This window comes from Microbacterium sp. CJ77, assembly GCF_002911615.1.
Lineage (GTDB): Bacteria > Actinomycetota > Actinomycetes > Actinomycetales > Microbacteriaceae > Microbacterium.
In genome coordinates this window covers 1-54760 of the sequence record NZ_PQBR01000011.1, presented here as the reverse complement: position 1 = coordinate 54760, position 54760 = coordinate 1, and the positions used below count along the sequence as shown (strand labels likewise).

Sequence of the window (54760 nt, the reverse complement as noted above, 5' to 3'; positions counted from 1 at the left end):
GGGGCGGGGGCGCGGGGGGGGGGGGGGGGGGCGGGGGGGGGGGGCGCGCGCGGCGGGGGGGGGGGGGGGCCCCCCGCCCCGCCACTCGCGCCGGACCCGGGCCCCCGCCGCGAGTAGGCTGGGGTCGCCATGTCTGACGCCCCCGCATCTGCCCCATATCCCACCACGACCGCGACCGGAGCGGACGTGCGCGTGCGCTTCTGCCCCTCGCCGACGGGCCTTCCGCACGTCGGTCTGGTCCGCACCGCCCTGTTCAACTGGGGGTACGCGCGTCACCACGGCGGCACGATGGTGTTCCGCATCGAAGACACGGATGCCGCGCGCGACAGCGAGGAGAGCTACGCACAGCTGCTCGACGCGCTGCGGTGGCTGAAGATCGACTGGGACGAGGGTGTCGAGGTCGGGGGACCGCATGCTCCGTACCGGCAGTCGCAGCGGCACGAGATCTACCGCGAGGTGCTCGACAAGCTCATCGCGGCCGGCGCCGTGTACGAGAGCTACTCGAACGCCGAAGAGATCGATGCCCGCAACGAGGCCAACGGTCGCGCCAAGCAGCTCGGCTACGACAACTACGACCGGAACCTGACCGACGAGCAGAAGGCCGCGTTCCGTGCCGAGGGCCGCGAGCCCGCTTGGCGCCTGCGCGTGCCGGACGAGGACGTCACATACGAGGACCTGATCCGCGGCGAGGTGACCTTCCCGGCCGGATCGTTCCCGGACTTCGTGATCGTCCGGGCCGGAGGCATCCCGCTCTACACGTTCGTCAACCCGGTCGACGATGCGCTCATGGGCATCACCCACGTGCTGCGCGGCGAAGACCTCATGCCCTCGACCGCGCGCCAGCTCTCGCTCTACCGCGCCCTGATCGACGCGGGCGTGACGACGTTCATCCCGCGCTTCGGACACATGCCGCTCGTGCTCGGCGACGGCAACAAGAAGCTCTCGAAGCGCGACCCGCGCGCCGACCTGTTCCTGCAGCGCGAGAAGGGGTTCATCCCCGAGGGGCTCCTGAACTACCTGGCCCTGCTCGGCTGGTCGCTGTCGCACGACCGCGATGTCTTCTCTCTCGACGAGTTCGTCGCGGCTTTCGACATCGTCAACGTCAACCCCAACCCGGCCCGGTTCGATCAGAAGAAGGCCGAGTCGATCAACGGTGACCACATCCGGATGCTCGAACCCGCCGATTTCGCGGAGCGCATCCTGCCGTACCTGGCGTCGGCGGGTCTGATCTCGATGCCCCCCACAGCGCGGGAGGCCGAACTGATCGAGGCATCCGCTCCTCTCGTGCAGGAGCGCATTCCGCTGCTCGGCGACGTGCCCGGGATGCTCGGGTTCCTGTTCGTCGACGAGGTGACGTACGACGACGACGCCCTTGCGGGGTTGCCCGAGAACGCGAACGAGGTGCTGGTCGCCTCGGTCGGTGCGCTCGAGCTCGTGCCCGAGTCGGAGTTCCGCGCCGCGGCCATCCAGGAGGCCATGAATTCGGCCCTCGTCGAGGGGCTGGGGCTCAAGCCCCGCGTCGCCTTCGGACCGCCGCGCGTGGCTCTGACGGGCCGCCGCGTGTCGCCGCCGCTGTTCGAATCGATGGAGATGCTCGGCAAGGCGGAGTCGATTCGTCGCCTGGGCGCGCTGGTCGAGCACCGCGCATAGGCGGGGCGGTTTGGAAGGGCCCTCGCGGTCGTCTAGACTGGATCGTCGGCACGGTTTCGATCGTGACCGGTGGGGTATGGTGTAATTGGCAACACGGCGGTTTCTGGTTCCGTTGTTCTTGGTTCGAGTCCAGGTACCCCAGCAAGCAAGGCTCTCGATTTTCGGGGGTCTTTTTTGTTGCCGCCCCTGACTGCCCTGCGAACGGACGCGACACGCCGTGTGGCTCCACTGCCGACGGCGTGTCGCGTCCGTTCGCGGGCGTGGGCGTGGGACACGGGTGCGGGAAACGGACCGCCCAGGGCTCAGCTGCGGGTCGGCGCCGCGCCGAGCACGGCGTCGAGCAGGCGCTCGGCGTCGCCCGGCTCGATCGGGGCGCGGCTCAGCGCCCGCAGCAGTACGGCTCCGATCAGAGCCTCCGCGAGCTGTTCGACGGGCGCGCCCTCGGGCAGGTTCGGCGCGGTTCCGATGGCGCGCGACAGCCGGCCCGACACGGACTCGGACCCCGAGAGGCTGTCGCGCAGCCGGCGCCCGATCTCGGCATGCTCAGCGGCTGCCGCGATCAGAGAGCGCAGGATCGTCTCGCCCTGGGCCGACTCGAGGAGCGCGAAGACCTCGCCGAGCCAGGCGGTGAGATCGCGACGGATGTCGCCGGTGTCGGGGAGCAGCAGCCGCCCGTCGAGCAGCTTGCCCTCGAGGAGGCACTCCGCGACGACCGCGCCCTTCGAGGGCCACCAGCGGTAGATCGTCTGTTTGCCGACTCCGGCCCGGGCGGCGATGCCCTCCATGGTCAGGTGGTCGTAGCCGCGCTCGGCCAGGAGGCCCGCGGCGGCGTTGAGGATCGCGAGGCGCGCGGCTTCGCTGCGGACGGGGCCGCTCCGGGGAAGCGTCATGATCGATCCTCAGGTTAGACGAGACGGTCCGTGTTATCTTATCGGTGCCGATCGATGCGGAGCGGGCCTCATCGATGGGGCACGCCTCCGCGAATCTGAGGGAGAGTCGTGGCCGAACTGTTGCACCGTCTGGGATCGTTTGCCGCTCGACGGGCCTGGACCGTCATCGTCAGCTGGTTCGTCATCCTCGGCATCGCCGTCGGCGGCTTCCTCGTCGGGTTCGCGGGACTGAGCTCCAGCTTCGACATCCCGGGAACGGCGTCGGGCGACGTCATCGCCGAGCTCGAGGAGCAGCTGCCCGACTTCAGCGGCGCCTCGGGCATCGTGGTGTTCCACACCGAGGACGACGGCGCATTCACCGACGAGCAGCGCGCCGAGATCGCGGAGCTTGTGGAGTCGGGCCGCGACCTGCCCGATGTCTCCGACGTGATCGATCCCTTCGCGACCGATCAGCAGCTCACCGACCAGCGCCAGCAGGTCGAGGACGGGCGGACGCAGCTCGCGGATGCGCGGCCTCAGGCGGAAGCGGGCGAGGTACAGCTCGACGCCGGTCAGGCGCAGCTGGACGCCGGTCAAGCACAGCTCGACGCGGCGCGCTCCCAGCTCGAGGCGCGGGGATTGCCGACGACGGCGCTCGATGCCCAGCAGGCGCAACTGGATGCCCAGCAGGCGGTCATCGACGACCAGCGCCAGCAGCTGACGGACGGCCTCGCCACGATCGATGAGAACGAGGCCGAGCTCGAGCGGGGCGCCGAACTGCTCTCGTTCGCGGACGGCATCCGCGTCGTCTCGGAAGACGGCGCCACCGCGATCGTCAATGTGCAGTTCTCCGAACCGCGCCTCGAGCTCGCACAGGAGTCGAAGGACGCCGTGATCGAGCACTTCGAGTCCGAGCCGATCGAGGGCGTCGAGGTGGCGTTCTCGACCGACATCTCGCAGGGCGTCCCCGAGATCCTGGGTGTCGGCGAGGTGGTCGGTGTGGCCATCGCGGCCATCGTCCTCGTCGTGGTGCTGGGCTCGATCCTCGCCGCGTCCTTCCCGATCGTCACCGCCCTGGTCGGAGTGGCGATCGGGGCCATGGCGACGCTGTCGTTCTCGGGTCTTGTGCAGATGGCATCCGTGACCCCGATTCTCGGCGTGATGCTCGGGCTCGCGGTCGGCATCGACTACTCGCTCTTCATCATCTACCGGCACCGGCGGCAGCTGCTCGAGGGCGCCGACGTCCACGAGTCGATCGGACTGGCAAACGGCACCGCGGGCAACGCGGTCGTGTTCGCGGGTGCGACGGTCATCGTCGCGCTGCTGGCGCTCAACATCACGGGTGTGCCGTTCCTCGGTGTCATGGGAACGGCCGGCGCGGTGAGCGTCGCGGTCGCGGTGCTGATCGCCGTGTCGCTCACCCCCGCCCTGCTCGGGCTCGCGAAGTACCGCATCCTGAGCAAGCGCGCTGTGGCACGGGCGCGTGCGGCGGATCCGGATGCCGTGGCTCGGGCATCCCGGTCCGTACGTCCCATGTCGACCCTGCGTGCCGTCCTCACGGTCGTCGTCGCCACCGTTGCGCTGCTCGTCGTGGCGATCCCCGCGCTGTCGATGCGGCTCGGCCTGCCCGACGGCGGGTCTGAGGCCGCGGATTCGTCCGCCTATCGGGCGTTCACTCTGACGGAGGAGTCGTTCGGCGCGGGCGCGAACGGGCCGCTGCTCGTGACGGCGTCGCTGCCGGCCGGACTCGACGACGACGCAGCTCTCGACGCGCAGCTGAGCGTCGCGCGCGAACTCATGGCTCAGGAGGATGTCGTCGCGGTCGCGCCCGTCGCGCTCTCGGACGACAATCGGCTCACCGCGTTCCAGGTGATCCCCGCCGAGGGGCCGAGCAGCACCTCGACCGAGACGCTCGTGCGCGACCTGCGCGATGTGCCCCCGATCGACGGCGACATCACGCTCGGCGTCGCCGGGCAGGCCGCGATCAACATCGATATCTCGGAGGGGCTGGCGGATGTCCTTCCGCTCTACCTGCTCGTCGTCGTCGGCCTGTCGTTCCTGATCATGGTGATGGTGTTCCGATCGCTCCTCGTGCCGCTGATCGCGACCGCCGGATTCGTGCTCTCGCTCTTCGCCACCTATGGCGCGGTGACGGCGGTCTTCCAGTGGGGATGGTTCGGCGAACTCTTCGGCGTGCACAACCCGGGGCCCATCCTGAGCTTCCTGCCGGTGATCCTCGTCGGCATCCTCTTCGGTCTCGCGATGGACTACCAGCTCTTCCTCGCATCCGGAATGCGTGAGGCGTGGGCGCACGGGGCGCCGGCTCGGCTCGCGGTCGCGCAGGGCTTCCGCGCCGGTCGCTCGGTCGTGATCGCCGCGGCGCTCATCATGGTCGCGGTGTTCTCGGGCTTCATCACGTCCGAGTCGGTCATCATCAAGTCGATGGGACTGGGGCTCGCCCTCGGCGTGCTCTTCGACGCGTTCGTCGTGCGGATGCTGCTGATGCCCGCGCTCATGCACCTGCTCGGTCAGGCGGCCTGGTGGCTGCCGCGCTGGCTCGATCGCATCGTGCCGAACGTCGATGTGGAGGGCGCGGCCCTCGAGCGCCGGCATCCGGTCCATCACGGGCACGTCAGCTGATTCCTTCCGAGTTGCGACGCCGTCGATCCATCCGCGAAGTCCTCTGATGCGAAACCTGGCGGTGGGACGCGGTCGCTCAATAGAGTGTGCATTCTCGGGGTCATGCGCCCTGAGGCATTCGTAGCCCCGTACCGATCGTGCGAACACGGGAACCTCACGGATGCTTCGCTCCATTGCTCCGAGGGAATCGATGTATTACGCAACTGAGATGGATCCGGGATTCGGCCTGCTGAGCTTCTTCGTCGCCGTGCTCGTGTACGTCTACCACGCGCTCACGCTGATGTTCATCTTCCGGAAGGCCGGGCTGAAGGCGTGGCCCGCCTGGGTGCCGCTCTTCAATGTCTGGCGGCTGCTCCAGCTGGGCGGTCAGAAGGGGTGGTGGGTGCTCGTCGGACTCATCCCCGTCGTCGGGACGATCGTGTACCTCGTGTTCTTGATCATCGCGGGGATCAACATTCAGACCGCCCTCGGCAAGCCGGGGGTGTTCTACCTGCTCGCCATCTTCCTCACGCCCGTCTGGTACGGCATCCTGGCCTGGGACAGCTCGACCTGGCAACCGAAGCACAACCCGGTCGTACCCCCGTCGGGGTACGAGGGCGCTCCCGCGTGACGGGTCTGGCTGCGGTACTGCTGCTCGCAGGCGTGGCGATCGCCCTTCTCAGCCTGATCGTCGTGCACCTGCTGCCGACCGGCCTGAACCCGGTGCGCGACCCCGTGAGCCAGTACGGCATCACCTCCTACCGCGGGTGGTACTGGTCGGCGGCGGGCGGCGCCGCAGTGGCGGGGATCGGTGGGGTGCTGTTCTTCGCTCCGACCGGCGGCGTCATCTCGACGGTGACGATCGTGCTGCTGGCGGTGTTCGCCGTCGCGCGCGCGGCGATCGGCTTCTTTCCGATGGATGCCCCCGGCTCGGGCCGCACGGGCACCGGCCGGACCCACAACCTTCTGGCCACGGCTGCTTTCGCCTCGGTGACGGCCGCCGCGTTCACGGGTGCCGGAGCACTGCACGATGCAGGATTTCCGGATGCGTCGGCCTGGTCGACCGCGTGCGGTGTCGTCATGGCGGTCGGCGCGATCGGCGTGCTGATCACCGCCCGCCGGGAACGACTGGGGCTCTTCGGCCTGACGGAACGGATCATCTACCTCGGCTTTCTCGCGTGGTTCGTCCTGCTGGGGGTGCTCGCGCTGTCGTAGTCGGCGACCCGCGACCTGTCGGTCTCGCTAACGCATGTGGGTGAGGACTCCGTCGCCGTCTAGCCGCAGCTCGGCCGTCAGGTCGAGCCCGTCGAGGAACGCGCGGTCGTGGCTGACGACGATCAGCGCGCCGCGGTAGGCGGCCAGCGCCTCGGTGAGCTGAGCGACGCTCGGGATGTCGAGGTTGTTGGTCGGCTCGTCGAGCACCAGCAGTTGGGCGGGAGGGGCGGCCAGCAGCAGCGTCGCGAGCGCCGCGCGGAACCTCTCACCACCCGAGAGCGAACCGACCGGACGGTCGGCCGCGGTGCCCCGCAGCAGCAGCCGGGCGAGCTGGTTGCGCAGCTCGGCGGCCGGTACTCCGGGGGCGGCGGCCTGCACGTTCTCGAGCGCGCTCCGGGCATCGTCCAACCCGTCGAGTCGTTGCGAGAGGTACCCGACACGCTCGACCAGCGCCTCGGCGCGCGCCCGGGCGACGTCGGCGGGGGCGTCTCCGGACGGATGGTCCGAAGCATCCGTTCCGCGCAGCAGGCCCTGCAGGAGCGTGGTCTTGCCGACGCCGTTCGGGCCCGTCAGGGCGATGCGCTCCGGGCCCTGCACGAGCACCTCGCGTCCGTCGCCGCCGACCAGGCGGGCGATGCGCCGCGTCCGCGGTACACCGGGATCGGGGAGCTGGATCGAGATGCGATCGTCCTCGCGCACGCGTGACTCCGCCGCATCGACGGCCGCGCGCGCATTCTGGACCTTGTCGTCGAGGATGCCGCGGCGGTTGCCCTGGGACTTCTCCGCGGAGTTGCGGCGGTCGTTGACGACGGCCTTGACGTACTTGCGGTTCGCGGTGTCTTTGCGACCCTGACGCTCGCTGTGCGCGATCTTCTCTTCTGCCTGCACGCGCTGGCGCTTCTCGGTCTTGAGCGTCTGCTCGGCCGATCGCAGGGCGCGCTGGGCCGCCTCCTGCTCGGCCGCGACGTGCTGCCGATAGGCGCTGTACGGCCCGCCGTAGACCGACAGCGAACCCGCGCGCAGTTCGGCCGTGCTGTCCATCAGCTCGAGCAGGGCGACGTCGTGGCTCACGACGATGAGGGTGCCGCGCCATCCGGCGACCAGCTCGTACGCCCGTTCGCGGGCGTCGGTGTCGAGGTTGTTGGTCGGCTCGTCGAGCAGGGCGATATCGGCGCGGCGCAGCGAGACGCCGACGAGCGCGGTCAGCATCGTCTCGCCGCCCGAGAGGGTGTCGGCGGGTCGGTCGAGGTCTTCGACATCGATCCCGGCGGCGGCGAGGGCGGCGACCGACCGAGCCTCGACATCCCAATCGTCATCGACCCGATCGAACAGGTGCTGCTCGATCGTGCCGCCCTCGATCGCGCGGATGGCGTCGAGGGTGCCGCGCACGCCCAGCAGGTCGGCGATCGTGCCGTGCGGGATCAGCGCCAGGTTCTGGGGCAGGTAGGCGACGACTCCGTTGGCGGTGACACCGCCGCCTGTGGGCACGATGTCGCCCGCGATGATGCGGAGGAGTGTCGACTTGCCGACGCCGTTCAGGCCGACGAGGCCCGTGCGGCGGCGGTCGAAGGCGCCCGAGACGTGGTCGATGGCGGGGGAGCCATCCGGCCAGGCGAAGGTGAGGTCGTGAAGCACGACGGAAGGACGAAAAGCGGGCATGCGGGTCTCCGGTATGTGTCAGGGGGCGCTGACACGGAGCCGCAGGGGAGTGCGCGGGTCGGTCAGCGATGTACGCCGGAACCGTTACCCGTCATGACCCATCCTTCGATTCGCTCCCTCTCACACGCGGCCGGAGTGCCGCAGGAGCGCGGCAGCCAGTCTGCCACATGACGGCACGGTCGGTCACCGAGCCCGCTCACGCACGCTCACCCCGCGCGAACGGACGCGACACGCCGCTCGGCCCCCGTGGCCACGGCGTGTCGCGACCGTTCGCGGGGTCGTGCGGGTCACCCGAAGGGGCCGCCCGGCGCGAACACCCGCTCCGTGAAGCGCTCGCCGATCACGCGGTGCGCCTGAGGGGAGGGATGCAGGCCATCGAGCAACGGCATCGCCGCCGCATCCTCTTCGCCATACAGGTCGGTGCCCTCGACGAAATGCAGGTTCGGGTCATCCGCTCGCCTCTGAATGACATCGCGGAGCGCCTCGCGGATGACCCGCAGCGTCAGACGCCCCTGCGCCGTGTCGCCCGGGGTGCCGGTCGCGACGAAGCGCACCTGACCCGTGCCGAGGGATGCCGGGTCGATCGCGCCGGGCCCCGGGGTGTCTTCGTGGATGCCGGCGAAGAGCGGCGAGATCAGCAGCAGGGGCGCGTCCGGGTGGCCGTCGCGGATCGTGTCGAGAAACCCGTGGACCGCCGGCACGAAGACCCGCAGGTGCATCGCGTCGAGGTTCACGACGTTGATGCCGAGCTTGACGCTGACGATGTCGGCGGGGGTGTCGCGCATGACCCGGGCCAGGAAAGGATCGACGAGTGCGCTCCCGCCGAAGCCGAGGTTGTGGAGATTGACGCCCGCGCGACGGGCAGCGATGGCGGGCCAGATCTCGCTCGGCGCCGTGGCGTTCGAGCCCTGACTGATCGAGCTGCCGTGATGCAGCCACACACGGCCTCGCTCTGGGTCGGGCCGGATCGGCGCGTCGGATCGGAGGGATACGAGTTCGATCGACTCGTTGTGCGGCAGCCAGATCTCCACGCGACAGTCGATGCCAGGCAGGGTCACCGTCGTCGTGTGCGGCGGACCGGCGTGCGGGGTCATCGATCCCGTCCGCAGGTCGACGTCGATCGCGTCGCCGCCCGTGAGCTCGTCGCTGACGACGCGCGATCCCTCGATGAACACGTCGATCCTCCCACGCGGACGGTCGGCGCCGAGATACACGACGCGGGTCGGGTGCGTGACGAGCTCGAGAGTCGCGGCGGCTGTGCGGAAGACGATCCGCGTTCCGGAGGGTTGCGCCTCCATCGACATCAGCTGACCGTCCGCGAACCGCTCGCGCACCTCCGCGGGCAGACGGTGAGGGGTGACCCCGTGCGCGGTCTGCTCGAGGTCGGCGGTGCCACGGAAGAGGTCGGGGGAGAGGGTCGTCTGAATCACGGAACGTTAACCTACACCCTGTAGGCTGGAAGTAACGGGTTATAGGAGCGTCAGAGACCGGGAGGAGAGCGAATGCCTCGAGCACATCTCACCGCCGCTGACGTGGTGTCGGCCGCGGCCGGGATCGCGGATCGCGAGGGCTTCGACGCCGTGTCGGTCTCCGCCGTCGCGCGAGCCCTCGACGTTCAGCCGGCGAGCCTGTATTCGCACGTCCGCGATCGGGCAGCGCTGCTGGACGGCATCCATCGCCTCGCTCTCGCCGAACTCGCGGACCGCGTCGGTGCGGCGATCGCCGGCCGCGCGGGACGTGACGCGCTCGTCGCGCTGGCCGATGCCCACCGAGACCTTGCGGCCGAGCGACCCGGCGTCTGGGCGGCGCTGCAGCGGCCAGCCGGTCCCGAGACCGTCCGCTCGACCGAAGCGGCCCGCGTGGCGTCGCTCATGCTCGCGGTTCTGCGCGGCTACGACCTGCCCGAGTCCGCGCTCGTGCACGCCACGCGTTTCGTCGGCGCGACGATCAACGGATACCTCGCGCTGGATCGCTCCGGCGCCTACAGCGGACGTGACGAGTCGACGGATGCCTCGTGGTCGTGGACAATCGACGCCCTGGATCGAGCACTCCGCGACGCTGCGGGATGAGCGATGTCAACCCCATACGCTTCGCCCGACGTGAGGACGATGCTCGATGCATGAGCACCGAAAACAACAAGATCGACGGACCCACCGGCAAGCCGAGCCAGGCCGAGGGCGCCGACCCCGACCAGCCGGAGGGCTCGCAGGCATCGGAACCGCTGCCCGCGGAGGGCCACCCCTCACCCGCAGATGGCGGCGAGCTCGACGAATGAGGTCGGGTTCCGGGCGCTGACGCGCGAAAGGACGCAACATGCCGTGTCGCCCGGCGGCGCGACGGCGTGTTGCGTCGGTTCGGCGCGAAGCGGAAACCGGATCTGCGGCGTTGCAGTCGGGGTTGACCCCGATTACATCGCGGCGCCGGTATAGGAGTACTTCACGAACACCTCGGACGCGATGCCGGCCTCGTCGAGCACACCCTGCACGGCGGTGAGCATGTACCTCGAGTCCCACCCCATGTAGAGGAAGTTCGACTCGTCGAGCGCGTCCCAGTGGCCGTTCCACGCCTGCTCGGGATAGATCGGCCCGCCGCGCCGCGTGCTGAAGGCGACGACGTGCTCGCGCCCGTCGGCCCACAGGCGTTTGAAGATGCGGTTGAAGAGGTACTTGATGTCGTAGACCTCCCAGTGCTCGCCACGGTACTCGACGTACTCGAACTCGCGCTCCCACCCGCGCGGCCAGCCTCGGCGGCGCACCGCGTCGAGGATCGGCGTGAGCCCGTCGTCGTCGATCGCGATCACCTGGGGGCGCGCCCAGATCTCCACGAACGCCTCGGTGAGCGCGGCCGTGCGTGCGGTGATCGCGGCCGTGCCCCATGCCGGCGCGTCCGCGAGGGCGGTCGTGAGGGCGAGGCGGCTCTGCGGGTAGATCGTGTCGCGCTTTTCGGGGAAGGATGCGTCGAACCCGCGCTCGGCGAGCGGCGTCTCGATCAGTGTCAGGTTGCCGAGTGTCGGCGCGAGCGCACGGTGGCTGTTCTGCTCGTCCTCGCTGTAGTCGGCCCACGCCCGCTCGCCGTCGCCCGTCCAGGTGTCGGCGGGTGCGAGCGGGAAGACGTGCTCGACGTCGAAGCCCTCGAGGCCCGCGCCCCCCACTGGCGCGACGCCCGCGAGGCGACCCAGAACGTATGCCGCGTGGGGGAGTGCGCCGTACTTGAGCTCGACGCGGACGCGCTCGTTCGAGGGCATGATCCGCGCGATCGCCCGGACCAGGGCATCCGCTCCGTCCTCACGGGCACGGCAGAGTCGGGCGACCAGGCGATCGTTCGACAGGCCCGAGATCGTGCGGCGCAGCAGCAGCGACTGGATGTTCTCGAGCGTCGCGATCAGCTCGACACGGTCGGTCGCGCCCTGCGCGTAGTCGCGGTACGCGCGCATGACGAGCGGGTACATGCCGCGTCCGAACGTGTTGATATATCCCAGTTGACGGGCGATTTCGGGATCCGGTTCCTGCGTCGGGTCGAGCAGGATGCGGTAGATGTCGGAGTAGTCGCGCCACTCCGAGGCATCCGCGCGGAGCGTCGCGAGGTCGAGGCGCGGGAAGCGCTGCCGGAAGGCGTCGTACACGCTGCGCTCGCCCGCGACGGCGACCTCGCGGCCCGTGGTCATGACCAGGAAATGGCGCCAGAAGCTCGCGATCGCCTCGCCCGTGTTGCGCTCGATCGGCACCCAGTAGGCGTCCTCGATCTCGCTCTGCTCGGCGTGCGACAGGCCCATGAGGACGTAGTTGTGGATCAGCTCGTGGTCGCGCAGGGGCTCGCCCGTGGAGTTCAGGCTCTCGAAGATCTGCTGCGCATTCGCGCCCGCGCCCAGCGTGATCGACACGTGCTCGAGCTTCTGCAGGCCGCGCCAGATGCGGGGCACCTCGTCGAGACGGACCTGGCTGCGGAAGAAGGCGTAGTTGTCGTCGAAGCGCGACTCGCGGTAGGCGTGCTCGGGTCCGCGGCGGTCGAGCACGACGCTCTCGAACACGCGGGCCCAGGCCCGGTGCGGCCGCAGTTTGGTGCGCTCGGGGTCGTCGGCCCGCACGAGCACGCGCTCGAGTTCGGCCGCGAGCTCGGGGTCGACGTCGCGGACGGTGTGGTGCAGGGCCGCGACCAGCAGCATGAGCGTCGTGATGCGCTGCTGCCCGTCGATCAGCACAAGCTCACCCGCGGGGGCGGATGCATCCGGTTCCGCGTTCTCGTCGGCGCCCGGGTCGGCGCTCACGGTCGAGAGGATCGAGCCGATGAAGTGCATGCTGCGATCGTCGAGGTCTGCGACCGCACGGATGTCGCCGAGGAGCTGCTCGCAGCCGCCGATGTCCCAGCGGTACTGGCGCTGGTAGACGGGGACGACGATCGTGGTGTCGGGCGCCGACAGCCAGGCGACCGTGTTGACCGCGATCGCGTCGACGTTGGTGGCACTGCCCATGTGTTCTGCTTCGCCCCCTGATGCCTCGGAACCGCGGGGGCGAACCACCCGCGCGGTCCAGTCTAGGCATCCGTTCCACCCGCTCCGTTATTCACGGCCGGGGCTCCGGGGGCGTTCAGGGGCCGGAGGTAGGCTTGCCTAAGTTGGGCCTGTTAAAACGTGCTGGCCCTCTGACGAAAGGCATGTCACCTTATGGGTTACATCAAATCCGCAGCGCTCGAAGAGACCGGCTATGTGGTGCTCGACTCCTACAACCAGGAGCTCGACCCCAAGGAATGGCTCGACATCGAGTACAACGACTGGAAGTCCTCGGGCGACACGCGCTTCGCGCCGCTCGCGAGTGCATTCGGCGACATCGAGTGCAACGGCTTCTGGAACCACAAGCCGCCGCGCACCGACAAGGACGGCGTCTGGATCGACTCACAGACCGAGAAGGCCCCGATCCTCACGCGTCGCGCGCAGGAGCCGGGTGCGAACGTCGGTCGTTGCCGCGTGATCGAGCTGCAGCCGAACACCTACGCCGACTGCCTCTACAACCTGCACCAGGACGACAACAACCGCCTGAATCCGGACGGCACGGGCTGGGTCGTCCGCGGATTCTTCAACCTCACCGACGACAAGACGAGCTACTTCGTGCTGCGCGACAACCGCACCGACCCCGAGGGTGAGGTGCGCATCGCCCTGCCAGCCGGCGCCCAGCTGATCGTCGACACGCAGCGCCTGTGGCACGCCGCGACCCACCCGGGCACCGAGCCGCGCTACTGCCTGATCACGTCGTGGACGTCGGGCCCCGAGCTCGACGCGTACATCGAGAAGTACAACGGCAAGCCGCACGTGCCGAACTTCGAGGTTCCGCAGGACGAGCTCGACGCGGGCCAGGCCGAGCAGACCCGCCGTCTCGCCGCGCGCGCCGCTTTCTATGCCGCGAAGGGTCAGGCCGAGAAGGTCGTGATGAGCGAGGCCTGAGCCCCCCGCATCCGTTCTTCGGCGCCGAACACCCCTCGCGCGACGAAACACCCCTCGACATCGGTTTCGATGCACGAGGGGTGTTTCGCTGTCCGGGACGGGCGGTACCGGACGGGACCCGATGCCCGGGACCGGATGCCCCGCGCCGGGCTTACTCGTACCGGAGCGACTCGACCGGGTCGGCGCCCGCGGCCCGGGCCGCGGGCAGGGTTCCGGCGAGGAAAGCGATGCCCATCACGATCAGGATGACCGTCGCGATCGACACGGGGTCGAACGCCAGCAGCGTGAGACCCGGCAGGTCGGCGAGCAGCGTGTCCGCCAGTGCTGAACTGAGCGCCGTGCCCGCGAGGATCCCGATGCCGGCGCCGATCGCGCTGCCGAGGAACCCGATGAACACCGCCTCGAGGCTGAAGAGCGCGAAAACCCGCCCCGACCCCATGCCCATGGCCTTCATCAGGCCGATCTCGCGGGTGCGCTCCTGCACCGACATGTACAGCGTATTGACGATGCCGAAGCTCGCCGCGAGCAGCGCGATGATGGCGAACGCGTTCAGCACCAGCACGATGCCATCGATGATCGCGGTGAAGGTGCCGAGCTGATCAGCGACCGTGGTGCCCGTGTACCCCTCGGCCTCGAGCCGATCCTTGAGGGCGTCGATCTCGGCCGTCGAGGCATCCGGATCGAACCAGATGCTGGCCTGGGCGTAACGTTCCTGGTCCGCGGCCGGAACCCCGATGTTCTGGAAGGCGACCAGCGCATCCGTGAGCGCCTGGTTCGGGGTGACGGTGGTCGTCGGACCCGAGAAGGTCTGCTCGGACACGCCCGTGACGGTGGCCTCGACGGTGTGCGACTGGCGTTCCGCATCCGTGATCCCGAACGTGACGGTCTGGCCGATCGCCGACGCGGCGTCGTCGAAACCGAGTGGTTCGACGAGCGACACGGGGATCGTGACCTCGGGGGCGCTCGAGGCATCGTCGGGTTCGGCTCCCGCCGCGAGCTGGATGGTCTGACCCGCGACGAGCCGGCCGACGCCGGTGACGTACGGGGTGCCGTCGCCGTACTGGATGTAGTCGGCGTTCACCGAGATGGTCGGCGCGACGCGCAGCACGCCGTCGATCGCGGCGAGCGCGTCGAGATCGGTCTGGTCGAGGGCGACGACGGTGCTGCCGGGCGCGGATGTCGGGCCCGCCGAGATCGCGTCGGGGTTGTACTCGATCGGACCGCCGCCGGCCGCCACGCCGGCCCCGGAGGGCTGCGTGACGGTCATCACATCGGTTGCCCCGATCGAGCTGACGGTGTCGTCGATGTAGCGGTTGATGCCCGTGCCGAGCCCGTTGGTGAGCACGAGGGTGAACGCCCCGACGAAGATCGCCAGGATCGTGAGGGTCGTCCGAACCTTGGAGCGGAAGGTCTGCGAGACGGCGGTGCCGATCAGGTCCGAGGTCTTCATGCTGCCACCTCCTCGTTCTCGACGATCAGGCCGTCACGGATCAGGATGCGCCGGTCGCAGCGCGCCGCCAGGTCTTCGTCGTGCGTCACGACGATCAGGGTGATCCCGTGTTCGCGATTGAGCCCGAACAGGATGTCTTCGACCACCGCACCCGTGTTCGAGTCGAGATTGCCGGTCGGTTCGTCGGCGAAGATGATGCGCGGATCGTTGACCAGGGCACGGGCGATGACGGTGCGCTGTTTCTGTCCGCCCGACAGATCGAGAGCCTTGTTGCGGGCCTTGTCGTCGAGTTCGAGCTGGGCGAGGGTCGCCATGGCGCGGCGCTTGCGTTCGCGGCGGCCGACCCCGGCGATCTTCATCGGCAGCATGACGTTGTCGAGCACGGTCGTGCCCGAGGTCAGGAAGAACTGCTGGAACACGAACCCGAAGGTGCGGTTGCGGGTGCGGTTGAGGGCCCGGCCCCGCAGAGTGCGGGTGTCGGTGCCCTCGAGGTCGATGCGTCCGCTCGTCGGCTGGTCGAGAAGCGCGAGCAGGTGCATGAGGGTCGATTTGCCCGACCCGCTCTTGCCGAGGATCGCGACGCTCTCGCCCTCGCGGATGTCGAGGCTGACGCCGCGCAGGGCGTCGAAGCGATTGGCGCCGCGTCCGTAGGACTTGTGGACGTCGGTGACCGAGATCAGCGGGGCGCTCATCGGGTGTTCTTCCGGGTGTGTGAAGTCATATCCCCAGCGTCGTGGTCGCCGGGCGGCGGCGCGTCCCCCGGGCGGATGCATCCGTCTACCGCGTTCGCGGTATGCGTCCTGCGCCCTCGCGGTACGTGCGGTGCCGCGTGGGTACGACGCGCGCGGCGACCCGGCACGCCACACTGGTCTGATGAGTCGCATCGGGGATGACGGGGCGTGGGCGATCCCGCGTCGCCGCCCGCCCGTGTGGGTCGGCGACGTCATTGCGGCCCTGTTCGTCGTGGCGGGAGCCTTCATGCCCTTCCCGGCGCACGAGTTCCGCGCCGACAGCCCGCTCGTGCTGGTCGTGGCGCTGCTGCCCGCCGTGCTGCTGCCGCTCCGGCGTCGCTGGCCGCTGTCCATCCTCGCGGCCTGCCTGGCGTGCTACGGCGTCGCCGCGTTGCTCGGCACGATCGCGCCCGGTGTTGTGTTGGCGGCGGCGATCGCGATGTTCGGCGTCGCGACCCGCTCGACCCGGCGCCGCACGCTCATCGTGACGGCGGTGGCCGTTCCGGCCATCCTCTCGCTCAGCATGCTCGCCGCGATCGGCAACGTATTCGACCCGCGCACGTTCCAGTTCGCCTTCGTGCTGGGGTTCGCCGCGGCGGCGGGGGACGCGACCCGGTCGCGGCGCGAGTACATCCGCGAGATGACGGAGCGCGCGCTGCGCGCGGAGCAGACGCGCGAGTCCGAGGCGCTGCGCCAGGTCACGGAAGAGCGGCTGCGCATCGCCCGTGACCTGCACGACGCGGTCGCGCATCAGATCTCGGTCATCAGCCTGAACGCGGGCGTGGCCTCGACGTCGCTCGAGACGCGTCCCGAGAAGACGCGCGAGGCGCTGGCGAGCATCCGCCGGGCCTCACGGGCGGTCCTGGCCGAGATCGGTGATCTGCTCGAGATGCTGCGGAGCGTCGAGGGCGATGGGAACGAGGCATCCGTCCGTCCCCCGCAGCCGGGGCTCGAGCAGCTGGACGACCTGATCGCGCGTTTCCAGGAGACGGGTCTCGAGGTCGGCGTGCGCCGCGAGGGCGATCTGGCCGCCGTGCCCATGCCGATCCAGAGGATCGCGTATCGCGTGGTGCAAGAGGGACTCACCAACGCGCACAAGCACGGGGCCCTGCATCGCGCGCACGTCCTGTTCGAGGTGGGGCCCGACGCGCTGCGGGTGGTCGTGACGAACCCGGTTCGGGGCGACGAGCCCACCGCCGACGCCGACCGACGAGCGGGGCACGGGCTCACCGGCCTGCGCGAGCGCGTCACGGCGGTGCGGGGCACGGTGCAGGCGGGTTCGACACCCGGCGGGTACCGGCTCGCGGCGACGCTGCCCCTGGGGAGCGACCTGCCCCTGGGGAGCGACCTGCCCCCGGGGAGCGACCTGCGTTCCACGGAAGAACCGCGCGCGACGACCGAGGGGCACACATGACGATCGAGACACCGGATGGCACGGGGCGGGCGATGACGTCCGTGCTGATCGTCGACGACCAGTCCCTCATCCGCTCCGCCGTGCGCGACCTGCTCGAGAACGAGCCCGACATCACGGTCGTGGGCGAGGCATCCGATGGCTCCGTCGCGACGCGGATCGCCGGTGAGCTGCGCCCGGACGTCGTGCTGATGGACATTCGGATGCCGGTGGTCGACGGTATCGCGGCGACGGCCGAGATCTGCGCCGACCCGGCGCTCGCCGAGACACGCGTGCTGATTCTGACCACGTTCGAGGAGGACGAGTACCTCGTCGCGGCGCTGCGGGCCGGGGCGAGCGGCTTCATCGGCAAGGGCGCAGAGCCCGAAGAGATCGTGCGGGCCGTTCGTGCCGTGCACGCCGGGGATGCCCTGCTGTCGCCGACCGCGACGCGCGCGTTGATCACCCGGTACGTCCTGCCCGCGTCTGCGTCCGGCGAGCCCGGTGCCGTGCCGCCCGAGTTCGAGCATCTGACCGAGCGCGAACGCGAGGTGCTGCTGCTCGTGGCTCGGGGACGCTCGAACCAGGACATCGCCGAGGACCTGTTCATCTCACCGCACACCGCGAAGACCCACGTCAACCGCATCATGACGAAGCTGTACGCCCACGACCGGGCACAGCTCGTGATCGCGGCGTACGAGAGCGGGCTGTTGACGCCCGGTTCGTGATCCGGGCCCGCTTCGCGAACGCCCCACACCCCCCCCCGGCGCGACGAAATACCCCTCGACACGGGGTTTCTCGTTGCGTGAGGGGGTCTTTCGCCGTCGCTGGGCTCGCGCCCTCTTGTTTTGTGTTGTTTTGAGTTGTATTGTGTGGGAAACGTTGCGGGCAGACGACCGCAGCTCACACGAACGCAGCTTCTCGAAATGCCGTGACCGAACCAACGGGGGTCGACTCGCATGTACGCAACGGAGCGCCAGATCGCGATCGAGCGCCAACTCACCTCCCGGGGACGCGTGTCCGTCGTCGAACTCGCCCGTACCTTCGACGTCACCACCGAGACGGTGCGGCGTGACCTCGATGCCCTCGAACGCGCCGGAGCCCTGCGCCGTGTACACGGGGGAGCGGTGGCCTTGGATCGCACGAGCACGGTCGAGACCGCCGTCGCCGAACGCGGCCTGCAGCGCGGCGTCGAGAAGACCGACATCGCCACCCGCGCGCTCGCCGTGATCCCGACCGGCTTTCGCGGTTCCGTGTTTGTCGACGCAGGCACGACCACCGCGGCTTTCGCCCGCGCACTCGGTGACCACCTGCGGACGGTCGGGGCGACGGCCGAGATCGTCACCCACTCCGTTCCCATCGCGGCCGAGCTCGGGGCCCGCGGCGACCTGGCGCTGTCGGTGATCGGCGGGCGGGTCCGGGGCCTCACGGCTGCGGCGGTCGGATCGTCGACGGTGCGGTCGATCGAGGCCCTGCGTCCGGACGTGGCCATCATCGGCACGAACGGCATCGCCGCTCCCTTCGGGCTCAGCACCCCCGACCCCGAAGAGGCCGCCGTCAAGCAGGCGATCGTGGCCTCGGCCCGCAGGGTCATCGTGCTCGCCGACTCGAGCAAGGCGGGCGAGGAGTACCTCGTTCGTTTCGCCCGGCTCGAAGACATCGACGTCGTGGTGACGGATGCTCCGCTCCCCGAAGATCTCGCCGATGCCCTCGCGGTTGCGGGCGCGGAGGTGTGGCTGCCGTGATCGTCACGCTGACCGCGCATCCCGCGCTCGACCGCTCGATAGCGCTCGACGCCCCGCTGCGACCGGGTGACGTCCAGTCCGGTGCGCCGGGACGCGAGGATGCCGGCGGCAAGGGCATCAATGTCGCCCGGGCGATCTCGGCGGCGGGTCAGGATGTGCTCGCGGTCCTGCCGCTCGCGTCCGACGATCCGTACGCGGCGATCCTGGCGGCATCCGGGGCCTCGGCTTCTGTCGTGCCCATCGGCGGTCATGTGCGGGTCAACCTGACCCTGACCGACCCGGCCGGCGTCACGACCAAGATCAACCTGCCGGGTGCAGTGCTCTCGCCTGCCGAGTCGGCGCAGATGATCCGGTCCGTCGTCGAGGCGTGCGAGGGGGCCGACTGGCTCGTGCTCGCGGGTTCGCTGCCCCCGGGTGTGGACGATGACTTCTACGTCGACGTGATCGACGCCGTTCGCGAGCGCTGGGGTGCGGGCGCGCCCCGCGTCGCGGTCGACACGTCCGGTGCGGCCCTGAGTGCTGTCGTCGAGCGGGGACGGCCGGACCTGATCAAGCCGAACGAGGACGAACTCGCCGAGCTCGCCGCCGTGGAGCTCGACACGACGGCCGGGGCATCCGATCTGATCCACAGGGTCGTCGCGCTGGCGAGTTCTTTCGTCCCGGAACGGGTCGGCTCGGCCCTCGTCACTCTCGGCGGCGATGGCGCCGTGCTGGTCGACGCCGACGGCGCCTGGGCCGGCACGCCGCCGCCCATCACGGTGGTCAGCACGGTCGGTGCGGGCGACAGCTCGCTTGCCGGGTACGTGCTCGGCGACCTGGCGGGCCTCGATGGGGCCGGAAGGTTGCGTCGGGCGATTCAGTACGGAGCGGCCGCGGCATCCCTGCCGGGATCGCAAGCGCCGACGCCCGCGGATCTTCCCACGGGACTCGTCGACGTCGTTCGCGTCGAGTCCTGATCGCGCAGGCCGATTCGGACCCGCTCGTCTCGCACCAGTTTCACCGCAGTACTTCAGCACTTTTCGCAACACCGGCCATAGGAGGTCACGCAATGTCAGAAGCAGGAATGTCCGCAGCGGGTACGCCGCAAGCGGGCCCGCCCACCATCACGCCCGAGCTCGTCAGCCTCGACGTCGATCTCGGGCTCGACAAGGCCGCGGTCATCCGCGCCCTGGCCGAGCGTGTCAACGCGCAGGGCCGCGCGACCGACGCGAGCGCGCTGTTCGACGCCGCCTGGGCGCGCGAGCAGACCGACGAGACGGGGCTTCCGGGCGGCATCGCCATCCCGCACGCCAAGACGGCGGCCGTGACGATCCCGTCGCTCGCGTTCGCGCGCCTCACGCCGGGCGTCGACTTCGGCGCCGATGACGGACCCGCCGACCTCGTGTTCCTGATCGCCGCACCCGCGGATGCCGCCGAGGCTCACCTCGCCGTGCTGTCGAAGCTCGCGCGCAATCTCATGCAGGACGACTTCACATCGGCGCTCCGCGCGGCGAAGACGGACGAAGAGGTCGTCTCGATCGTGCGCGTCGCGATCGGCGAGGAGGATGCTCCGGCCCCGGCCGTCGCTCCCAGCACCGAAGACGCCGCCCCGATCGCCGAGCCCGCCACTGTCGCGCCGGTGACCGCCGAACACGGCCCCCGCCCGCGCATCGTCGCCGTCACGGCCTGTGCCACGGGCATCGCCCACACCTACATGGCCGCCGATGCCCTCGCCGCAGCGGGCAAGAAGGCCGACGTCGACGTGATCGTCGAGCCGCAGGGATCGAGCGGCTACAAGGCCCTCGACCCCGCGATCATCGCCGGAGCCGACGCCGTGATCTTCGCGGTCGACGTCGACGTTCGTGAGCCGCAACGGTTCGCGGGCAAGCCGGTCATCCGCACGACGGTCAAGCGCGGCATCGACCACGCCGACGCGCTCGTCGCCGAGGCGGTGGCCGCGGCATCCGATCCGACCGCCGACCGCGTGCCCGCTTCGAACACCGACGGCTCGGCCGCCACGGCGAGCACCAGCACCGCGAACGAGTCGGTCGGTGCGCGCATCAAGCGCTGGCTGCTCACGGGTGTCAGCTACATGATCCCGTTCGTCGCGGGTGGCGGTCTGCTGATCGCCCTCGGCTTCTTGCTCGCGGGGTACGAGGTGACGACCTTCGCGTCGACCGTCATCATCGAGAACTCGATCGTCGACCTGCCCGAGGGAGGCCTGGGTCAGTACCTCGGCTCGGTCGCCTTCGTGATCGGTGCGACCTCGATGGGCTTCCTCGTGCCCGTGCTCGCGGGCTTCATCGCCTTCGCGATCGCCGACCGGCCGGGCATCGCGCCCGGTTTCGTCGCCGGTGCCGTGGCCGTTCTGATGGGTGCCGGCTTCATCGGCGGCATGGTCGGTGGCGCCCTCGCCGGATTCATCGCCTGGTGGATCGGTCGTCTGCCCGCGCCGCGCTGGCTGCGGGGTCTGATGCCCGTCGTGATCATCCCGTTGCTCGGGTCGATCTTCGCCTCGGGCCTCATGGTGCTGCTTCTCGGTCGTCCGATCGCCCAGCTCGTCATCTGGCTCTCGGACTGGCTGAACAGCCTCACGGGTGCTTCGGCGATCGGCCTCGGCATCATCCTCGGACTCATGATGTGCTTCGACCTGGGTGGCCCGGTCAACAAGGTCGCGTACACGTTCGCCACGGCGGGTCTCGCGGCCGCGTCGACGAGCGACATCTACTCGGCGCCGTACCTCATCATGGGCGCCGTCATGTGTGCCGGCATGGTGCCGCCGCTCGCGATGGCTCTGGCCTCCACGATCCTCGCCCGCCGCTCGTTCACGCAGGTCGAGCGCGAGAACGGCAAGGCCGCGTGGCTGCTCGGTGCCGCCTTCATCAGCGAGGGCGCGATCCCGTTCGCGGCGGTCGATCCGCTGCGCGTGATCCCCGCCTCGATGCTCGGTGGAGCGGTCACGGGTGCGCTCAGTATGGCGTTCGGCGTCTCGTCGCTCGCCCCGCACGGTGGCATCTTCGTGTTCTTCGCGATCAACCCGATCTGGGGCTTCCTGATCGCGCTGGTCGCCGGTGTGCTCGTCGCCGGGTTCGCGGTCGTCGGTCTGAAGAAGTGGGTCCGCAAACGCGAGCCGGTCGGTTCGGTCTCGTCGGTCGGCGCGGTTCCCGTCGCGGCCTGATCGGACACGGCAGAACGGATGGCTCCGCCCGAGATCGTTCGGGCGGAGCCATCCGTTCGCGTATGGGGAGTGTCGCGCTAGGACGTCTGCGCGTCGTCGCCGTGGGCTCGGTCGCGGCGGTGCACGAGTGCGCTGAGGGGTTGGGCGAGCGCGAGCAGGAGAAGGGGCCACAGGCTCGTGGAGGGGAAGACGATCGCGATGAGCAGCGCGAGCGCCCCGAGCGGCACCGACAACCAGTCGGTCCAGGAGGTGCGTACGGGTGGAGCGTCCGGTCCCCGAAGGCCGCGGCGCACGATGATCGTCTTCTGCAGGCGGATGGCGACGATGGTCGCGAGGATCGTGGCGATGTAGATCCCGGAGCCGAGCGCGGTGGTGTCGGAGGTCTCGACGACCATCACGGTCGGCAGCGGCAGGAAGGCGATCGCGGCGACCCAGAGCAGGTTCGCGTTGATGAGGGCGGGCGTGGTGGCGATGACGTCGATGTAGACGCGGTGGTGCATCTTCCAGAACGACGCGATGAGCACGAAGCTCAGGGCGGCGGCGAGCAGGCTGAGGGCGTTGTCGTGGAAGAAAGCGGCCGCGGTCTTGGTGCGGTATTGCTGTGCCGTGTCGATCAATGGCAGGACGATCAGGGTGATGGCGATTGCGACGACGGCGTCGGTGAAGGTGATGAGGCGTTCGACGCCGCGCTCGCGTGATCGAGCCGTGTGTGCTGCGGTAGGCGTCTCCATGCCCATATTCTGGCGGCTCGGGACCGCCGGACCCGTGCGCCACGGGCGCGAGAGGTCACTTACGTCTCGTATCCGGTTCCGGTAGGGGCCATATGCGAGGTCGCGCGGATGATGGGGTCAGTTCTCGAACGTGACGTCGACCGTGTAGCCGGCCAGGTCTTGGTCGACCGGCAGCTCGAAGGTGGTGGGGCCGAGGTCTGCCGTGCAGGGTCCTTCGGTGTCGCTCGAGATCGAGAGCGACACTGTGTCGTCGGTGATCTCGTCGATTTCGGGGATGTTCGGGCAGCTGCTGGAGCCGAGCGTGGTCACGACCAGGTAGCCGTCGGTGGCCCAGGCCCGCACTTCGGGGCCGAGGGGGTCGGGGGTCTCGTCGATGCCGGTGACGACCAGGGCCTGGCCGGTGAGGGTCGGCTCGCCGCGTACGCCCCCGTGGTCCGGCTCTGATTCGGCGCATGCGCTCAGCGCGAGTGCCGCGACCGCGAGGCCGGCCGCTGCGAGACCGACTCGTCGTATGCGTGCGTGGCGAGGCATCCGGTTCTCCTAGATGTCGATGGATTCGCCCGGGTCGAGTAGCAGGAATTCGCCGCCGCCCTGGGCGGTGGCCCACTGCAGACGGGCGCGGTGCATATCGCGTCCGACGACCGAGAGTGTCATGTCGTGGGTGCCGAAGGCGCGGTGGGGCGCCACGGCGAGGACGAAGTCCATGGCGTCGCCGATCTTGAGCCAGGGTGCGCCGAGGGGTGCGGCGAGCACCTTGACGGCGACGCCCTCGGGGACGGCGTAGGAGTCGCCCGGGTAGTAGAGGGCGTCGTTGACGAGCACACCGACGTTCTGGATCTGGGGGATGGAGCTGTGGATGATCTCGTGTGCGCCGCCGAAGAAGCGGAGGGTGAAGGGTTCGATCACGACGGTGTCTCCGGGGCCGATGACGGTGATGTCGTAGTCGGGTGCGGCGGCCGCGACGCCTTCGGGTCCGTAGATGGGGACGCCGGGGGAGGCTTTGCGGATGCGGTCGAGTTGTTCGGGTGTCCAGTGGTCGGCGTGCTCGTGGGTGAGGACGACGGCGACGACGCCGGTGAGGTCGGGGAAGGGGGTGCTGAGCGACCCCGGGTCGATGACGAGCGAGCGCCCGGCTTCTTCGAGGAGGAGGGCGGCGTGTTCGTTCTTGGTCAGTCTCATTCCTGAAGTCAACCGTTCCGGATGTCCCCGGGCAAGCGTCGTGCTCCGGCGCGCGCGTGATTTGTCGCCCTCGTTCTGCCGTGGCATACTTGTACGGTTGTCTTGTGAGGCCCCATCGTATAGCGGCCTAGTACGCCGCCCTCTCACGGCGGTAACGCGGGTTCGAATCCCGCTGGGGTCACAAACAATAAAATCCCTCGGCTTGCCGGGGGATTTTTGTTGTTTGCGGTACCTGCAGGACGAGGTCCCGTCACCCGCGGGTGGGCCCACGCCGCGGAGGCTCCGCGCGCCGCGACGCGGCGTGTGGAGGAGCGGTGGGGGCGAATCCCGCCCGGCCCTCCGAGTCCTAGCGGGGCGCTCGATGAGCGCTCCGCGTCACTCCGTAACGCATCAAGTCCGATGCGTCACGACGAAGCGGTGCGAACTATCGGCGATCGGGACTCGTAGACTCCTCCGGCCCTAACGACCGCCCGTCGACATTCTGGTCGCCCACAGCGAGAAGCATTCGCTCATTGCGTGCGGCGACGAAGTCGAGCTGACGACTCCGGAACAGCTGGTACGCCACGAGCGAGTCGGGGAGGGCAGGCCCCGCGTATCCACTGAATGGCAAGTAGAACTTCACCGCTCCCTTCTCGTCTACGAGATCCTGAAGCAAGAAGAACTCGACGTAGCCAGAGAATTCACCGAACAGAGCGAAGAAGCTGCTGTATCGGTGGTGGCGTCCGGCAAGGTGGTGTACGGATCGGGTGACCGTGTCGCTGCGGACGTAGCGACGGTCACCGCGTGATCCTTCGAGAGAACTCTTCACATCCATCTCGAAAGGACCCCGACGATGACCGTCTCACCCCACGATATCGACCCTGCCCGCTTCCTCGAAGACCACCTCGCGCAGGCGTCTCCCGATCTGCTGCGGGAGATGCTCGGCACGTTCATCAACCAGCTGCTATCCGCGGACGCGGACCAGATCTGCGGCGCCGCTTACGGCACGATCAGCGACGACAGGGTGAACCGTCGCAACGGTTACCGCCACCGCGACTTCGACACCCGCGCCGGGACCATCGACGTGAAGATCCCCAAGCTCCGGCAGGGCACCTACTTCCCGGAGTGGCTGCTGGAACGCCGCCGCCGCGCGGAGGCCGCACTGACCACCGTGGTCGCGACCAGCTACCTCCTCGGCGTGTCCACCCGTCGGATGGATGACCTGGTGAAGACCCTCGGGATCACCGGGCTGTCGAAGTCGCAGGTGTCGGAGATGGCGCGCGACCTTGACGAGCAGGTGACCGCGTTCCGCACCCGGCCGTTGGACGCCGGCCCGTACTCGTTCGTCGCCGCCGACGCGCTCACCATGAAGGTCCGCGAGGGCGGCCGGGTCGTGAAGGTCGCGGTGCTGGTCGCGACCGGCGTGAACGCCGACGGCTACCGCGAGATCCTCGGTCTGCAAGTCAACTCGACCGAAGACGGCGCCGGCTGGCTGACGTTCTGGCGCGACCTCGTCGCGAGAGGCCTGACCGGCGTGAAGCTCGTCACGTCCGACGCACACGCAGGTCTGGTCGCAGCGATCGGCGCGACCGTCGGCGGGTCCTGGCAGAGGTGCAGAACCCACTACGCGGCGAACCTGATGAGCGTGACCCCAAAGTCCTCGTGGCCATGGGTGAAGACCCTGCTGGGCACGGTTTTCGACCAGCCCGACGCGGAGTCCGTGCACGCCCAGTTCGACCGCGTCCTGGACGCGCTCGAGCACAAGCTCCCCAGGTCGTTCGAGCACCTCGAGGCCGCACGTGAGGAGATCCTCGCGTTCACCGCGTTCCCGAAGAGCATCTGGCGGCAGATCTGGTCCAACAATCCGAACGAACGCCTCAACCGGGAGATCCGCCGCCGCACCGACGTCGTGGGCATCTTCCCGAACCGCGACGCGATCATCCGGCTCGTCGGCGCCGTCCTCGCCGAGCAACACGACGAGTGGGCCGAGCAACGCCGCTACCTCGGCCTCGACGCCCTCGCCGCCGCACGCCGCGTCGGCGAACCCACCACAGAGGAGGTGATCGAACCCGACCTTCGGGCCCTCACAGCCTGACCTCGACACGAGGGATCACACGATCACCGATACACCACGTCCCAGGACTTGACCGTATCGGTCCAGTGTCTCGCTCAGGGGGCTTGTCTCTTTCGCGTAGTGGCGACGAATCGCTTCGAGTGTCAGATCGAACCGATCGCGGATGAGCGGATGTGTGCCGCGAGCCTGGTTGATGGTCTGTCGCCGATCGATTCGATTGCGCGGGAACACGAGTCGGCCGCCGATCGTGCCCCCTTGGCGATGCCAGTTGGAGTTCGATTCGGCGCCCATTGCGCTGTAAAAGGCAGGCAGGGAGCCTCGGTTCGAGTTCGCGAGAGTGTCGCTCGAGAGTACGAAGTCTTGGAGCGTTGTTTGGTAGCGAAGCACGTGGACGGCGCCGACCTTCTCCGGCACCAGATCCAGAAGTTGACCGTCGGGAAGCGGTTTGCTCCACAGTCGACGGTGGTAGCTCTGCAACAGGGGACTGTAGAGGTCCGGGTCTCGACCACCCGAGTCGGATTGGAAGTCGGTCGAGACATCAAGCCGGGCTTCGATCATCCCTGCAGGGTAGCGCGGGACGCGCCCAGGAATCCGAGGATGTGACGCTGTGATGCGGATCAGAGGAACGGCTCGAGTCGCCGCGCGATCGCCGCCCCGAGGGGGATCGGCACAGCATTCCCGATTTGACGCGCGATCGCTGTCTTCGTGCCGACAAAGCGATGCGTGGAGGGGAAACCCTGAAGAACAGCGGCCTCGTAGTGCGTGATTGCGCGATCTTCGATCGGGTGCAGATAGCGCCCCTTTTCCGGCTTGAAGAACTCGGTCCTGATCGTCACCGAGGGCTTGTGCCAATGGAGCCGACCCATCACATCGCCGGAACCGCTTGTGTGCCCCCGCCAGCATGGGGCGAGTAGCTCGTCGGGAAGGTCAAATCGGTTTCCGCCGACGGGGATCGCGCGGAATCTCCTCATCGAGACGTCCGAATAGTCCCTGCCGATGTGAAGCTCGAACGGCCGGAAGGCGCCAGGTAGCTCGAGACCGAAGTACGACTTCGTTCGGGAGTCCAAACGCGTCCCAGAGACTTCCCGGGGGATGTTCTTAAAGGCCTCCGCGACCGTACGATGCCTGCCGATATGCGTCGGATCCGGCATACCGACTGCAGGGAGGTCGCGGTGGCGTCCGATGAGTATGGCTCTCTTACGCGCCTGGAAAGCACCGTAGTCCGCCGCGTTGAGGATGTCCCACTCGAAGGTGTAGTCGCGCAGTAGCCCGTCGGGCTGGGTTGACTCACTGAAATCGCGGAACTGCTGCGATTTCGCGAAAGCCGCCACGTTTTCGACGACGAAGTACTTGGGCTGCGCGCGAAGGATCGTGGCTGCGTATTCCTGCCACAGATAGTTTCGGCGATCCCCAGCGTCGCGCTTGCCGAGCATCGAGAAGCCTTGGCACGGTGGCCCACCCACGACCACGTCCACCGCAGGTGTGTCTTCTTCTTTCAGCCATGTCTCGATCCCGCCTCGGTATACGAGGTCGGATCCGAACGTCGCAGCGAATGTCGCAGCGGCGGAGACATCGAGTTCCACCGCGCGGTTGACCCGATAACGCGCCGATGCCGAGTGGAATCCCGCCGTCAGGCCGCCGGCGCCAGCGAAGAGATCGAGTACCGAGATGGAGCGGGTCGCAGGTGAGGTCGACGTCGGATTATCGACGTGCGCCAGCGCCTGCGTAGTCATCGGATCAAACCTACTCTGGAGAGGAGGAGGATCAGCGGATGCCGGACAGCGATTCGAAGGCGGGCCGTTCCCGGACTGAATCCTGGGCGAGCACGCCTGGTTCGCGGGCGTCGATGCAGGCCAATCGTGGCCGCGACACGACGCCGGAACTTGCGGTTCGGCGTCGTCTTCATGCGATGGGCCTCCGCTATCGGGTTTCGGTGGGTCCGGTGCCGAATCTACGTCGAACTGCAGACATCGTGTTCACCCGAGCGCGCATCGCGGCCTTCATCGACGGATGTTTCTGGCACGGTTGTCCGGAGCACTATCAAGCCCCCGTACGCAACGGCGACTTCTGGCTGGCCAAGCGAGAGCGCAACCGGGAGCGGGACGCCGAGACGGATGCGGCTCTCATGGCCGCCGGGTGGACGCCGCTCCGCTTCTGGGAGCACCAGGTGCGTGCTGATCCTGCACTCGTGGCTGCCACGATCGCCGCAGCTGTGCGCCGGTCGATAGCCTGACTCCATGGCTGACAGATCTTCTCTCAAAGGCTGGGTGCTCGACGCACTCCGCGAGCTCGGTGGCGAAGGCAAGATCGTCGAGGTCTGCAAGGTCGTCTGGCGCGATCATGGAGACGAGCTCACGCCTTCCGGCGATCTGTTCTACACCTGGCAGTACGACATCCGCTGGGCGGCCCAGCACCTGCGCGACAACGGCTACCTCGTATCGGTGCAGAAGCGTCGTGACGCGCCGTGGGTGTTGAGTGAGCTGGGTCGAAAGACCGATACAGATGCCGCGGCAGAAGCCGTTGCGCGTCGCTGACGCTCAGCTCAACAGCAGAGCGCTCGGCGCACCCTTCCAAGTCACGACGAGCTCGTCTCGCGCACGGCTGGCGGCGACATACAGCAGCGAGCGGAACTGTCTGTCCTTATCGGGTTTGTCACCTTCCGGCACCCCCTTGTACGCCCACGGAGGCGGGAACGAACCGTCTGAGACATCGAAGAGCACCACCCGCGAGAATTCCAGTCCCTTTGCGGTGTGCATCGTCATCGCCACGGACTGGCCACCGGTGACCCGCGGTTGGGTGATCAGCGCGACCGAGACACCTCGCTGTGAAAGACCCTGCTGCACCTTCTTGGCGGCGGTGTTGGATGCGGCGAGCACGGCGATCGTCTCGGCTCCGATGCCTTCCTCCTGCCACCGCGCGAGGTCGGCGGCGATGAGGTCGAGCTGCTCCGCATCCGACTTCGCGGCGTGCTTCGACGGCTTCGGGCCGCTCCGCGCCGACCGGTATCCCGCGGTGGAGACCTCGAGGCCCTCGGCGTCCTCGTACTCCTCGCCTGCGAGCACCCCGAGGGCGAAACGCAGGTTCTCGAGCGTCGTCCGGTAGTTGAGCGTGAGGCGGCGCGACCGCCCCTGGATCTTGATGCCGTAGTGCTTGAGCACCGTCGGTCGGCCGTAGATCCGCTGGTGGCTGTCATCCGCGATGAAGAGGTCGTTCGGACCCTCGTGCGCGATCGCGCGCATGAGCTTCCACTTCGCCGGTTCCAGGTCCTGGCCCTCGTCGACGAGCACATGATCAGCGAGGACGGTCCCGCTCGTCGTCAACCAGTGGGCGCCGATGGCGGCGATCTCGCCGTAAGCGAGCTGGTTCGCGATCCGCTGGTCTTTGCGCATCTGCTCGACGACGGCCCAGACCGACGCCCGCTTGCCGCGGTCGAGGGCAACCCCGCGGCCTGGACGCCGCACCGTGAAGTAGGCGTCGGCATCCACGATCTCGTGCGGCAGCACGACCTGTGCGTACTCGTCATCGAAGAACGGCGCCGACTGGAGCGCGATGGGCAACGCGGCACCGGACTGAGTGATCGCCGATGACCAGTCGGGCTCAGCCGGCGAGGCGGTCCTCTCACACGTGGAGCCGATCGTCGCGAGAGCGGATGCCCCGAAGTCCTCTCCCGCACGGAGGCGCACCTCGGCCGCGAGTTGATCCACGCCTCGCACCAGAATCCCGGCGTCTCCAAGTCTCTCGGCAATCGGAACCGTCGGATCGAGGCGCTCGAGGTCCCGCCGCAGATTCTCGGCAAGGGCGCGGGTGAACGTCGTGAGGATCACCCGCGCGCCCGCGTTCGCCAGCGCCAATCGGCGAGCCCGGTGCAGCAGCACGACGGTCTTGCCGGTACCCGCGCCGCCACTCAGTCGGAATGTGCCGGAGTAGTCCTTCTCGACGTACTCCCTCTGCTCGGGGTGGAGGAACACCCGCCACGCGCCGAAGTCACCGTCTTCGATGATCCGGCGCAGTTCGTCGCTGTCGGCGGCGTACGTGAACTGCATCCGGGAGGCCGGATGCTCCAGCGCCGCCAGCACCTTGGTCGCCTCGTCGGCGTCGGGAGCGATCTCCACGGGTTTGTCCAGACCGAGTTCAGCCCTGATGACGTGCAAAGCTTCCCGCGCGGCCATCGACAGCAGGACTTCCTGCTGCCAGGGGGTGTCGAGTTGCTCCGCAAAGGCGAGCACGGCGTCTTCGTCGGTCAGCTCGAACGCCGCGTCGGCGAGTTCCTGGGGAAATCCGAACTGCTCGGTGAGGTCGGTGACGAAGTATCCGAGTTCGATGAACAGCGGCTTCGACGCCGAGGCGACCGGCGGAGTGGATTCGGCGGCGGGAGCAGACACGTCCGGTTCATGCGCCGCGATGGCTTCGCGCAACTCGAGCACACCGTTGACCGGGTTGACGTGGAGGGCGAGGTTCTTGGCCTTCTCGGTGCCCTCGTCGTGGTTCCACGTGCCGGCGTAGATGTAATGGGTGTCACCCTGCGGGGGATCGATCCGGAACAACACCGCCCGAAGGTGGATGTCGACGCGTCCCGTGCGCGCGCGCGAATCGACGGATCCGTTGATCGGCTCGATGTGGAGACCGGGTGTGGCGTCGCTCTCGCCGAGCTTCTCCAGGAAGGTCTGGATCTTCGCCTTCACGTCGTTCCCGTGCTTCGGCTGCTTCTTCGCAGCGATCGTGATCAACGGCATGTCAGGTTCCTCCGATCAGAGCGGTCACATCGGCGGCGAGGTTCACGGACTTCGGGTCGATGAGGGTCCAGCCGTCCGATTCAAGCATCTCGTGCTCGCCGTCCTGCAAGCCAAGCGCGATCGCGACCCGCGGCTTCGGCCATGCAAAGGAGAGTGGGATGCCGCCTGCCACCTCCACGCCCATCTCAGGCCGCGGAACGGCGGCTGCGGCGAGTTGCTCGATCACCGCGAGTTCGCCGTCCCTGGCATGCTCCGCCAGGGCCGTCCACTCCGCAGGGAGCTCGACGGAGCTGGTTGCAGAGGGGACGGCGGACACGGTGGCGAGTCGCGACCTCGTGGTGATCTCGACCCCCGACATGTCGCCGCGCCACCCCACGATGTTCGAGAGGTGCAACCAGAGCCGCCATGCGCGATCGAAACCGGTCGCACCAAGGGCGTCGTCGCGATCGTCGAGTACCAGGGCGAACTCGGTGGTGCCCTGTTGCTTGAGTCGCGTGGTCGACACGAGAGGACCGTAGGCCGTGACCCAATCGGGGGCGGGGACCGCCGACTTGGGCAGTCCCTCGGTGAACACCCGCGCGGCGCGCTCGAGCGCGGACTCGGCGCCGAACGGCGTGGACACCGCGCCTTGCTTGAGGATCATCGGCAGCACCCTCGCGACCGTGTCGCGACGTTTGGCCTCGTCGACTGGCCTCTGCATCCACTCCATGAGCAGCGTGACGGGGTCGACGGTCAACTTGCCGAGCTGCGAGAGGGGAAGCTGTGCCTGCGCGGCCACCTTCTCCGCCCACGCCGGGACGAACCAGGATGCGTCCAGGTGGTGGCCGGTGAGATCGGCCCATGTGACGGCCACCACTCGATACCCCAGACCGCGCGCGGCGCTCCGCTTGTCGGCGTCGTCGCCGAGCCGGTTGTGTCCGACCGTGGCGTGGAACGCCTTGCCGTCGGTGTAGATCGCAATGGGTTCGGCGCCGCCGCCGAACTGCTCCAGGACGAAGTCGGGCTGAGTGGGTCCGAGGGGTACCTGGGGCCGCAGCATCCAGATCCGGGCGTCACCCGGGAACGACACCTGCACCTTGTTGCCCCAGTCGCCGGGGATCTCCTTCACAGTCCCGCCGAGCGCCTTGGCACGCTCGATGATCGTCTTGCGGAAGAGCTGTTCGATGACGGACTCGCCGAGCGGAACCCCGGGGTCCTCGTCGGTGACGTCGAAGTGCGATGCGGCCACGCCCTCTGAGACGTCGAGAAGCTTCGCGAGAGCCTGTTCAGCCGACGCACGAGACAGTGTCGACGTTCCGGGAGCGAAGGGCAGAAGGCAGCGGTGGCAGGCGGTGCGCTGCTCGTTCTGGCACTCGCAGTCCTTGAGCACATTCCATGCCGCGGTGAGAATGCCGCGCAACCGCGTCGGGTCGGCGAGTTCAGCGAGATACCCGGTCCCGCCGGGCACGGTGTCGTGCACCAGCAGGGCTTGGGCGGTGCCACCCTCGTCGCCGCTGAGTGGTTCGGTCACCGGGCTGATGCGTAGATGATCGGGGTCTCCGCCCATCGACTCGCGGAGTCCGAGCAGCACGGCGGCGCTGAGACTCCGGACCACGACGCCGTCGCCGAGCGTCAGTGCGGGCGGCAGGCGGAGGAAGATGCCCTGCGTGACCAGCGTGCGCGTGAGCGCGAGGGTGACCGTCTTCTCCGACGCCTGGTCGCGGCGGGGGCACCACGGACGATGGTCGCGCCGGTTGTTGCCGCCGGCCTGCGAGTCGAGCTGGCCGCACGTGTCGCACACGCGGAACAGGGGACCGGTGACCTCAGCGCCGGCCAGCAACCTGCTCGGGCCGCTGCCCGAGCGCTTTCCGACGTTGATCCAGCGGATCGTGAGGTCCCTGGCGTAGGTGACGCCGAAGCCCGTCCCCTGGTCATACCAGCGCCGGACGATTCCCGCGGGGTCGAGGTCGGCCGCCACCTTCACGGTGAACGCCGTGCGTCGACGGTCGTCACTGCGGTCTCCGATGACCGCTTCGTCCCGTCGCGCGACGGCCGACACGGTCTTCAGTTCGGCGACCGGCATCCGCTGCGCGGCATCGCCGATGCCCTTGGAACGACACCGCGGGCACTCGGTGACGACGCCGTCGGCGACACGCTGGGCGAATCCGCACTCGGGGCAGAAGGTCCAGTCCTCGACGGCCTCGCCACCGGGGCCGAGGTCGACGGCGTCGACGGGGATCTCAAGCCCCTGCGCGTAGAAGTACGAGCCGGGGGCGAGTTCGTGGATCGCGACAGCTGCGCCGCGCTCGTAGGCGTAGGTGTCGTCGTGCCACTCGGACGTGTCGGGGTCGATCCACGACACGGCGGCATCGAGGCGTACCGAGTCGTCGAGCAGTGTGTAGTTCGGCAGCAGTCCGAAGCGCTCGAGCGCGCTGATCCAGTAGCCCTCGGTGAGCGCCGTCTGCTGGGCACGCAGCATCCGATCCGCCGCCTGTGCCGCGTGGAAGGCGCCCTTCGCGTCGCTCTCGACGCCGAGCGCCGCCGCCTTCTCGAGGTCGGGGAGCGCCTTGCCGATCTCTGTACGCCGCCGGGTGACGGTCTGCAGCTCGACGTTCCAGCGGTGCACGGCGTCGCGGACGGATGCCGCGAGCTCCGATGTGCCGGGCTCTCCGGACGGAGTGACCCACTTGCGGAGGCGGTCGGCGGCCGCCGAGCCGAGATCGGGGAACGTTCCCAGGAACGCCTCGACGAGGTCGGAGGCGTTCGCGTCCGCGAATGCGACGGCATCGCCGAGGAACGAGCCCGACTCGCTCGTCTTCAGCACATCGCGTGCCTTCTGCACGGTGTCGGCTTCGGCGGAGCGACGGTCGAGGATCGACGCGAAGTACTGGCGCCGCAGGATCTCCTGGGCGTCGACGAACGTCGCCGGGGCGCGCACGGCGCCGTTGATCACCGACAACGGGTCGCCCATGCGGGGGAGCTGGTCGCCGCGCCCGGTCACCGTCGCAACCGACAGCGCGTTCCCCGTGAGGCGTCCGGCACGCCCGACGCGCTGCAGGTAGGACGCGACGGTGCGGGGGAGACCCGCGAGCATGACTGTCGACAGGTCCCCGATGTCGATACCCATCTCGAGTGTCGGCGTCGCGACGAGTACGTTCGGCGCCGAGGGGTCGCCTGACGACGCCTTGAAGCCTCCCTCGTATTCGAGGCGCAACTTCGTGTCGAGCATGCTTGTGTGTTCCCGCGCGACGACGCGCCGCACCGAACCCTTGTCGTAGAGCGTGCGATAGTAGTTCTCATCGTCGATGTGCAGAAGTGTGAGGTAGCCCGGGCACCGTGCCGATACGCAGGGGCCACGGTTGAGCTGGAGCACAGCGTCCGTCGTGCCGGTCACCGGGTTGCGGCACACATCGCACTCGAGGCGAACCGGTTCCGCTCCGCGCCCGTTGAAGCTGACGGGCTGCACCACGATTGCCGACGGCGGCAGCAGATACGCCGTCGCCGCACCCCCCGACACAGGATGCGAGCGCAGAACACCCGTCCGCTCGAGCTCGGCGAGCAGCGCCGAGGTGAACCGCACCCCTTCGGTCGGCGTCGAGCCGAGCACCTTCCTCGCCCAGATCGCGTACCAGCTCTGGGCGGAGGACACGACGTCGAGGTGTGTGCGCCTCGCGTCGTCGCCTGTCGGAGCGTGCGGACCGACACGCGGGTAACCGGGAGCGTCACGGCCCGGTGGGAACGCCGGCATCCCGACCCCGCGCGGTCGGCCGCCCCAGATCGGCCAGCGCTTGCCGTCTTCCTCGATGTAGCGGGTGAACCACTCGTGGCCTATCGCGCCGCGATCGCGCATCCGCTCGAGCACACCGCGCACCCACCGCACGACGACCTCATCCGGGCTTGATGCGGGCACGAGGCCGTCGATCCGCCCGTCGGCCGGTGTCTCGTCGAGCACCTTGCGGCCGGCCGCGCGCATCGACGCCTCGGTCGTGGAGACGGATGCCGCGAGGCTTCCGGTCAGTTCGAGCGTGCGTCCGACGCGCGACTGCAGGCCGAACTCCATTGCGAGGTCGAACTGCAGGCGACGCTTGACGCGCGTGAGCACAGGCGCCGGCACGCTGCGGAGCATCGGCGCCTTCCAGAACTCGATGAACTCGTCGCGGTCGACCAGATCAGGCGGGAGCAGGCGGTAGCGGGCGTCGGGGTCGTCACCCGCATCCTGCACGAGGAGGTTCGCGATCTCGTCGAGCGGCGCCGAATCGTCGGCGACGGCGTGACGGATGGCGTTGCGAAGCGCGAACGCATGTGCGCGGCTCTGCACGAAACCGGCGCGGTGCGCGGCGTCCTGCACGCTGTCGGTGAAGACGAGCGCCTTCTTCTCGGCGCGGTCGAGGTCGGGGTCGCCGAAGAGCGTCGTGACGACCACCGAGAGCATGGTCGCCATCGCACTGCCGAGGAATCGGATGCCGTCACGCCTACCGCACGCCGGACACAGGTCGTCACGCGAGTCGTCGTCGACGTCGCCCGTGGTCAGCGCGAGCACGGGGAGCGCGGTGCTCTCGTCGGCGTCGGAGGGCGGAGCTGTGAGGAGTGCGCGATGCTCGTGGTCGAACCAGGAGAGACCCTGCACCGGGTCACCGCTGAGCGAGGCGTCGGCCTCGAACGGAGCATGGAGGAGCGCGCGGAAGCGACTCTTGGTGTCGCGTGCCGCGTGGTCGCGGCGGATGTCGTCATCGGTCGCCGAGAGTTCGTTGCCGACTGGTGCGAGCTGGACGCCCCACCCGCTGCGCCCGCAGTGCCGGCAGTAGACCGCGGGGAACCAGTTCGTTTCGACGGAGTCGTCGTCACCCGGTGCGACGAGGCCGTCATCGGCCCAGTGGAACCGCGCCGTCGAGGCGGCGGCGCGGTCGATGCGCGTGAGCTCGCGGATCCACAGGTGTAGGTCGATGGACAGCGCTCGTCGCCCGAGTCGTGCGCGCACATGGCTCAGCATGGCGAGAACGCGCGTGAGGAAGACGTGTCGCTGGGCGCGACGGCCCTCGTAGGTCTCTGTGACGCCGAGGCCGGCAGGGAGGAGTTCGTCGGCCAGTTTGTCGAGACCGATCGCCCTGTCGGCACGCTGGGCGATCGCCTGCACGAGGTCATGAGAGGCGACGGATGCCAGGAGGTCGTCGTCGGAGACGCTCGACCAGTCGACGTCTGACCCGTCGGTGAACAGCAGCCCCAGAACGGTGTGGGCGAGGTGCGCGGCCGAGGTGGCGTCGGTGTCGGGGGAGAGTTCGGCGATCGCGGAGACCAGCGCGTTGTCGGCTTTGCGGGGCTCACCGCCCTGCTGCGTTCCCGACGCAAGCGCGGACTGCACCCAGGTGCGGACGGACTGGCGGGTCTCGCGCACGACGCTGTCGGCAGCGAACGGGACGCCGAACACCGTCTCGGCGAATGCGAGCATGCGCGCGGGATCGCCGTCGTCGCCGAGGGTCGCGCTCGTCGCCACTGGAGTCACGTCGCCGAGCGGACCGCCGGCGGTCGGCTCCGGTGATCCTGCCGGGCGCAGACGTCGCAGCGTCAGGCCGAGGCGTCGGAGCAGCATCGCGACGTCGGTGCCCTGAGCGCCGTCGTAGGTGTGGAACTCGTCGAGCACGAGGTATTGCAGGCTCGTCGCGGCCGCCGCGAGCAGCGGCTGGTCGGTGCTGCGAAGCAGCAACTGGTCGAGCATCTTGTAGTTGGTGAGGAGGATGTCGGGGGGCTCCGACCGGATCGTGTCCCGGTCGTTGATCAGGCCCTCGGCGGTGACCCGTGTGCGGCTCCGCCCTGCCGTTTCGCCGGTGTAGATCGCGGCGCGGACGCCCTTGAGCGCGTCGTGCCCGCGGATCAGCTCGGCCAGGCGACGCGACTGGTCATTCGCGAGGGCGTTCATCGGGTAGAGGATGAGCGCCTTGAGCCCGGTGTCGCCCGCAGCCTTCGCGCGGATGACGTGATCGAGGATCGGGTAGAGGAACGCCTCGGTCTTGCCCGACCCGGTACCGGTCACGACGAGGGTCGGCAACGGGGCAGCCTTGATCGATCCGTCGGGCTGCTCGCCGAGGTTCGCCGAACTCAGGCGCCGGAACGCCTCGGCCTGGTGGCCGTACGGAGTGTGTCCCTCGTACCAGCCGAGCGCGTCACGCCACCCGTCGTCGGCCGCGCGGAACGGTACTCGCGCACGGACGTACGGCCCGCGGAAGATCCCGCCGTCGGCATCGCCCAGAAAATCGCGCAGTGCGCGTTGCGCCTCGTCGTCGGACAGCGCGAACGTCGTCGTGAGGTAGTCGACCAGGCTCGATCGGATCTGCGCGGCCTGGTGTGAGGGAAGTAGCTCGCTCACGTAGGCTCCTGCAGCAGCCGCTCGAAGTGTGCGTACGCCCGCCGCATGTTGGCTTCACGGTCAAGCGTGACGAACGGAAGCTCGTAGTGGTATGTGTTGCCCCACGCGTTCGTCGCGGCGCGTTCGTCCTCCGATATCGCGTCACCCTTCAGCTGCCAGACCTTCAACACTTCGTTCGGGACGAGACGGCCGTTCGCGTCGTAGTGATAAGCGTTGCGATCGTACCCACTAAGCACAGGGAACTGCGTCCGGTAGATGGTGCACAGCTCCTCCGCGGAGATGCCCAAAGACAATGCCGCGATTGCGTCGATCTCGAGCTGAGCTTGCAGGCGATCAGCTGCACGCCGAAGAGGGACAGCCATTGACCACTCCGGCGGCACGTCGCCGAGAGCTGGCCGACCCCGGTATTCCAGTCCTCCCGACCACGTTTCGCGTTGGAACGCGTCATCGAAGGCCTCTTGCCACAACGCTGCATATGCGCCGGTCAGCGCCTGTAACCGAAGGGTGCGAAGGTGCGCGGCCGTTCGGAGGCGGCCGGAATAGTGCGCCGGGATTCGCCTGAGCGCGGCAAGCCCGATTCCGTTCTTGAGTGAGCTCCGAATCGTGAGATCGGAGAGCAGCGTGGTAGTTGCCGTAGCGGCGTCCAGGAGGTCGGGAATGGAGCGGGGCACGCCCACGCTGGAGATGCCGTGTACATGCGACGCACCCGGAGGAATGAGCGCGGCGAATAGGGTTCGAACCCCTGTGTTTGTTGCCATCGCGCGCCACGCCAGACGGTAACACGCGCGGGCAGGCAAGTGTTCGGCGCCCCAGTGGGCATACGAGGCGTCGTACTCGCTCCTTCGCCCCGCCGGTTTGTAGCTTGTGGTCGGGAGGAAACCGGCCGACATTGCCTCGAGGTCCACGCTTGACCAATCGCGTTGATGAAGCATCGTCGAGTTCGGGCTCTTGTAGAGCGGGTTGCCCACGTGGATTGAGGCGCCCTGAAGTATTGCGGATTCCCAAGAGTCCACCTGGCCCCACTCGACGTCGAAGAAGCCCTTGGCGCGGTCGTTCTTCTCGTGCCACCCTGCCGAAAACTCGAGCCCGAGCTCGCCGAGACGCGGCGCGGAACTCAGCTTCGCGAGCACGTCGGACGTGGCGCGGTTGACGGCGTAGACCATCCGCGTGCGGGTGACCGGTGTCGACCCCTCCTCCAGGAGCGCGTGCCATGACGTGAGGGTGCCTATGTCGACGCGCGTAATGCGGCTGCGATGGGCTCGCAGGTCCCACACCCCTTCGTCGGTCTTAAGGCCAGGCTCCGGCCCCGTTCCCTCATGCCGCAGCGACCCGATGACGGTCTCGGGATGGTAGAGGTTGGTTGCCATCGTGAAGTTGGGGTCCTGCGCAGCGCCGTAGACATGGACTCCATAGCTCACCAGGTTGTGGACCTCGAACAACGACAACTCGTTGATGAACTGCCAGTGCCGTCGGAGCCGCCGGTAAGTCGCTTCGCGAAGGACCCCCGCCTTCTCATCGGTGAAGTGGGTTTCAGGATGGATAAGCGCAACAGTCCCACGCGGGGACAGATGTGCCCAGGCTTGTTCCATGAAGCAACGGTAGAGATCCGGCTGGAGCCCCGTGAGATATGGGTAGTTGACAGGTGAGCCGACGAATGCCGCGGTTGACGCCACGTCGCTGGTCCCATTGACGAGGAGGTCGCGTATGCCGTCGAGAAGCAGCGTCTGGTCCCGCTTCGCCTTCACCTGCGCCTGTGTGGGTTTGACGGCGAGCTGCCACCACGGATCGCCCTCCGCGAGCAGCGCGTCCACGTCGGAACGGGGACGCACCCACGGTGGATTGCCTACCTGGAGGTCGAAGCCGCCGCGCGCGAAGACTCCGGCGAAGTCGAGCTCCCAGTGGAAGAATCCGTTCGCCGCGCTCACCTCGCGCGCGACGCGCAGCCAGGGGAACTGCGTATCGAGCTCGCCACTCGACGCAGCACCGGCGTAGCCGAGATCGACGGCTTCCGCGTCGGCGAGGTTTCCCCACATCGTCGGCAGCCCGAGCGTTTGCGCGCCCTCGCCGCCGCGACGCGGTTTGGCCTCGGTGTGGCGGCCCAGCATCGCCTCCAGACCTTCGATCCACTCGTCGAGTGTCGGCGGCGTGATAGCTCGGGTGACAGTGTCGGTGAGCGGCCAGAACCATAGCGCACACCAGGCATCCATCACCCGACGTAGCCGCTGATACGCGCCGTCGGGGTCCTGAAGGAACGCCTCGATATCGGCGCGTGAGATGACGGCGTCACCGTCATCGGTCATCGGGCGGGGGTCATGCCACAGCGTGATGTCGCGGCTGACCTGTGCCTCGGCGATTTCCAGGCGCCGCAGTGTGAACTGCCACAAGGTCTCGACGCGGTGGGTGAGCGCGGTCAGGCGCTTGAGCTGCGCGTTCGTCGGCTTGCGTCGGATCGCACTGCGCCACGCCCGCAGGGCGGCGTGCGCTTCGGGCGCGAGCTCCTTCGCTTCCTTGGCATCGACCGCAGACGCCCATCCGTCGGCCGGGAGGAGGAAATGGTGGATCTTGCCCGAGATCGCACTCCCCACACGTCCCTCGTTCATATCGTCAACGAGCGTCGACACCGGCACGTCAGTGGGGGTGTCATTGAGCCAGGCCTTGTCGGTGACCTGCTTCTGCGTGTACACCGCGCGGCGCGCTCCGATGAGGGAGTTGCCGCGGCGTAGGCGCAGACCGAACCACGGCGCCTTGAGTCCGTCGACCATCGTGTCGAGCCACAGCGAGATCTCGGCGAGCTCGACGGCGGTCGCGTTGAGATCGACGCCGTACACCTGGTGCAGGGCGATCGCCGCCTTCGCCTTCTGCAGCTCGCGTGGGCGCTCATCGGGGTCAATGCGTTCGCCGGTCTCGTGCTCGCGGCGGTCGAGGTACTGCTCGGCGAGCTGCCGCACCGCTTCGATGGCGAATGCGCCCGAACCGAGCGCGGGCTCGCACACGGTCAACCCGAGGATCTCTCCGGCGGTCGTCCGGTGGCCATCCTGGTCGAGCAGTTCTTCGAGCGCCTGAGACACGACGAACTTCGTCAGAACCTCAGGCGAGTAGTACGACGCAGAGGTCTGCCGCTCACGGCCGGAGAGACGGAACACGAACTCCCCGCCGCTGTATCGGCGCGGCTTCGATTCACCAGTGATCGGGTCGGTGAGGCGCACGTAGTCCTTCTCAGCGATCCCGTCTACTCGTGACACCGGGACCACCCACGAGCCCTTCGACCCTTCTCCGCCGGGCGCGACTTCGAGGAGCGGCTCCTTCGCGAAGAAGCCCGTGTACGACATGAGCCCCTCGTACACCGCTCCGAGCTGGTTGATGCCGAGGTCGGCATACGAGATGAAGCCCCGGTCGCGGCCCTTCTTCACCTGGTTCTCGCGGGTGAGCAACAGAAGCTGCAGCACCCGCTGGAGCGCACCGTCGCCGAGCCCGACCTCGTCGATCAGGGACGTCGCCGCCCTCGCGAACAGATCCGCGTTGAGCGGGTTGAAGGTGAGCCCTTCACGCAGGGTCTCGTTAGCCTCGTGCTGAACGCCGGCGTCGTGCCCCGCATCCACGAGTCGGAAGAGGGTCGCGAGCGAGGAGTACAGGTGAGTTCGGTGGCGCGACTCCTCGCCCAGTTCCACGAGCACGAGTTCGCGCAGACGGTCGAGGCCGTAGCCGAGCGCGTACTCCGGGGCGCCGACGGGCAGCACCTTCATCTCGGGCGACGCCTCGGCGTAGAGCAGGAACAGGATGCGGTAGAGGTAGCGCAGCGACTGGCGCGCGAGCACGTTCGCGTCGCTGTCGGGCAGCGGGTCGAGCCCCTCGGCCGTGCGGCGTCGGACGACCTCGTTCGCGATGATCTCGATGGACTCGCGCACGCCCTCGCGGAGGTCTTTCGAGACGCCGACCGTGTGCTTGACCGAGTCGTCGAGGGTCTCAGCCCACCACGTCGTGCCGTCGACGTCGGGCAGCACTGTCTCGCTGCTGAGGACAGCTACGGCGCGGTCGAACTCGCCGGCCCGCTTGGTGTCGTTGCGGTCGAGCACGAGCTGCAGGTCAAGAGCCAGGTAGCGGCCTTCGGCCCACCGGTCGCGCTCGGCGAGGAGCGCCCAGGTGCCCGACAGGACGACGGCGAACGCAGGGGTGTCGTCGCCGCTGAAGAGGTACGAGAGACAGCGGGCGACCGAGGTCACCGCGTCGGCGTCTTCGGGGGTGAAGGGCCTGAGGAGGGTCGCCGCGTCCTTCGCGAGGAGGTCGGAGAGGTCGTCGACCCGCCGTGCGCGCACGACCGCCCCCGCGGGCGAGTCCGGGGTGTCGGCGGGCGCGACGATCGTGACCGGACCGGTGACCGTGCGGTGCCAGCGTGCGTCGGCGTAGCCGAGGGCTGTGGCGAGGGGTGTGAGCACGGCGGAGTCGTATGCCGCGGCATCCGTCGTCTCACTTGCGAGTGCAGTCAGCAGGTCGCGTCGCACGGTGGCGAGGCGAAACGACGGCGTCTGCTCGCCGTCCTTCGCGCGCTCGTCCCACGACTTGCGGAGTGTCGCGACCCGGGACTGGAGCGACTGCTTCGTCGACTCGGTGTTGAAGTAGTGCTCGCTGATCCAGTCTTCGCCGACGACGAAGGCATCCGATGCCATTCTCAGTTCTCCTCGGGGACGATCACGAGCAACGGTCGGGCGAGGCGCCGCGCGGGCAGCATCGTCCGTGCGATCTCGGCCTCTTCGCGCACGCGGCGGGTGCGCTCGCGGACCTCGGCGCGCTGCACGAGGTCTCCTGAGGCATCCACCCACTCCTGCACGCGATCGGACCACTCGCTCACGCGGCGACGCACGTCTTGTGCTGCGGCCTCGGACGTCAGGCGCAGGTGCTCCTCGGCGGCGTCGACGGCCGTCGGGATGAGCTTCTGCAGGTCGTCGACGTCGGCGACGGGGGAGGGGTTGCTGCGGTCATGAGTGACGCCGAGCTCATCGAATGCCTCGGCGGCATCCGCGAAGGGCTGGACCGACGTGCCGGACACGGCGACGAGGTTGGTCGCGATGACCTGGCCGCGCTCGTTTGTAAGTGACCCCAGGACGAGGACCGTCGGTGCGAAGACGTCGCCGCGCACGACGAAAACCTCATCTCGGCCGAGGCGGGCGAGGGTACGGTCGCCCGCCCAGTCGAGCACCGGGTGCAGCGGGCCGAGGTAGTGTGCCTCGGGCCACAGACCCTTCTGGTTCGAGCGGTCGTCGCGGGCTTCCTTGAGCGAGGCCTGCGCGAGCGTGGGCGTGATCGCGAGCTTCATGTCGTCGACGACCCGGCGGTCGGCGAGATAAGCCTGGGGGAGCACCGAGAGGCGCTGGCGCAGGTCGTCGGTAGGGCTGAGTTCGACGAGTCCGTACCCGGCGTGCTCGCGCCACTCGACGCCGCCCGCGGCCTTCGATGCGGCAGGGGTCTCGAAGACTTCCTCGAGTGCCGCGGCCAGGTAGGCGGAATCCGACGGGAACAGCCCCGTGGTGATGCGCTCCGACACGGTCACCTCGGTCGCGGTGTCGGCGTGGTGATCGGCCTCGTCGAGGATGAAGCTCAGCCACGGGTCGTCGTCGTTCGCGGCGCCCGCGTCGGGGGTGGGGATGACGTCTTCGAGTGACTTGCCCTTGATGAGCGCGTCTTCGACCGCTCTTTCCTCGGCGGCGACGCTGTACGTTCCCATCAATGCGCCCGCGTCGCCGAGGGCGCCGTGCGCCTCGTTCTCGCGCTTGACCAGCGCCGTGAGCACGCGCACGTCGCCCGCGAACTTCTCGTGACTCGGGCGGAGGAGGAGCGTGGTGATCTGCGGTGAGTGGCGCTGCCCGTAGCGGTCGATGCGGCCGTTGCGCTGTTCGATGCGGATGAGACTCCACGGGATGTCGAAGTGGACGAGCTCGTGGCACTGGGCGTGGAGGTTCACACCCTCCGACGCGATATCGCCGGTGACGAGGATGCGGATCGGGCTCGACGAGAGCTTGAACGACTCGACGACCTCTTGCTGCTCCACGTCGGAGAGGCCGCCGTGGAGCACGGAGACCTGCTCGGGCTTGAGGCCGAGGTGCGCCTGGAGTTCGCGTTGCAGCCAGAGGAGCGTGGGGACCCGCTCGGAGAAGACGACGGCGCGCATGTCGGAGGCCTTCGAGACGCCGATGCCCTTGAGGTATGAGACCAGCTTGCCGAGCTTCGCGGACGTGCCGGCCTCGCTCGCCTGGGCGAGCACGAGGAGTCGGTCGAGCGCCTCACGCTCGCGCTGCTGCCCGTCGGTGCGCTCGTCGCCGAGCGTGCGGATGCGGTTGCGCACCGACTCGACCAAGGCGGGAGGGCTGGAGAGATACGCCTTCGCGAGCGTCCACGGGAACAGGCCCTTGTTCTCACCCGAGTACGGGCTCGTGCGCGATGCGGGGTAGAGCCAGACCTCCGCGAGCTCGTGGGCCACGGCATCCTCTTCCGGCGATGCGTCGACGAGCAGGTGCTGCAGCTCCTTGCGTTCGGCCCAGTCGTCGCCGACCTCGCGCGCGACCTCGGACGAGTGGCGGTGGCGCCGCACGACGAGTCGGTCGAGCGCTGTGCGATCGATGTCGCCGTCCGGTCCGACTGCCGTGGGCTCGAGTAGTCGGACGAGCTCGGCGAAGGACTCCTTGCTCCCGTTGTGGGGGGTGGCCGACGCGAGGATCAGCGCCTCGGTGTTCGGCGCGAGCACACGGGCGAGCGCATTGTTCTGGGTACCGGAGCCGGTGAGGTTGTGCGACTCGTCGATGACGACGGCATCCCACTGGTGTTTGCGCAGGTGGTTGAGGTAGCGGTCCTGTTTGAGGGTGTCCATCGAGATGATGACGCGCTTGTAGAGGCTGAACGGGTTGCGGGTCGCCGGCAGCTTCTGGCGGACGCGCTGGATGCCGACCGAGTCGAGGCGTACGAAGGGTAGGGCGAAGCGCGTCCACATCTCGAACTGCATCTGCTCGAGGACGTGCTTCGGCGTGACGACGAGGATGCGTTCGCCGCGACCGCGGCGAACGAGCTCGGACAGGATCATTCCTATCTCGATCGTCTTGCCGAGACCGACGGTGTCGGCGAGCAGGATGCGGGGTCGCAGGTTGTCATTGCTCAGCGCCTTGCGGACGGCGGAGCGCTGGTAGCTGAGGGCGTCGGTGAGCATCTGCGTCGAGACCGAGAAGCGGCCCTCGCCGAGCGGGATCGGCGTCTTTCGGAGCGTGGACTCCAGCCACAGCCGGCTGCGGCGGTACCTGGGAGAGTCGTCGGCGCGGACCTTCGTCCCGCGTGGGTCATAGGGGACGATCTCGTCGAGGTGCTCGTAAAACGCGGCGCGTGTATCGCGGACGAGCTCGGAGAGGCCCGTGACTTCGATGAGGAGGCCGTCTTGGGTGGGCGATGCGTTGGTGACGAGCCAGTCGGCGTCGCGGACGCGCACGAGGGAACCCGGCGCGACGTCGAGGCCCTGCCGAGGGTCGGTCGCCTTCGTCACCACTCGCTCACTTCCCGGCCACCGGTGCGGCTTGACGGCGGACTCTACTGATCGTAGCCACCTGTTCTGCAGGCGCTGCGCGAGAAAACGCCACTATTGAGTATGCATGGATTGGAACCAATAGATGAGAGCGTTCTCACTTTTCCGTATGCTCGCGAATGGATGCACCGACGCAGCCGCATAGCCGATGTCGGAGGTCATCCGTAACGTCTGTCGGCTGGGCTCGCGGCTCAGCGTGGACCGGACAGGTCCGCTGTTCGGGAGGAGAACAGAGATGAGTTGGCCGCAGTTCATGGATCCCGCTCTGCAGGGATACATCGAGGAGCGTCAGGCAACCGCGCTCAGGACGTACGAGAACGATCCCGATCTGCTGCTGGAGCATGTGCGGCAGGAGGACAGTTTTCGTACAGGGGGGTACGGGACGCGGCAGATCAGCGAGCTGCTGCAGAATGCGGTGGACGCGATCGGTGCGGGCGCGTCGACCGGCATGGTCGAACTGCGTCTGGCCGATGGTGCGCTGTATTGCGCCAACGAAGGGGCTGGATTCACGCGTGACGGTGTTCGCGCCGTCACCTACGCGTTCCTCAGCACGAAGCGCGGAGAGGAGATCGGTCGCTTCGGTCTGGGCTTCAAATCGATCCTCGGCATCACCGATCACCCGCAGATCTACAGCCGCAGCATCAGCTTCGAGTTCAACGCGCCGGATACCGCTGAGCTTTTCGCCGGTGTCCCCGCTGAGGGGAAGCGCCTGCCGCTTCTCCGCATCCCGACGGTGGCCGATCCCGCACGGGCAGCGGACGAGGATCCGAACCTCGCCGAGCTTATGTCGTGGGCGACGACTGTGGTCAAGCTCCCACTCGTCCGTGAGGGTGAGCGACTTCGCAATGAACTCGAGAAGTTCGAGGTCGAGTCGTTGCTGTTCTTCAAGCCGCTCGACCGGCTAAGGATCACGATCCAGGAGGCACCCGGAGCCACGCCGATCTCGCGCGATTTTCTTCGAGAGGGTCATCCTGACGCAGGCGAGGTACGCCTCATCGTTTCGGGCTCGGAGCCGGTGCGCTGGCTTTACGCGGAGCGCACGTATGAGCCGACGATCGATGTGGCGTCAACGTTGCCCGAAACATTGCGCCGGGCATCCATGACCGTGTCCTATGCAGTGCGACCCGAGGGCCGTGCAGGCGTCGGTCGGTTGTGGGCGTGGTTCCCGTTGATCGACGAGACGACGGCGAGTGGCATCTTCAATGCGCCGTGGCAAGTCAACGATGACCGGACGTCTCTGATTCCAGGATCGCCATTGAACAAGGCGATGCTGGGCGTCGCGGCGGACCTGTTCCTCGACGTCGTCACGCGCGCCGCCACGCCCGCCGATCCGGCAGCGCATCTGGACCTGTTCCCTGCGCGCGGGAAGGAGGCGAGGAGCAATGCCGACAGATTCCTCTCCGTCGCGGTTCCCGAGCGGGCGACCCGACGTCCGATGATTCCGGACACGACGGGTGAGCTTAAGGTCCCGGCCTACTTTGAGCGGGTGCCCGATCTGCAGAAGACGCCGATCACCCCGGGCGCGGCCCGCGCGTGGCAGGAGCGCGCTCCGCGAACGACCATGCCGCATTGGCAATGCTTCACGACAGCGACTCGGCGCCTCCGGCTGAGGACTCTACTGGGCGGGACTGACGAGGAGCGTTCGACGAAAGAAAGCGGAGTGGCGGCGTGGCTCGAAGAACTCGCTCGGGCCGGCGCGCCCGACGATGTCGAAGCTGCGATCTCGATTGCCGCGGCGCTGACGCCCGTTTCCGCAGAGATGAAGATGGCCGTCGGCTCAGCTCCGGTCGTCCCGCTCGACGGCGGCGGGTGGGCGCGCATCGACGCCTGCGCTGCGGTGCTGCTACCGCTTGACGGTGCCGATGTGCCCATGGGTGTGCGGACAGTTCGGTCTGACATCGCGAAGCACGGGACGGTCGCCGACGACCTCAAATCTTTGGGTTTCCGAGTGGTTTCTGCAGACGAAACAGCGTCGGCCCTCGCGCACGATGTGTCGGACCGCTGGCAGGAGGATCAATGGTCGCGGTTCTGGGACGTGCTCGGCAGCGCCACCCCGGCAGTCGCTATGGCAGCCATCCAGCACGCCCGAGAGCGTGGCGTGGACATCCTCGTCCCTACCATGGCCGGAGGTTGGCGTGCTGCGCGTGAGATCGTCGCAGACCCGGGTTTCGCGAGGGCCGTGCCAGCGCGGCACTTCGACAACGCGAGGGTGTCCAGCGTCGCGCTTGTACGGGCGGCCGGGGCGATGGAAGCTCCGGTTCGAGGCTACCGGCTCGACCGTGACTCACTCCGACCTCTGTATGTCTCGGCGGTGGAGAACATGGCACGTGCACACCTGAAGCGCTCGGGTTTCAGCGATGTGCGCGTCGTAGTGCCCGAGGGCGATGGGGTGGGGCCTCTGGACGTCCTCGCCGACGAACTGACGGATCAAGAGCGGGTGTTCTGGTCGCGGGGCGTGCTGAGGATCATGCCGAGCCGCGAGATCACCCTCAAGGTCCGGATCGCATCGGGAAAAATCGCCGAGATCCCGGTATCCAGTTTCGAATGGTGGGCGGTTCGCAACTACGGCCGGCTTCTCACCACCCAAGGGGTCGTTCCGCCAACCGACGCCGTCTCGTCCCGGCTCCAACGTTTCGGCGCGTTCTTGCCCGTTGTGGCCGACGCAGAGCTCAGCGTCGTGCTCGGACTGCCGAGTGACCTCGCCGCCGTCCCTGCTCGACAGCTGTCCGCGTTCCTCGCCGTGGAGGGGTACACAATCGGCGCGGCCAGCGCGGATGCCTTCACCGATCTCGTCCGGGTATGCGCATCTCGCCCCGACGTGTTCGTTCCGGACTTCATCCCGGCTGTATCGAAGGGGACGGTGACTCTCACCCCGCGTCGTGAGGTCGCAGTCACAACCAAGCCGGGCGATGCCGCCGCCCTCGACGAAGCGTCAGTCGCATACATCCCGACGGACGGTGACTACGGCGAGCTCATTTCGCGGTGGGAGCTCCTCACCGCGGGCGATGCACTTCAGCAGTCACTTGAAGTCATCGGCGTCAGTGAGTCCACTCCCGTGCTCGACATCTACCCGAGCCTTCAGGGACGCGTGACGGCTCGGCTCAGCAGGCAGAAGGTCGCCCGAGCGGAGTCAATCTTCCGCGTTCTGCAGAGCATCCACGGCGTGTCTAGGCGGCGGCTCCATGCGGCGAAGCAGGACGGCGTCGTGATCGTCGATTCGTCTCTGGACGCGGAGCAGGCGCTTGAGCATCTGTCCCGCACGCTGGATCTGGGACTCACGGCCGACGATGTCAAAGGCGTCTTGCGCAACGACGAGGACGCGCGGCGAAGCGAACTCATCGAGCGCGCCCAGGTGGCGCGGAACAATGAGTCTCGTCTTCTCATCCTCGTCGGAGCAGACGTCCTCCGGCAGCGCCTGCCGAACGGACTGCTTCCGGCCGTCGAGTCTCGCACCGGGCTGCTCGGCGATCGGGAGGTCGCCGAGCTCTTCCTGCAGGTGCACGGCCAGGACGCAGTGCGCGCGCTCCGGGAGGACCTGACGGGAGTGGGCGTGCCCGTCCCTCGCCAGTGGGACGGTTCGTCCGCTGCGCAGAGCGCGGTCAAGCTCCTCGGGTTCGACACATCGTTCGCGGGTACACGCGAATCGCACCCGCCCTCGGTCACCCAGGTGCAGGGGCAGATCTTCCTCAACGAGTTGCACGACTTCCAGGCTGCGCTCGCCGAGCAGATCACCGAGCTCGCCACCACCGCTGATCCTGCGAGGAAAAGGGGACTCCTCTATCTGCCCACCGGCGCCGGAAAGACCAGGGTCACCGTCGAGGCGCTCCTCAGGCTGATGAAGGCCGGAGCCGTCGAGTCGCCGCTTCTCTGGATCGCGCAGAGCGAGGAACTCTGCGAGCAGGCAATCACGGCCTTCACCGAGGTCTGGCGGTGGATCGGCGATGAGCGCCCACTCGACATCAGTCGCTTCTGGTCAGGTCACGAACTCGATGAGTCGAACGAAGAGTTGCAGATCGTCGTCGCCATCGACGCGACGCTGCTCAGCCGGCTCGGTGAACCGCATTACGGGTGGCTGACCCGCCCGGGCATGGTCGTCATCGATGAGGCCCACACCGCGGGGACGAAGACGTACACCGACATCCTCCGCAACCTCGGACTCACGGCAGCGCGCACCGAAAGGCCCCTGTTGGGGCTGACCGCGACCCCGTTCCGCGGCCGCAACGAGGAGCTCAACCGACGGTTCGTGGAGCGGTTCGGATCGAACCGGCTCGAGCGCTCGATGTCAGCGTGACTGAGGTGGAAGATGAGGACCTCGGTATCAACATCACGGGTGCATTCGGCTGGGCACCTCAGTCCATGGGGGTGTCGTTCGTCCACTCGGGAGATGTCATCGCCGTTAACCTCCGTGCAGGTCTCTACGCGAAGGTGGACGGCGACGAAGATCACTGGCAACGTCGGCAGCTGGCCGAACGCGAGATGGTCGACATCACGTCAAGTGGCAAACGCGAGGTACTCGACGGGCGGGCGCGCCTCTCGTGGCGGTCTCGTCACCACGCGGGCAAGCGACTTACGACGGTCTCGTTGTCGAACGCCCGAGAGGTCGCAGCGGGCGAGGCGAAACGGCACACGGACTTGTGTCTGTTCCAGGCCTCGATGTCGTGTATTGACGATGGTGGGCTGTCGCCCTACCCGCAGGGTGATGTCCACGCGTCCGCTGAGGACCGCGAACTTGCGTTCCGCTATCGCAACAAGCCGTCGTTCGCGATCGGGCACGGAGTCGCTGTGGACTGGTCCCCGACCGAAGCGCCCACGACCGTCACGACCACCGTCCTTCCTGAAGCTGAAGTCGGTGCCATTCGTGCCAAGGCAGGGTCCGGCGACGTCTATCGGATGCGATGGCTTGCGGACGAGTCGGTCCCCGCCGAGGCCTACGCCGCCGGCCTGGCACGGGTGGTCGTGGACTATCGCGCCTGGATCACCGAACAGCGTCTCGAAGCGCAGAGGACGACAGGTGTGTTCCGTGACCTCGCGGCCGACATCGTCGACCGTCAGGAGCGAGCCGCCCGGCGCATGGAGGAAGGGATCGCTCTCCTGGAACTCGAACCCGCTGTCCTCACCGCGTTCCGCATGGCGAACACCGCGATGAGATGGCAGATGCTCCGCCAAGGGCGATTGGTGGAAGAGGACGTGCGTTACGGTGCGCGACTCGACGCCGACCGTGGGGATGACGAACCGCAGTGGCGGCCTTTCCAGTTGGCGTTCATCTTGAGCGCCCTCGCGTCGACCGTGGATGAAGACCATGTGGACCGCGAACTCGTCGATCTCATCTGGTTCCCAACCGGCGGTGGCAAGACTGAGGCGTATTTGGGGCTTGCGGCGATTGAGATGATCAGGCGCCGCCTCGTCCGTGGTTATCACGGCGGTGGGCTCGCCGTTCTCACCCGCTACACCATGCGGCTCTTGACGGCTCAGCAGTTCCAGCGCGCCGCGACGCTTATCTGTGCCCTGGAGCTCATGAGGGCAGACGACGAGCGGTTCGATGAAACCCCGGAGTTCTCGATCGGGCTCTGGCTCGGTAACACCACCACGCCGGGGACCTACAAGCAGGCGCAGAAGGAACTTGGGGTCGTCAGAGGGCAGAGCAAACCGGAAAATCCGTTCCAACTCCTGGATTGCCCCTGGTGTGGGCACCCGATTCTCCCGCCGCGGCACACATCGAAGGACGGCGCCTACGGAGTGCGGGCATCGTCGAGCTCGTTCGAGTTCTTCTGCCCGAACGACGTGTGTCCGTTCCACGACGAGCTCCCCGTGCAGGTGGTGGATGAGGGGCTTTATGACTGAATCGGCCTGACTTTCGTTCCGTTCTTCAAGCAAGGATGGAACACGATGAACAGGAAGTATTCGCCGGAGATGCGTGAGCGGGCGTTGCGGATGCTCGCGGAGACGCGGCCGTCGCACCCGACGATGATGAGCGCGGTTAGGCATGTGGCTGGGCTGCTGGGGATGAGCCCGGAGACGTTGCGACTGTGGCAGCGCCGGGCCGAGGTCGACGCCGGTGTCAAGCCCGGGCTGACGACGGACGCGGCGGTGGAGATCAAGCGGCTGCAGAAGGAGAACGCCGAACTGCGCAAGGCCAACGAGATCCTCAAGGCTGCGAGCGTGTTTTTCGCGAAGGAGCTCGACCGCCCCTGACCGAGATGGTCCGGTTCATCGATGAACACAGGGATCGTTTCGGGGTCGAGCTCATCTGCCGGGTCCTCAAACCGGCAGTCCAGGGCTTCCTCACCGCGCGCGGCTACCGCGCCGCTGTCAGCCGTGCGGCGTCAGCGAGGCAGCTGCGCGACGACCTGCTGGTGCCGGAGGTCGCTCGCCTACATGCGGAGAACTACGGCGTCTACGGACGCCGGAAGATGCACGCACTCATGCGGCGGCAAGGGTGGGAGATCGGTCGCGATCAGACCGAACGGCTCATGCGGCTCGCCGGGGTGGAGGGCGTGAAGCGGTCCAAGCGGATGTTCACGACGAAGTCCGACCCGGCAGCGGAGAAGCCGAAGGATCTCGTGCAACGCCGGTTCACTGCCCCCGGCCCGCGCCGCCTCTGGGTCGCTGACGTGACATACGTCGCAACATGGTCCGGGTTCGCGTATGTCGCGTTCGTCACCGATGTCTATTCGCGTCGCATCGTGGGCTGGAACGTCGCAGCCACGCTCAAGTCCGACATCCTGCCACTACGGGCGCTCGATATGGCCGCCTGGGACGCCGGCGGACGCCTCGACGGCCTGGTTCATCACGCCGATCACGGATCGAACTACCTCGCCGTGGTCTACACCGATCGGATCGAGGAACTCGGCGCGAAACCCTCCACCGGGACCGTCGGCGACTCGTTCGACAACGCCCTCGCGGAGGCGGTCAACGGTCTCTACAAGACCGAGCTGATCCGTCAGCGCGGCCCCTGGCGAACCGTCGAGCAGGTCGAGCTAGCAACCCTTGAGTACGTGTGGTGGTGGAACAATCAGCGCCTCCACGGCGAGCTCGACATGCGCACCCCGATCGAGGTCGAAGACGCGTACTACGCTGACCTGGAATCAGCCAATCCGGCACCTGCTGGACAAGGCTCCCGATAGGAACGAAAGTCAGGCCGATTCAGACAGCCCCCCGACCATGCTGGTCGCCACCGTAGACAAGCTCGCCCGCCTCGCGTGGATCAAACAGGGCGCGAAGCTCTTCGGCACCGGCGGTGTCTCTGATCCCCCGTCTCTGGTCATTCAGGACGAGCTGCACCTGCTGTCCGGGCCACTCGGGACCATCGTCGGGGTCTACGAGGCGGCTATCGGTGCGCTTCTGCGGTGGCGCGGCACTGCGCCGAAGACCGTGGCCTCGACGGCGACCACCCGCGCGTCAGTGCAACAGGTGCGCGAACTGATGGCGAAGAGGGTGGAGTCGTTCCCGCCGTCGGGGCTGGACGCAGACGACAACTACTTCTCCGAACCCGATCCGGAGTCGCCTGGCCGCCGCTATCTCGGCATCATGCCCCAGGCGCACACGCCGTCCTGGGCCGTCGGTCAGCTGTCGGCCGAACTCCTGAACGCCCCGCAGGCGGCCAACCTCATCGGCCCTGCGAAGAACGCCTACTGGACGCTGGTCGTGTACCACAACAGCCTTCGCGAGTTGGGCCGCACCGTCACCATCCTCCGCGACGACGTACCGTCGAACCTCGTCCGCCGTGAGAAGTCCGAAGGATCAGCCCGCTCTCTCGGCTCCGACGGGGTCCACGAGCTCAATGGCAACGTCGACTCGGCAGAGCTCATCGCGCTCCTGCAACGTCTCGAGAAGGGGCCTGAAGATTCGCAGGTGCTCGATGCGCTCGCGACTACCAACATCATGTCCGTCGGGATCGACGTGAGCCGGTTGGGTGTGATGCTTCTGAACGGACACACCAAGACGACGTCGGAATACATCCAGGCGACGTCCCGAGTCGGGCGTGGAAAGACACCGGGGCTCGTCGTCACGATGTTCCGCTCAGGCAAGCCCCGTGACCGATCGGTCTTCGAGTCGTTCGGCTCCTATCATCAGGCCTACTACCGATTCGTCGAACCGTCCAGCGTCGCCCCGTGGTCCCTCCAGGCGCGACGTCGGGCTCTCCGCGCAGCGCTCGTGATCCTCGTGCGACACGGCGCGAATCTGTGCGACAACAGCGACGCGTCGATGTTCGACCCTGATTCGGCGGGAGTCAAGAAGGCCGTGAAGTTGCTCAAGGATCACGTCGCGGTTGCCGACGTGCGGGAGAAGGGTGCCGTGGCACGAGAGATCGATGACGCGGTGCTCGACTGGGTGGACGCGCGAAACCGGGTTCAACAGGAGGGCAAGAAGCTGCTCTACCAGTCGCGTGATCAGGACGAACGTCTGATGAGGCAGTTCACCGATCCGGGACGCGGATGGCCCGTGATGAACTCGATGAGGAACGTCGACGAAGTGGTGCGAGTGCGAGCGAACGGAGAGCGTCGTGGTTGAACCGGTGGTGAAGACGGTGCGTGCGTCGGAAACGGTCTCGCCATACGGTCCCGGTGCCATTGTGGACATCCTTGGCCAGTCGTTCATGGTTCCGACGGGGGACAGGTGGCCGTCGACCAAGGTGCGGCGCGCCGTGAACTCTGACCGTCTCGCCGAGGCTTTGGGCGTCGACGATCTGTGGGCGGCGCCGACCACGCACACCCCAGAGAACCAGAAGACCCCCGGACTTGAGTTCGAGCGGTTCCCTTCGTGGCTGTTCTGTCAGGTCTGCCGGCGCATGATCCAGTGGACCCGTTCGATGGAAACAGGCGGAATCCCCATCTGCAAGGAGACCGGGTGTGACGGGCGTCTGGTACCGATGCGCTTCGTCGCCGTGTGCACGGCGAAGAGCCATATCGCGGACATCCCCTGGGTCGACTGGCTCCACAGGGGCTCAGACGGCGACTGCAAAGCGCCCGACAAACTGCGGTTCCAGTCGGCGGAAGGTCGCGCCGAGGGCCTGAGCAGCCTGCAGGTGAGTTGCGAACGATGCGGCCGCCGTCGATCGCTGGGCGAGCTGCGGAGGGACGTCTTCGCCGTCGAAGGCTTCACCTGCCGCGGGAAGCAGCCGTGGGAGCGCGATTGGGGCCTGTGCGGCAAGCCGATCGATCCGCAGCAGCGTGGCGCAACGAGTCTCCACTTCGCTGACACGATGAGCGCGATCGACATTCCCATCGTCGACAGTCGGGATGAGATCGACCTCGAGAAGCTTCGCGGGCACGCGTTCTTCACCGCGTTGCGCGCCGCGACGGACGAATCGCAGCGGGTGATGTTGTCCGGTCAGATCGCCGTCGACACCGGCATCCCGGTCGCCGCGGTTTTGGCGCACGCCAACCCGCCGGGTGACGGGGGGATCACCGACATCCGCGCCACCCGCAGCAGCCTGCAAGCGGATGAGTATGAGGCGTTCGTCGCCGCCATCTCCGAACGCTCACCGGTTGCGGACTTCCAGACCCGCGCCGTCAAATTGAGGGCCGACCGTGGTGATGTCGGCGACAACATCGCGCACTTGATCTCCGACGTGGTCCTTGTGGACCGGCTGCGGGATGTGCGAGCCGTCATCGGGTTCCGCCGGTATACGCCCGACGCGGAGCTCGTGTCGGCTGTGCCGTTCTCTCCTCACGAGCGCAAGTGGCTGCCCGCCATCGAGGGGTATGGAGAGGGCGTCTTCCTTCGATTCTCCGAGCAAGCCGTGCGTGCCTGGGCAGCTCAGGATGCCGTGCAGAGTCGCGGGTCGACTGTTCTGAGCCATCAGAACGCATCCATGCTCGGCGGGCGCCTCCACGTGGTGTCGCCGGAATACATGCTCCTCCACACTTTCGCGCACCTGCTCATGCGCGAACTGACATTCGGCAGTGGCTACACCGCTGCCTCGATCCGCGAGCGGATCTACTGCGAATCAGACGGCGACTACGGCGTCTTCATCTACACCACGTCATCGGACATCGAAGGAACGTTGGGCGGACTTGTGCGACAGGGCGAACCCGATCTGCTTGTCGATGCGATCGTCCGGGCTTTGGAGCAGGCCGCCTGGTGCCCGAACGACCCCGTATGCATCGAGTCGGAGCCGCAGAGCATCGACGGCCTGAACCTTGCCGCTTGCCACGCCTGTTGCCTGGCCCCCGAGACGTCGTGCGAATCGCAGAATCTTCTGCTTGACAGGGCGCTGATCGTGGGAAGTGACCGAGGTCAAGTCC

General features: G+C 67.8%; 36 protein-coding genes and 2 tRNA genes. 22 read left to right on the top strand and 16 right to left on the bottom strand.

Annotated features, from left to right (window positions below):
* Positions 1-129: 129 nt before the first annotated feature.
* Positions 130-1650 (top strand): glutamate--tRNA ligase, encoded by a 1521-nt coding sequence (gene gltX, locus C2868_RS08690; protein WP_100810529.1) that lies wholly within the window; start codon positions 130-132, stop codon positions 1648-1650.
* 70 nt (positions 1651-1720) lie between these two features.
* Positions 1721-1792: transfer RNA gene (locus tag C2868_RS08685), tRNA-Gln, on the top strand.
* A 160-nt stretch (positions 1793-1952) separates the two neighbouring features.
* Here the strand turns inward: C2868_RS08685 and C2868_RS08680 are convergent.
* Positions 1953-2540: a TetR/AcrR family transcriptional regulator gene (locus tag C2868_RS08680; protein WP_100810530.1), complete on the bottom strand. Its 588-nt coding sequence runs from the start codon at positions 2538-2540 to the stop codon at positions 1953-1955.
* A gap of 108 nt (positions 2541-2648) precedes the next feature.
* Between C2868_RS08680 and C2868_RS08675 the strand changes: the two genes are divergently transcribed.
* The 3 genes from C2868_RS08675 (at position 2649) to C2868_RS17430 (ending at position 6353) form a co-directional block, all read left to right on the top strand.
* A complete protein-coding gene (locus tag C2868_RS08675; RefSeq protein ID WP_100810531.1) occupies positions 2649-5159 on the top strand; it encodes an MMPL family transporter in 2511 nt (836 codons plus the stop codon).
* A gap of 208 nt (positions 5160-5367) precedes the next feature.
* A complete protein-coding gene (locus tag C2868_RS17435) occupies positions 5368-5769 on the top strand; it encodes a DUF5684 domain-containing protein (RefSeq protein WP_157813895.1) in 402 nt (133 codons plus the stop codon).
* On the top strand, positions 5766-6353 hold the full coding sequence (locus C2868_RS17430) for a DUF998 domain-containing protein (RefSeq protein ID WP_157813896.1): 588 nt from the start codon (positions 5766-5768) through the stop codon (positions 6351-6353). Before C2868_RS17435 ends, C2868_RS17430 begins: the two co-directional genes overlap by 4 nt.
* Before the next feature lie 27 nt (positions 6354-6380).
* Here the strand turns inward: C2868_RS17430 and C2868_RS08665 are convergent, their stop codons facing one another.
* Positions 6381-8012 (bottom strand): ABC-F family ATP-binding cassette domain-containing protein, encoded by a 1632-nt coding sequence (locus C2868_RS08665; protein WP_100810533.1) that lies wholly within the window; start codon positions 8010-8012, stop codon positions 6381-6383.
* Positions 8013-8299: 287 nt separating this feature from the next.
* The gene (locus C2868_RS08660) at positions 8300-9442 is read right to left on the bottom strand and encodes a GDSL-type esterase/lipase family protein (RefSeq protein ID WP_100810534.1); all 1143 of its coding nucleotides are present in this window, start codon (positions 9440-9442) and stop codon (positions 8300-8302) included.
* Between the two features lie 72 nt (positions 9443-9514).
* Between C2868_RS08660 and C2868_RS08655 the strand changes: the two genes are divergently transcribed.
* Together C2868_RS08655 and C2868_RS17425 are read left to right on the top strand one after the other, a co-directional pair.
* A complete protein-coding gene (locus C2868_RS08655; protein ID WP_100810535.1) occupies positions 9515-10081 on the top strand; it encodes a TetR/AcrR family transcriptional regulator in 567 nt (188 codons plus the stop codon).
* Positions 10082-10131: 50 nt separating this feature from the next.
* The gene (locus C2868_RS17425; protein ID WP_157813897.1) at positions 10132-10287 is read left to right on the top strand and encodes a hypothetical protein; all 156 of its coding nucleotides are present in this window, start codon (positions 10132-10134) and stop codon (positions 10285-10287) included.
* A gap of 132 nt (positions 10288-10419) precedes the next feature.
* On the opposite strand, the gene C2868_RS08645 is transcribed toward C2868_RS17425, so the two are convergent.
* Complete coding sequence (locus C2868_RS08645) at positions 10420-12480, bottom strand: DUF262 domain-containing protein (protein WP_100810537.1); 2061 nt, start codon at positions 12478-12480, stop codon at positions 10420-10422.
* 192 nt (positions 12481-12672) lie between these two features.
* On the opposite strand from C2868_RS08645, the gene C2868_RS08640 reads away from it, so the two are divergent.
* Positions 12673-13446, top strand: coding sequence for a hypothetical protein (locus C2868_RS08640; RefSeq protein WP_100810538.1), 774 nt, complete (start codon positions 12673-12675; stop codon positions 13444-13446).
* 151 nt (positions 13447-13597) lie between these two features.
* Here the strand turns inward: C2868_RS08640 and C2868_RS08635 are convergent, their stop codons facing one another.
* Both C2868_RS08635 and C2868_RS08630 read right to left on the bottom strand, forming a co-directional pair.
* Positions 13598-14896 carry an ABC transporter permease gene (locus C2868_RS08635; protein WP_100810539.1) on the bottom strand — a complete coding sequence of 433 codons (1299 nt, stop codon included), beginning with the start codon at positions 14894-14896 and terminating at the stop codon, positions 13598-13600.
* Positions 14893-15588: an ABC transporter ATP-binding protein gene (locus C2868_RS08630; RefSeq protein WP_100810540.1), complete on the bottom strand. Its 696-nt coding sequence runs from the start codon at positions 15586-15588 to the stop codon at positions 14893-14895. Before C2868_RS08630 ends, C2868_RS08635 begins: the two co-directional genes overlap by 4 nt.
* 181 nt (positions 15589-15769) lie before the next feature.
* Here C2868_RS08630 and C2868_RS08625 point away from each other — a divergent pair, with 181 nt between their 5' ends.
* The 5 genes from C2868_RS08625 to C2868_RS08605 all read left to right on the top strand — a co-directional run bounded on the left by C2868_RS08625 (position 15770) and on the right by C2868_RS08605 (position 21919).
* Positions 15770-17041 carry a histidine kinase gene (locus tag C2868_RS08625; protein WP_100810541.1) on the top strand — a complete coding sequence of 424 codons (1272 nt, stop codon included), beginning with the start codon at positions 15770-15772 and terminating at the stop codon, positions 17039-17041.
* Between the two features lie 32 nt (positions 17042-17073).
* Positions 17074-17745, top strand: coding sequence for a response regulator transcription factor (locus C2868_RS08620; protein WP_100811292.1), 672 nt, complete (start codon positions 17074-17076; stop codon positions 17743-17745).
* A gap of 231 nt (positions 17746-17976) precedes the next feature.
* Positions 17977-18762: a DeoR/GlpR family DNA-binding transcription regulator gene (locus C2868_RS08615; protein ID WP_100810542.1), complete on the top strand. Its 786-nt coding sequence runs from the start codon at positions 17977-17979 to the stop codon at positions 18760-18762.
* Complete coding sequence (locus C2868_RS08610; protein ID WP_100811293.1) at positions 18759-19718, top strand: 1-phosphofructokinase family hexose kinase; 960 nt, start codon at positions 18759-18761, stop codon at positions 19716-19718. The genes C2868_RS08615 and C2868_RS08610 overlap by 4 nt, the downstream gene beginning before the upstream one ends.
* 92 nt (positions 19719-19810) lie before the next feature.
* Positions 19811-21919 carry a fructose-specific PTS transporter subunit EIIC gene (locus tag C2868_RS08605; protein WP_258034423.1) on the top strand — a complete coding sequence of 703 codons (2109 nt, stop codon included), beginning with the start codon at positions 19811-19813 and terminating at the stop codon, positions 21917-21919.
* A gap of 77 nt (positions 21920-21996) precedes the next feature.
* On the opposite strand, the gene C2868_RS08600 is transcribed toward C2868_RS08605, so the two are convergent.
* From C2868_RS08600 to C2868_RS08590, 3 genes are all read right to left on the bottom strand, one after another.
* Positions 21997-22650 carry a TMEM175 family protein gene (locus C2868_RS08600; protein ID WP_181003405.1) on the bottom strand — a complete coding sequence of 218 codons (654 nt, stop codon included), beginning with the start codon at positions 22648-22650 and terminating at the stop codon, positions 21997-21999.
* A 117-nt stretch (positions 22651-22767) separates the two neighbouring features.
* Positions 22768-23181: a hypothetical protein gene (locus C2868_RS08595; RefSeq protein ID WP_103663171.1), complete on the bottom strand. Its 414-nt coding sequence runs from the start codon at positions 23179-23181 to the stop codon at positions 22768-22770.
* 9 nt (positions 23182-23190) lie between these two features.
* Entirely contained in the window at positions 23191-23829 is a 639-nt protein-coding gene (locus tag C2868_RS08590; RefSeq protein ID WP_103663170.1) for an MBL fold metallo-hydrolase, read from the bottom strand.
* Between the two features lie 108 nt (positions 23830-23937).
* On the opposite strand from C2868_RS08590, the gene C2868_RS08585 reads away from it, so the two are divergent.
* A tRNA-Glu gene (locus tag C2868_RS08585) sits at positions 23938-24010 on the top strand.
* 243 nt (positions 24011-24253) lie between these two features.
* Here the strand turns inward: C2868_RS08585 and C2868_RS08580 are convergent.
* Complete coding sequence (locus C2868_RS08580; RefSeq protein WP_103663169.1) at positions 24254-24637, bottom strand: DUF6994 family protein; 384 nt, start codon at positions 24635-24637, stop codon at positions 24254-24256.
* A gap of 24 nt (positions 24638-24661) precedes the next feature.
* Here C2868_RS08580 and C2868_RS08575 point away from each other — a divergent pair, with 24 nt between their 5' ends.
* The gene (locus tag C2868_RS08575; protein WP_100809640.1) at positions 24662-25903 is read left to right on the top strand and encodes an IS256 family transposase; all 1242 of its coding nucleotides are present in this window, start codon (positions 24662-24664) and stop codon (positions 25901-25903) included.
* Positions 25904-25918: 15 nt separating this feature from the next.
* Here the strand turns inward: C2868_RS08575 and C2868_RS08570 are convergent, their stop codons facing one another.
* Both C2868_RS08570 and C2868_RS08565 read right to left on the bottom strand, forming a co-directional pair.
* Entirely contained in the window at positions 25919-26440 is a 522-nt protein-coding gene (locus tag C2868_RS08570; protein ID WP_103663168.1) for a DUF6994 family protein, read from the bottom strand.
* Between the two features lie 59 nt (positions 26441-26499).
* Positions 26500-27615 (bottom strand): DNA cytosine methyltransferase, encoded by a 1116-nt coding sequence (locus tag C2868_RS08565; RefSeq protein WP_103663167.1) that lies wholly within the window; start codon positions 27613-27615, stop codon positions 26500-26502.
* A 38-nt stretch (positions 27616-27653) separates the two neighbouring features.
* Here C2868_RS08565 and C2868_RS08560 point away from each other — a divergent pair, with 38 nt between their 5' ends.
* Positions 27654-28115, top strand: a complete 462-nt coding sequence (locus tag C2868_RS08560) for a very short patch repair endonuclease (protein WP_103663166.1) — start codon at positions 27654-27656, stop codon at positions 28113-28115.
* Positions 28116-28119: 4 nt separating this feature from the next.
* Positions 28120-28416: a hypothetical protein gene (locus C2868_RS08555; protein ID WP_103663165.1), complete on the top strand. Its 297-nt coding sequence runs from the start codon at positions 28120-28122 to the stop codon at positions 28414-28416.
* Positions 28417-28419: 3 nt separating this feature from the next.
* On the opposite strand, the gene C2868_RS08550 is transcribed toward C2868_RS08555, so the two are convergent.
* Genes C2868_RS08550 through C2868_RS08535 form a run of 4 tightly spaced genes read right to left on the bottom strand, consistent with a single transcriptional unit; the run spans position 28420 to position 44474 of the window.
* Positions 28420-30615 carry a 3'-5' exonuclease gene (locus tag C2868_RS08550; protein ID WP_103663164.1) on the bottom strand — a complete coding sequence of 732 codons (2196 nt, stop codon included), beginning with the start codon at positions 30613-30615 and terminating at the stop codon, positions 28420-28422.
* A gap of 1 nt (position 30616) precedes the next feature.
* A complete protein-coding gene (locus tag C2868_RS08545; RefSeq protein WP_103663163.1) occupies positions 30617-36955 on the bottom strand; it encodes a DEAD/DEAH box helicase in 6339 nt (2112 codons plus the stop codon).
* Entirely contained in the window at positions 36952-41619 is a 4668-nt protein-coding gene (locus C2868_RS08540) for a DNA methyltransferase (RefSeq protein ID WP_103663162.1), read from the bottom strand. The genes C2868_RS08545 and C2868_RS08540 overlap by 4 nt, the downstream gene beginning before the upstream one ends.
* A 2-nt stretch (positions 41620-41621) precedes the next feature.
* Entirely contained in the window at positions 41622-44474 is a 2853-nt protein-coding gene (locus C2868_RS08535; RefSeq protein ID WP_103663174.1) for a helicase-related protein, read from the bottom strand.
* 274 nt (positions 44475-44748) lie between these two features.
* Here C2868_RS08535 and C2868_RS08530 point away from each other — a divergent pair, with 274 nt between their 5' ends.
* The 5 genes from C2868_RS08530 to drmB form a co-directional block, all read left to right on the top strand.
* Positions 44749-48804 (top strand): sacsin N-terminal ATP-binding-like domain-containing protein, encoded by a 4056-nt coding sequence (locus tag C2868_RS08530; protein ID WP_181003404.1) that lies wholly within the window; start codon positions 44749-44751, stop codon positions 48802-48804.
* A gap of 5 nt (positions 48805-48809) precedes the next feature.
* Positions 48810-50354: a hypothetical protein gene (locus C2868_RS08525; protein ID WP_146048031.1), complete on the top strand. Its 1545-nt coding sequence runs from the start codon at positions 48810-48812 to the stop codon at positions 50352-50354.
* A gap of 45 nt (positions 50355-50399) precedes the next feature.
* A protein-coding gene (locus tag C2868_RS08520; protein ID WP_100809984.1) for an IS3 family transposase occupies positions 50400-51637 on the top strand; the annotation gives its coding sequence in 2 pieces (ribosomal slippage) (positions 50400-50685 and positions 50685-51637; 1239 coding nt in all).
* A 37-nt stretch (positions 51638-51674) separates the two neighbouring features.
* The gene (locus C2868_RS08515; RefSeq protein WP_103663159.1) at positions 51675-53024 is read left to right on the top strand and encodes a helicase-related protein; all 1350 of its coding nucleotides are present in this window, start codon (positions 51675-51677) and stop codon (positions 53022-53024) included.
* Positions 53017-54760 (top strand): DUF1998 domain-containing protein (gene drmB, locus C2868_RS08510; RefSeq protein WP_103663158.1); only part of this gene is annotated, 1744 nt, incomplete at its 3' end. The genes C2868_RS08515 and drmB, both read left to right, overlap by 8 nt.

Coding starts and splice junctions, on each gene's coding strand:
- gltX (WP_100810529.1), top strand. CDS start 130: ATGTCTGACGCCCCCGCATCTGCCCCATATCCCACCACGACCGCGACC.
- C2868_RS08680 (WP_100810530.1), bottom strand. CDS start 2,540: ATGACGCTTCCCCGGAGCGGCCCCGTCCGCAGCGAAGCCGCGCGCCTC.
- C2868_RS17435 (WP_157813895.1), top strand. CDS start 5,368: ATGGATCCGGGATTCGGCCTGCTGAGCTTCTTCGTCGCCGTGCTCGTG.
- C2868_RS08665 (WP_100810533.1), bottom strand. CDS start 8,012: ATGCCCGCTTTTCGTCCTTCCGTCGTGCTTCACGACCTCACCTTCGCC.
- C2868_RS08655 (WP_100810535.1), top strand. CDS start 9,515: ATGCCTCGAGCACATCTCACCGCCGCTGACGTGGTGTCGGCCGCGGCC.
- C2868_RS17425 (WP_157813897.1), top strand. CDS start 10,132: ATGAGCACCGAAAACAACAAGATCGACGGACCCACCGGCAAGCCGAGC.
- C2868_RS08645 (WP_100810537.1), bottom strand. CDS start 12,480: ATGGGCAGTGCCACCAACGTCGACGCGATCGCGGTCAACACGGTCGCC.
- C2868_RS08640 (WP_100810538.1), top strand. CDS start 12,673: ATGGGTTACATCAAATCCGCAGCGCTCGAAGAGACCGGCTATGTGGTG.
- C2868_RS08635 (WP_100810539.1), bottom strand. CDS start 14,896: ATGAAGACCTCGGACCTGATCGGCACCGCCGTCTCGCAGACCTTCCGC.
- C2868_RS08630 (WP_100810540.1), bottom strand. CDS start 15,588: ATGAGCGCCCCGCTGATCTCGGTCACCGACGTCCACAAGTCCTACGGA.
- C2868_RS08625 (WP_100810541.1), top strand. CDS start 15,770: ATGAGTCGCATCGGGGATGACGGGGCGTGGGCGATCCCGCGTCGCCGC.
- C2868_RS08620 (WP_100811292.1), top strand. CDS start 17,074: ATGACGTCCGTGCTGATCGTCGACGACCAGTCCCTCATCCGCTCCGCC.
- C2868_RS08615 (WP_100810542.1), top strand. CDS start 17,977: ATGTACGCAACGGAGCGCCAGATCGCGATCGAGCGCCAACTCACCTCC.
- C2868_RS08605 (WP_258034423.1), top strand. CDS start 19,811: ATGTCAGAAGCAGGAATGTCCGCAGCGGGTACGCCGCAAGCGGGCCCG.
- C2868_RS08600 (WP_181003405.1), bottom strand. CDS start 22,650: ATGGAGACGCCTACCGCAGCACACACGGCTCGATCACGCGAGCGCGGC.
- C2868_RS08595 (WP_103663171.1), bottom strand. CDS start 23,181: ATGCCTCGCCACGCACGCATACGACGAGTCGGTCTCGCAGCGGCCGGC.
- C2868_RS08590 (WP_103663170.1), bottom strand. CDS start 23,829: ATGAGACTGACCAAGAACGAACACGCCGCCCTCCTCCTCGAAGAAGCC.
- C2868_RS08575 (WP_100809640.1), top strand. CDS start 24,662: ATGACCGTCTCACCCCACGATATCGACCCTGCCCGCTTCCTCGAAGAC.
- C2868_RS08570 (WP_103663168.1), bottom strand. CDS start 26,440: ATGATCGAAGCCCGGCTTGATGTCTCGACCGACTTCCAATCCGACTCG.
- C2868_RS08565 (WP_103663167.1), bottom strand. CDS start 27,615: ATGACTACGCAGGCGCTGGCGCACGTCGATAATCCGACGTCGACCTCA.
- C2868_RS08560 (WP_103663166.1), top strand. CDS start 27,654: ATGCCGGACAGCGATTCGAAGGCGGGCCGTTCCCGGACTGAATCCTGG.
- C2868_RS08555 (WP_103663165.1), top strand. CDS start 28,120: ATGGCTGACAGATCTTCTCTCAAAGGCTGGGTGCTCGACGCACTCCGC.
- C2868_RS08550 (WP_103663164.1), bottom strand. CDS start 30,615: ATGCCGTTGATCACGATCGCTGCGAAGAAGCAGCCGAAGCACGGGAAC.
- C2868_RS08540 (WP_103663162.1), bottom strand. CDS start 41,619: ATGGCATCGGATGCCTTCGTCGTCGGCGAAGACTGGATCAGCGAGCAC.
- C2868_RS08530 (WP_181003404.1), top strand. CDS start 44,749: ATGAGTTGGCCGCAGTTCATGGATCCCGCTCTGCAGGGATACATCGAG.
- C2868_RS08515 (WP_103663159.1), top strand. CDS start 51,675: ATGCTGGTCGCCACCGTAGACAAGCTCGCCCGCCTCGCGTGGATCAAA.